Here is a 57671-nt window from a genome sequence, read left to right on the forward strand (position 1 = left end):
GGGGGGGCGCGCTCGGGGCGCCGGGGGCGCGGCGGGGGGGCCGGGGGGGGGGGGGCCCCGTCGCGGGGCACGCGCCCCGCGGGGGGGCGCCCCCCCCCCCCCCCGCCCCCACCCCTCCGCCCCCACCCCTCCGCCCCGATCCCCTAACCCCCCGCCGCGCTCTTGTCCTGCTGTACGGCGTGGTGGACGGCGCGGGACGTCCAGCACTCCTTGACCAGGCTGCGCAGGGCGCGCCGGTGGTGGCGTCCGGCGGCGCCGGGCAGGAGCTTGACGTCCAGGTCGCAGGCCGCCACCTGCGCGGCCAGCAGCCGGTCGCGCCGGCTGGGCAGCCCGGCCTCGACGGCTGCCGTGAAGCGGGCCCGGGCCGGCCCGGTGAGGTCCACCGGCCCCACGGGGAACCGTTCGTAGGGGAACAGGCCCAGTGCCCGGTGGGTCTCCCTGCGCAGTGCGCCGCGCTTCTCCAGCACGCGCAGGCACAGCTCCTGCAGGGGGCGGCCGGTGCTGTGGACCCAGCGGTGTGCCTTGACGCCCTTGCCGCCCTTGGCCGGGGCGGGCAGTGCCGCCAGCGCGCCGTCCCCTATCGCGTCGCCGAGCGGCAGCGGATTGGTCACCGTGATCCGGTCACCGCGCTCCACGGTGATCCGCCCGGCCGCCTCCAGGTCGGCCAGCGCCGCGCCGGCCAGCCCGTAGTGCAGGTACTTGGGGTTGGTCAGGGGGCGGCCGCGCACCGGGTCGAGGCCGAGGAGGAGCAGTTCCTCGGGGAGGGTGAGCGGGGCTCCGGTGCCGGTGCCGGAGCCGATCATGTCGCGTCGCGAACCGGGACCGTGGGGGCGGGCAGGATGCGGCCGGTGACCTCGCCCAGGCCGATCCGTGCGCCGTCCGGGCCGGGCGCCCAGGCGGTGAGGGTGACCTCGTCGCCGTCCTGGAGGTAGGGGCCCTTGCCCTGGGTGAGTTCGAGCAGGCAGCCGAGCTGGTCGGGTTCCGGGCCGGAGACGGTGCCGGAGGCGAACAGATCGCCGGTGCGCAGCGAGGCGCCGTTGACGGTCATATGGGCCAACTGCTGGGCGGCGGTCCAGTACATGGCGGAGAAGGGCGGGCGGGAGACCGTCTCGTCATTGATCCGCACCTCGATATGGATGTCGATGCCGCCCGGTTCCAGGCCCGCGTCGTCGAGGTAGGGCAGCAGCGGGTGGTCGCGGGTGGGCGGGGGCGTACGGGCGTGGTCCAGGGCGTCGAGCGGGGTGATCCAGGCGGAGACGGAGGTGGCGAAGGACTTCCCCAGGAACGGGCCGAGCGGTACGTACTCCCAGGCCTGGATGTCGCGGGCGGACCAGTCGTTGACGAGGCAGACGCCGAAGACGTGGTCGCGGAAGGTGTCCAGGCCGACGGGTTCGTGGAGGGCGGAGGGGGTGCCGACGACGAAGCCGACCTCGGCCTCGATGTCGAGGCGGGTGGACGGGCCGAAGACGGGGGCGTCGTCCGTGGCGGTCTTGCGCTGCCCGTTGGGCCGGACGACGGGGGTGCCGGTGGCGACGACGGTGCCCGCGCGGCCGTGGTAACCGATCGGCAGATGTTTCCAGTTGGGCGGCAGGACCGCGCCGTTCGGGCGGAAGATCCGGCCGACGTTCGTGGCGTGGTGCTCGCTGGAGTAGAAGTCGACGTAGTCGGCGACCTCGAAGGGGAGGTGCAGGGTGACCTCGGCCAGCGGGTGGAGCAGCGGGGCGACCTCGTCGCGGTGCGTGGGGTCGGTGACCGCGGTGTGGACGGCCGCACGGATCTGCTGCCACACGGGCCGGCCGGCCGCCAGCAGCGGGTTGAGGGTGGGTGCGGTGAGCAGTTCGGCGTGCGGGTGGATGGCGGCGGGCAGGGCGCTGGGCAGTGCGCTCAGGTCGAGGACGTAACTGCCGTAGCGGACGCCGATCCGGTGTTGGCCGGGGGCATCGGCGGTGCTGAAGACGCCGTAGGGGAGGTTGTGCGGGCCGAAGGGATCGCCTTCCGCCAGGTCGAACGGGCTCTGCTCGGGCATGGACAGCTCCTCGCGTTCGTCGTCGCCGGTGAGCGGCCGGTCCGGCCGGGGCGGTGGGCTCCGGCCGGTGGCTCGGTGATCAGAGTACGGCTGGCGGCGTCGCGGCGAAGGAGCCTGTGGATAACTTCCGAAAGGCGTGGTCGGCGCGGTGGACGGCGGGACGAGAACGGCCGCCGGGCGGCCCTGGACGGCCCCGGAAGGTCCCGGACGGGTCCGGCCGGGCATGCCGCGACCGACGCGGGGTGGGCCCCGGCGCGTCGGGCCCGCAGGGGAGTGAACGGCGCGCGGCGTGGCGAGGTGTCGGGCGGGTGCCCGACGTCGCGCGCCCCAAGTCCTGGCAATGTCCTGAAAGGCCTTGCCGCACTGCGCAATTCGGGCCTAGCTTCCTTTCCTGGCACGGGCCGGGGCGGGACTGTTCCGAGGGGGGACATGTGGCTCGCAGTGGCACACGGCTCGCGGTCGACCGGACGGTTCCGGGCCTGATCGTGAAGATCGGGGCGTACCCCCCGCATCACGGCGGTGTGGGTGCCCTCCGCAGCCTGGGGCGGCTGGGCGTCCCCATGTACGCCGTGACGGAGGACCGTTTCACGCCCGCTGCGGCCTCCCGCTATCTGTGCGGGCGTTTCGTCTGGCCGACCACGGGCCGCGAGGAGCCGGAGCGGCTGGTCGCCGGGCTGCTGCGGATCGGGCGCCGGATCGGCCGGCCGGCGGTGTTGCTGCCCACCGACGACGAGGCCGCGGTGCTGATCGCCGAGCACGCCGAAGCGCTCGCCGGATTGTTCCTGTTCCCCCGCCCCGCTCCCGGTCTGCCGCGCCGGCTGGCCAGCAAACAGGGGCTGCACGCACTGTGCGCCGCGCACGGTGTCCCGTCCCCGGCCGCCGTCTTCCCCGCGTCGTACGCGGACGTCGAGGCGTATGCCGGGCGGGGGCGTTTCCCCGTGGTGGCGAAGAACCGGGAGGCGTTCGTCCGGCGCAGCCGGCCCGCGGTTGCCGGCACCACCCGGGTCGCAGGGCCGGAGCATCTGCTCGATCTGGCCCGGGACTGGGGATCGCGGCCCGCCGTGGTGCTGCAGGAGTACCTGCCGCGGGAGCAGGCCGAGGACTGGATCGTGCACGCCTGTTTCGCGGCGGACGGCGCGCCGCTGGCCCTGTTCACCGGCGTCAAGGTGCGCTCGTGGCCGCCGTACGCGGGCATGACGGCCTGTGCGTGGGTCGTCGACAATCCCGAACTGGCGCGGCAGGCCACGGGGTTCGCCCGCCGGATCGGGTTCACCGGGATCGCCGACCTGGACTGGCGGTTCGACCGGCGCGACGGCCGGTACAAGCTGCTGGACTTCAACCCCCGTATGGGCGCCCAGTTCCGGCTGTTCGAAACCACGGCCGGTGTCGATGTCGTGCGCGCCCTGCATCTGCACCTCACGGGGCGCGCCGTTCCCGAGGGCGCCCAACGGGCCGGGCGTCGCTTCGTCGTCGAGAACGTCGATCTGCCGGCCCGTCTCGCCTACGGGCGGGGCGGCGGCCGTGGGCCGCGGGTACCGGCGCGCCCGTCCGGCACCGAGACGGCCTGGTTCGCCGCCGACGATCCGCTGCCGTTCCTCACCATGCTGGCACGGTCCGCCGTGCCGGGCGCCCGGCATCTGTGGCAGCTGCGCCGGGCGGCCCGCCGGGCGGCCGCCACCGCGCCCCTCAGGCGCGAGGCGCCACCCGGGCAGGCACTCCGGGGGCGCGGCGCCCCACCCCGGCAGGCACCCCGGAAGCACGGGCCACCACCTGGGCGCGAGGCACCACCGAGGCAAGGGGAGGAACCGCAGTGAGCACTCCGGTAGCGGTCATCGGGGCCGGTCCCTACGGTCTGTCGACGGCGGCCCATCTGCGGGCGCGGGGCGTGCCGGTGCGGGTCTTCGGCCGCCCGATGGCCAGCTGGCAGGAGCAGATGCCCGCGGGCATGCTGCTGAAGTCGACGCCCGCGGCGTCGAGCATCGACGTCCCGTGGGAGGGCCATGCGCTCGCCGACTACTGCGCCGCGGCGGGCGAGCCGCGCTACGAGTCGGACCGGGACCTGCTGCCGGTCGAGACGTTCGTCCGTTACGGGCGGTGGCTGCAGCGGCGGCTGGTGCCCGAGGTGGAGCGGGTCCGGGTGGTGTCGGTGGACAGGCGGGCGGACGGTTTCGAGCTCAAGCTGGACAGCGGTGACCAGGTGGGGGCAAGGGCCGTGGTCGTCGCCACCGGGCTGACCGGGCTGGCGCATCTGCCCCGCCGGCTTGCCGCCGCGGTCCCGGACGGGCCGTCCGCCACCGGGCCGGTCTCGCACAGCTCCCAGCACGACGACCTGGCGGCGCTGGCGGACCGGGAAGTGGTCGTGGTCGGTGCGGGGCAGTCGGCACTGGAGAGCGCGGTCCTGCTCGCCGAGGCGGGCGCGGCGTCCGTACGGGTCGTGGCGCGCGGGCCCGCCGCGGTGGGTTTCGGGGCGCCGCCGGACCGCCAGCCACGGCTGCGGCCCGCCTCGCCGTTCGGCAACGCCTGGTCGCTGTATGCGCTGACGCACCACGCCCGGGCGTTCCGGTTCCTGCCGCCGCCGCTACGGCGGGCCCTGGTGCGGCGGGTGCTCGGTCCGCTCGGCGCGTGGTGGCTGCGGGACCGGTTCACCGGCCGGGTCCAGGTCACGCAGGGCCGGCGGATCGTACGGGCCACGGTTCGCGACGGCCGCCCCGTACTGGCGCTGCGCGGCGCCGACGGGCACGGGGGTGAGCTGGCCGCGGACCATGTGCTGGCGGCGACCGGCTACCGGATGGACCTGGCGGCGCTGGACTTCCTCGGGCCGGGGCTGCGCACCGGGATCGTCGCGCGGGCCGGCGGGCCTCTTCTGGACGCCGGGTTCGGCTCGTCGGTACCGGGGCTGTACTTCACGGGCTTGCCGGCCGCCGCGTCGTTCGGCCCGGTGATGCGGTTCGTGTGCGGGACGGCCTTCGCCGGGCCCCGGCTGGCCCGGGCGGTGGCGCGGGCATACGGCTGACGGCCCGTGGGGGGCCGGTGGCGCCGCGTCGCCGGTGAGGCGGGCGGGTCGCAAAGATGGCCGAAGTGCGTGTGGTACGGGTGGATATCCGGCTCATCGGTGACCGGTGTGCCTGCTGGGGTTCAGGGGGTCTGCCGGCCGCCGCCGGGACCGCACTTCGATGTCAAAGCCGCGCCAAAACGTGATCAACGGTGATCAACAAGGTGCCGGGCAGGACGTCGCTGTGCTTCCCGGGTGGTTCGGGGGGCGGGCGCTCACGGTGATCGAACTGCGACCGGATACGCTGGCCAATGGTGGAGACAGCGACAGATCGACATTCAGTTTGATCGTCAGCAGACAGGAGTACCCCTCGTGACCGTCGTCGGGCCCTTCGGGCTGAGCGTGCGGGACCAGGCTCTTGAGGCCGATGTCCAGGCCGGGTTGGCGGCTGTCGAGGAGGGCCTGCTGGAGGCCACCAAGAGCGACGTGCCGTTCATCACCGAAGCCGCGCAGCACCTCGTGCGCGCGGGAGGCAAGCGGTTCCGGCCGCTGCTGGTGATGCTGGCCGCCCAATTCGGTGACCCCTACACCCCGGGCGTGGTGCCCTCCGCCGTCGTCGTGGAGCTCACGCATCTGGCGACGCTCTACCACGACGACGTGATGGACGAGGCGGAAGTGCGCCGCGGGGTGGCCAGCGCCAACGCCCGCTGGGGCAACTCCGTCGCGGTGCTGACCGGTGACTTCCTCTTCGCCCGCGCCTCGCACATCCTCGCCGACCTCGGGCCGGAGGCCGTCCGGATCCAGGCCGAGGCGTTCGAGCGCCTGGTCACCGGCCAGATCCTGGAGACCGCCGGACCGCGCGACGGCCGCGACCCCATCGACCACTACCTCGACGTCCTCGCGGGCAAGACCGGCTCGCTGGTGGCCGTCGCCTGCCGCTTCGGCGCCATGATGTCGGGCGCCGAGGAGCCGATGGCCAACATCCTCACCCAGTACGGCGAGCGGCTGGGCACCGCCTTCCAGCTGGCCGACGACGTGCTGGACATCGCCAGCGACTCGCACGAGTCGGGCAAGACGCCCGGCACGGACCTCCGCGAGGGCATCCCGACGCTGCCGGTGCTGCGGCTGCGGGCCCGCGCCGAGAGCGACGCCGGCACGCCCGAGGACCGGGCGCTGTGCGAACTCCTCGCCGGTGACCTCACCGACGACGTCCGGCACGCCGAGGCGCTCGCCGGGCTGCGCGCCCACCCGGCGCTGGAAGAGGCCCGCCGGGACACCGTCCGCTACGCGGAGGAGGCCCGCGCGACGCTGGCCCCGCTCCCGTCGTGCACGGCCAAGGAGGCCCTGGAGGGCCTCTGCGACGCGGTCGTTCACCGGGCGGGCTGACACCCCCTAAGGGTTCGTCCCCCACTTCTCAGGGTTCGGTCAACCCCAGGTCGTACGGGTTCCGTCATGCGGTGACCGGGCGTCATACCTCAGCAGTAGGACGAGTTGGACCCGCGGGCTGACGCGATACGCCGCGCGAATTGGTGAGATGGAAACACCACAGCGCGGCGGTCGGACCACAATGAGCCCCAGGGGAGGGCGAGTGGACAGCCCGGCGGCCGCCGCAGACGACGGAGGTAGGCAGATGCCACGGTACGAACCGACTGAGGTCACCGACGAAGCGGACGGGGGGCGCTCCCCGAAGCGCCGCAAGGCGGTGCGGTACGCCGTACCGGTCGCGGTGGCGGGGGTGGCGGCGGCGACGATCGGGCTGGTCCCGGCGTTCGCCGGCTCCGGTTCCCCGGACCTGCCGAAGATCTCGGCCCAGGACCTCATAGCCAAGATCGCCAAGTCCGACGTCCAGCAGCTGTCCGGCACGGTCCGGGTCAGCACGGACCTCGGCCTGCCGTCCCTGCCCGGAGGTGCGGCGGCCGGCGGCTTCGGCGGCGGCCAGGGCGGCGAGAAGGGCGAGCACGACCAGGACGGCGCTTCCGCGTCGCCGCGAAGCAAGCTGATGGAGCTGGCGTCCGGTGCGCACACGCTCCGCGTCGCCGCCGACGGCCCCGAGAAGCAGCGGGTGTCCATCGTCGACAAGGCCGCCGAGTACAGCCTCGTCCACAACGGCAACGAGGTCTGGGCGTACGACAGCGGCAGCAACACCGCGGTACACAGCACCGCACCCGACGCCGGCCGGCACGGCACGCACCGGCGGGCACCCGAGGGCCTCCCGGGAGACCTGAAGAACGCCACCCCGCAGGACCTGGCGAAGAAGGTCCTCCAGGCCGCCGGTGACACCACCTCGGTCACCGTCGACGGCACCGCCAGGGTCGCCGGACGGGACGCCTACCAGCTGCTGATCAAGCCCAAGCAGGCCGCCTCGACGGTCGGCTCGATCCGGGTCGCGGTGGACGCCGCCAACGGCGTCCCGCTGAAGTTCACCCTGACCCCGAAGAGCGGCGGCGCGGCCGCCATCGACGTCGGCTACACCAACGTCGACTTCGCCAAGCCGGACGCGGACCTCTTCTCCTTCACACCGCCCAAGGGCGCCAAGGTCGTCGACGGCAACAAGGAGCGGGCGACGGCCCAGCGCGAACACGCCAAGAAGTTCAAGGACTTCGGCCCCCGCAAGGACGCGAAGGACCCGCGGAAGGACTTCGGCGGGCTGAACGTCCTCGGCAAGGGCTGGACGTCCATCGCCACCATCAAGGGCGCCGGCCCCGGACTGCCCTCCGGCAAGGACCAGGTCGCCGGTGACGCCGGGAAGTTCCTGGACAGCCTCGGCGAGAAGGTCAACGGGTCGTTCGGCTCCGGCCGGATATTCAGCACCCGCCTGGTCAACGCCCTGATAACCGACAACGGCACGGTCTACGTCGGTGCCGTCGACAAGCAGGCCCTGATCCACGCGGCCGACGCCGCGAAGTAACGGGCCCGGTAAGCACCCGGGACGCCGTACCGCCCGCCGGGGCGGTGCGGCGGCCCATGGCCCAGCCGTACGACATGGGGGAGCCGATGCCACAGCAGCCCACCACGGGCCCCGACGGCGCGCGCCCACCCACCCGCGGGCCCGGCACCACCGGCGTGCCCGCGCCCGGTGCCGACCCACAGCCGGCGGCGATCGAGACGCGGGGGCTGACCAAGGCCTACCGGGGCGGGCAGCTCGCGGTGGACGGGCTCGATCTGGTGGTGCCGCGCGGCAGCGTGTTCGGCTTCCTGGGCCCCAACGGCTCCGGGAAGACCACCACCATCCGGATGTTGCTGGGCCTGATCGACGCGACCGCCGGCAGCGCCCGGGTGCTCGGGGAGCCGATGCCGGCCGCGGGCCGCCGGGTGCTGCCCAAGGTGGGTGCGCTCATCGAGGGCCCGGCGCTCTACGGCTTCCTCAGCGGCCGGGAGAACCTCCGGCGCTTCGACGCCGCCGACCCGGACGCCGATCCGCGCACCCGCGACGAGCGGGTGGGCCGTGCCCTGGAGCGGGTGGGCCTGGGGGCGGCGGCCGGGAAGAAGGCGCGGGCCTACTCCCTCGGCATGAAACAGCGGCTCGGCCTGGCCGCGGCGCTGCTGCGGCCCAGGGAGCTGCTGGTGCTCGACGAGCCGACCAACGGCCTGGACCCGCAGGGCATGCGGGAGATCCGCGCACTGGTCCGCGCACTGGCCGCGGACGGCACCACGGTCTTCCTCTCCTCCCACCTCCTCGACGAGATCGAGCAGGTCTGCACCCACGCCGCGGTCATGGCCCGCGGCCGGCTGATCACCCAGGGCACGGTCGCGGACCTCTCCGCCACGGTCCTCGGCTCCCGCGGCCCCGGCCGGCTGACCGTCACCACCCCGGACCCGGCGGACGCGGTCCGGGTCCTGAAGGAGCACGGCCTGACCGGCCTTCAGGTCACCGACGACCGGGTCATGGGCGAGTTGCCGGAAGCCGACGACGGGGCCGGCCCACCCGAGCTCGCGGACCTCAACGCCGCGCTGGTGCACGCCGGGGTCCGGGTCCGCGGCTTCGGCACCGAACGGGCCACGCTGGAGGACGTCTTCGTGCAGCTGACCGGGGAGGGCTTCGATGTCGCAGGCTGAGGGCGTGCTGCGCCGGCCCCGACCGCTGTGGTCGCTGGGCCTGCTGCGCAGCGAGATCACCATGACCTTCCGGCGCTGGCGGACCCTCGCCCTGCTGGCGGTGCTCGCGGGCGTACCGGTGCTGGTCGCATCGCCGTCAAGATCGAGACGGGCGACGGCGGTCCGGGCGGCGGGGGCGGCCGGGGCGGCCCGGCGTTCATCTCCCAGGTCACCCACAACGGCCTCTTCCTGGTGTTCACCTCGCTCGCGGTGACGCTGCCGTTCTTCCTGCCGATGTCCATCGGCGTGATCGCCGGCGACTCCCTGGCCGGAGAGGCCCACGGCGGCACCCTGCGCTACCTCCTCGTCGCGCCCGCGGGCCGTACCCGACTGCTGCTGGTCAAGTACGCCACCACCCTGACGTTCTGCCTGGTGGCCACGTTGGTCGTGGCGCTCTCCGCGCTGGCGACCGGGGCGCTGCTCTTCCCGCTCGGCGAGGTCACCCTGCTGTCGGGGACGTCCATATCCTTCGGCGAGGGGCTGCTGCGGGCGCTGGCCATCGCCGTCGTGGTGGCGCTGTCCCTGATGGGCGTGGCCGCCGTGGGCCTGTTCGTCTCCACGCTCACCAGCAGCGGTATCGCCGCGATGGCGACCACGGTCGGCCTGCTGATCACCGTGCAGATCCTGGACACCATCCCGCAGCTCGGCGCCGTCCAGCCGTATCTGTTCCCGCACTACTGGCTGTCGTTCGCGGACCTGCTCCGCGACCCGGTCTACTGGGACCAGCTGCAGAAGAACCTCGGCCTGCAGGCGCTCTACGCGGCGGTGTTCGGCTCGGCGGCCTGGGCGCGGTTCACCACCCGCGACATCACGGCGTAAGGCGGTATCAAGGTGTGAGGCGGCGTCATGGCGTAGAGCTGTGCGTCACGGCGTAAGGCGCCGTCACGGCGTCGGGCCGGTGGCGTCCGCCGGTCCGGCGGCCGCGGACTCCGCCGCCGGCGTCCGCGCGGCGTCGGCCGACGTGCTCCCTGGCTGCGCGGTCCCGGTCGACGCGGTCCCGGGCTGCGCGGTCCGGGCCTGTTCCGCGGCCGCCTCGCGCGCGCGGGCGGCGGCATCGGCCAGTTCCCGCCGGGCCCGCCGCGTCGTGCGCAGCGCGTCCCAGGTCAGCAGGGCCAGCGCGCCCCACACCAGCCCGAAACCGGCCCAGCGCTCGGCCGGCATCTCCTCGTGGAAGACGGTGAGGCCCAACACGAACTGGAAGCTCGGGGCCAGGTACTGCAGCATCCCGATCACGGTCAGCGGCAGCCGCACCGCCGAGGCGCCGAAGCAGATCAGCGGCACCGCGGTCGCCACCCCGCAGCCGGCCAGCAGCAGCGCCTGACCCACCCCGCCGCTGACGAAGACCGACTCGCCGCGCGCCCCCAGGTAGATCAGGAAACCCAGCGCGGGCAGCAGCTGCATCGTCGTCTCGGCGCTGAAGCCCTCGATGCCGTCGAGCTTGATGCCCTTCTTGACCAGCCCGTACGTCGCGAACGAGAAGGCCAGACCGAGCGCGATCCAGGGCATCTTGCCGTAGGCGACGGTCATCACGACGACGGCGAGGGCGCCGACGCCCACCGCCGTCCACTGCAGCGGCCGCAGCCGCTCGCGCAGGAAGAGGACGCCGAAGGCAATGCTGACCAGCGGGTTGATGAAGTAGCCGAGCGAGGCCTCCAGGACGTGCCCGGCGTTGACCGCCCAGATGTAGAGGAACCAGTTCGTCGAGATCACCAGGGCGCAGACCAGCACCAGCGCCAGCCGCTTGGGCTGCCGCAGCAGCGGCCGTATCCAGGCCCAGCGGCGCATCACGGCCAGGATGACGACCGCGACGGGCAGCGACCACACCATGCGGTGCGCCAGGATCTCCGACGGCGAGGCGGCGTCCAGCAGATGCCAGTAGAGGGGCAGCAGGCCCCACATGGTGTAGGCGGCGATGCCGAAGACGAGGCCGGCGCGCTGATCGCTTCGAGACTGCAAGGAGGCCCTCCTGAGGTGCTGCGCCGGCTCGGTGACGGTCGCCCCTTGGAAGGTAGCGCCGACCGGTCCATGTGTCATGTGTGTATACCAAAAACGGTGATGACCGGCAGCCCTGTGGGTCGGACGCAGGTCGGACGCAAGTCGCGACGCCAGTCGGGACGTAGGCCGGACGCCGGGGCGGACGGGCTGGCGCGCGACAGCGGACGGACGGGCTGGCGCGCGACAGCGGACGGACCGGGGAAGGCTGCGGCTGACCGGGCCGCGCCCCGGCCCGCTCAGCCCTCCAGTCGCGCCAGTGCCTCCGCGATGGCCTCGGCGATCGGGACGGTCGGGCGGCCGATGAGCCGGGAGAGATCGCCGGGGGTGGCCGCCAGCTCCCCGCGCGCGATGCCGGCGTCCGCCTCGGCGGCCATCCGCGCGCCCAGCGCCGGCACCCCCGCCTCGATCATCCGCGCCACGTACTCCTTCTGCGGCAGATCGCGGTACGGGATCCGGCGGCCGGTCTGTCGGGACACCTCGGCGGCGTACTCGGCCATCGACCAGGCGGTGTCGCCGCTCAGTTCGTGGACGGAGTTCTCATGGCCGGAACCGGTGAGGACCACGGCGGCCGCCTCGGCGTAGTCCCGGCGCGCCGCGGTGGCCACCCGGCCCGTGCCGGCGCAGCCGTACACCGCACCGTCCTTGAGGGTGGTGGCGAGCGTTCCGGTGTAGTTCTCGTGGTACCAGCCGTTGCGCAGCAGGCAGTACGGCAGGCCCGAGGCGAGCAGTGCCTGCTCGGTGGCGAGGTGTTCCTCGGCGAGGGAGAAGGTGGCGGTGGGGCCGCCCAGCACGCTGGTGTACGCCAGGAGCGCCACGCCGGCCTCCCGGGCGGCGTCGATCATCGTGCGGTGCTGGTTGACCCGCTGACCGGGCTCGTGCCCGGAGATCAGCAGTACCCGGTCGCCGGCCGCGAAGACGCCCTCCAGCGTGTCGGGCCGGCCGTGGTCGACGGTTCTGACCTCGACGCCGCGCGCCTCCAGATCGGCGCCCATGGACCGGTCGCGGGCGAGGCCGACGATGCCGGCCGGGGCGGTCCGGGTGAGCAGTTCCTCGATGACCAGCCGGCCGAGCGCTGCGGTGGCGCGGGTGACGACGATGCTCATGTTCTGCCCCCTGGTTCGGAGGCCGCCAGCATGGCACCCGTACGGGACGCGCAGAAGGGACGCGCGCCGGAAGCCGGGGCCGAGCCCCGGAACGGCCGGGTGCCCGTAGGGGAAACGTCGTCAGGCGCTTTCCCCTACGGGCACCCGGCAGGAGTCCCCAGAGGACCGCCAGAGGTACCAGCCAGCGGTACCAGGAGGCCCACAGAGGCCCCCAGAGGCCCCAAGAGGTCCGCAACGGAGGACCTCAGGGGGTCCGCAGCGGGGCCCCTCAGGGGGCCGCCGCAGCAGTTCCTCTGGCAGGTTCCACGTTCCAGGTTCCTCAGCCCACGACCGTCCAGGTGTCCGTGCCGGCCAGCAGGGCGCCGAGGTCGCCCTTGCCCTTCTGCTCGACGGCGGTGTCCAGCTGGTCGGCCATCAGCGTGTCGTAGACCGGCCGGTCGACGTTGCGCAGCACACCGATGGGGGTGTGGTGCAGGGTGTCGGGGTCGGCGAGCCGGGACAGCGCGAAGGCGGTGGTGGGGGAGGGGCTGTGGGCGTCGTGCACCAGCACGCCGTCCGCGCCCTCGTCCCGGACGTCGATGACCTTGAGGTCGCCGGTGGCCGGGTCGCGGACCACGCCCTTGGAACCGAGACCGTCCTCGGCCGGCGCGCCGAAGCGGATCGGCCGGCCGTGCTCCAGGCGGATGACGGCCTCCTGGGCCTGCTCCTTGTCCTTGAGCGCGTCGAAGGCGCCGTCGTTGAAGATGTTGCAGTTCTGGTAGATCTCGACCAGGGCCGTGCCGGGGTGGTCGGCGGCCGCGCGCAGCACCGAGGTGAGGTGCTTGCGGTCGGAGTCGACCGTGCGGGCCACGAAGGTCGCCTCGGCGCCGAGCGCCAGCGAGACCGGGTTGAACGGTGCGTCCAGCGAACCCATCGGCGTCGACTTGGTGATCTTGCCGACCTCGGAGGTGGGGCTGTACTGGCCCTTGGTCAGGCCGTAGATCCGGTTGTTGAACAGCAGGATCTTGAGGTTGACGTTGCGCCGCAGGGCGTGGATGAGGTGGTTGCCGCCGATGGAGAGCGCGTCGCCGTCACCCGTGACCACCCAGACGGACAGATCGCGCCGGGAGGAGGCCAGACCGGTGGCGATGGCCGGGGCGCGGCCGTGGATGGAGTGCATCCCGTAGGTGTTCATGTAGTACGGGAAGCGGGAGGAGCAGCCGATGCCGGAGACGAAGACGATGTTCTCCTTCGCCAGGCCGAGCTCGGGCATGAAGCCCTGCACGGCGGCGAGGACGGCGTAGTCACCGCAGCCGGGGCACCAGCGCACTTCCTGGTCGGACTTGAAGTCCTTCATGGACTGCTTGGCCTCGGCCTTGGGCACCAGGGAGAGCGCCTCGGGGTGTGAGGCCCGCTCCGAGATCGTCTCAGTCATTGATGGCCTCCTTAAAGACCTCCGCGAGCTGCTCGGCCTTGAACGGCATTCCGCTGACCTGGGTGTGCGACCGCGCGTCGACGAGGTACCTGGCGCGCAGCAGGGTGGCGAGCTGTCCGAGGTTCATCTCCGGCACGATCACCTTTTCGTAACGTGCCAGCACCTCGCCGAGATTCCGCGGGAAGGGGTTGAGGTGGCGCAGATGGGTCTGTGCGATGCGCTCCCCTGCGCCCCTTACGCGCCGTACCGCGGCGGTGATCGGGCCGTACGTCGAGCCCCAGCCCACGACGAGGGTGTCGGCGCCGCGGCCGCTGTCGTCGGTGGGGTCGTCGACCTCGATGTCGGGGACCTCGATGCCGTCCACCTTCGCCTGGCGGGTGCGCACCATGAAGTCGTGGTTGGCAGGGTCGTAGGAGATGTTGCCGGTGCCGTCCTGCTTCTCGATGCCGCCGATGCGGTGCTCCAGGCCCGGCGTGCCGGGGATGGCCCAGGGGCGCGCGAGGGTGTGCTCATCGCGCTTGTAGGGCCAGAACACCTCGGTGCCGTCCGCCAGCTCGTGGTTGGGGCCGGAGGCGAACTGCACGCGCAGATCAGGGAGTTCGGTGACGTCGGGGATCCGCCAGGGCTCGGAGCCGTTGGCCAGGTAGCCGTCGGAGAGCAGGAAGACCGGGGTCCGGTACGTCAGCGCGATGCGGGCCGCGTCCAGTGCCGCGTCGAAGCAGTCGGCGGGTGTCCTGGGCGCCACGATCGGCACCGGTGCCTCGCCGTTGCGCCCGTACATCGCCTGCAGCAGATCGGCCTGCTCCGTCTTGGTCGGCAGACCGGTCGACGGGCCGCCGCGCTGGATGTCGACGATCAGCAGCGGCAGTTCGAGGCTGACCGCGAGCCCGATGGTCTCGGACTTCAGGGCCACGCCCGGGCCGGACGTCGTCGTCACCGCGAGCGAGCCGCCGAACGCCGCGCCCAGCGCCGCGCCGATGCCGGCGATCTCGTCCTCCGCCTGGAACGTCCGCACGCCGAAGTTCTTGTGCTTGGACAGCTCGTGCAGGATGTCGGAGGCCGGGGTGATCGGGTACGAGCCCAGGTACAGCGGCAGGTCGGACTGCTGCGCGGCGGCGACCAGGCCGTAGGACAGCGCGAGGTTGCCGGAGATGTTGCGGTACGTACCGGTCGGGAACGCCTTGGTGGCCGGCGCGACCTCGTAGGAGACCGCGAAGTCCTCGGTCGTCTCGCCGAAGTTCCAGCCCGCCCGGAACGCCGTGACGTTCGCCTCCGCGATGTCCGGCTTCTTGGCGAACTTGGACCGCAGGAACTTCTCGGTGCCCTCGGTCGGCCGGTGGTACATCCACGACAGCAGGCCCAGCGCGAACATGTTCTTGCTGCGTTCGGCCTCCTTGCGGGAGAGTCCGAAATCCTTGAGCGCCTCGATGGTCAGCGTCGTCAGCGGCACCGGGTGGACGTTGTACGCGGCCAGCGAGCCGTCCTCCAGCGGGCTGGTGTCATAGCCGACCTTCGCCATCGGGCGCTTGGTGAACTCGTCGGTGTTGACGATGATCTCCGCGCCCCGCGGGACGTCCGGGAGGTTCGCCTTCAGGGCCGCCGGGTTCATGGCGACCAGCACGTTCGGAGCGTCACCGGGCGTGAGGATGTCGTGGTCGGCGAAGTGCAGCTGGAAGCTGGAGACGCCGGGCAGGGTCCCGGCGGGGGCCCGGATCTCGGCGGGGAAGTTCGGCAGCGTCGACAGGTCGTTACCGAACGACGCCGTCTCCGATGTGAACCGGTCCCCGGTGAGCTGCATTCCGTCACCGGAGTCACCGGCGAACCGGATGATCACCCGGTCCAGGCGCCGGACTTCTTTGCCCTCGCCGCCGCTGTCGGAGGAGCGCTGTCCCCCGACGAGCGCTGCGTCGGTCTGCTCGGCTGGGCTACTGACCTGGCTGGTCACTGCTTCGGACCTCCCTCTAAGGGGTGCGGCGTCCCCGCCGGAGGCAGGGGCTCGGGACGTGTCGTACCGACTGGTTGTCCCATAACCATCGTACGTGGGTAAGGGTGCCCTTCCCTGGGTCGATCACATGGTGGACGTCACCATGAGACACCGATCTGGTGTGTTTTGTCATGAAATCACCGCCCCCGTGACCCCTCCTTCATGACGCTCCGGACTGCACCCTCGGTTCTGCGTCCCAGGTGCGGGCCCGGCGGTGAACACCCTGTGAACTGGACGTCTGACAGAGTGTCAGGCCCTCAGGAATTCAGGTAGGTCAGGACGGCGAGCACTCTGCGGTGATCCCCGTCACTCTGCGCCAGGCCCAGCTTCAGGAAGATGTTGCTGACGTGCTTCTCGACCGCGCCGTCGCTGACCACCAGCTGACGGGCGATGGCGGAGTTCGTCCGGCCCTCGGCCATCAGGCCCATCACCTCCCGCTCGCGCGGCGTCAGATGCGCCAGTACGTCCTGCTTGCGGCTGCGGCCCAGCAGCTGCGCCACCACCTCCGGGTCCAGGGCCGTGCCGCCCCCGGCGACCCGGACCACCGCGTCGACGAACTCGCGGACCTCGGCCACCCGGTCCTTCAGCAGATAGCCGACGCCCCGGGTCGACCCGGCCAGCAGCTCCGTGGCGTACTGCTCCTCGACGTACTGCGAGAGCACCAGCACCCCCAGGTCGGGGTGGTCCCGGCGGAGCCGGACCGCGGCCCGCACGCCCTCGTCGGTGTGCGTCGGCGGCATCCGTACGTCCGCGACCACCACGTCCGGCAGCGCGCCCTCGTCCGCCAGCTCCCCGATCACCTTGATCAGCGCCTCGGCGTCCCCCACGCCCGCCACGACCTCGTGCCCCCGGTCGGTGAGGAGCCGGGTCAGCCCCTCCCGGAGCAGCACCGAATCCTCGGCGATGACCACCCGCACCTTGTCCTCCACGGATCGGATCCCCCCATGCCTCGTCCGCGCAGGCCTCGTACACGCCCGCCCTGTCGGGACCCAGCATCCCAGGATCCGGACGGAGCACGGGAGGCGGGCGGGGTGAGGGGCGCCCGAGGTGGGACGGGCGTCCGACGCGGGCGGAACCGAGACGGCCCCGGGAGCGGGAGCGGGGCCGGATTCGGGGACGCGGCCGGGGCCGGGTCAGGCGCGCCAGGGGAGTTCGGCGGTGATGTGCGTCGGGCCGCCGACCGGGGAGTCGACGACCAGCAGGCCCTCGACGGCGGCGAGGCGTTCGGCGAGGCCGGCCAGCCCGGTCCCGACGTCCGTACGGGCGCCGCCCCGGCCGTCGTCCGTCACCAGCACCATCAGGCGGTCCCCGGTGTGCCAGACGTCCAGCGTGGCGCCGGTGGCCCGGGAGTGCTTGGAGACGTTCTGCAACAGCTCGGAGGCGGTGAAGTACGCGATGCCCTCGATCGCCGCGGCCGGCCGGTGGTCCAGGTCCACGGTCACCGTCACCGGGACCGTGCAGCGCGCGGCCAGCGCCGACAGCGCCGGGCCCAGCCCCCGGTCGGTGAGGATCGCCGGATGGATGCCGCGGGCCAGATCACGCAGCTCCTGGAGGGCGATCTTCACCTCGCCGTGCGCCTCGTCGACCATCTTCGCGGCGGCCTGCGGATCCTCCGCCAGCTTCTCCTTGGCCAGGCCCAGGTCCATCGCCAGCGACACCAGCCGGGCCTGCGCCCCGTCGTGCAGATCGCGCTCGATGCGCCGCAGATCGGCCGCCGCGGTGTCCACCACCACCCCGCGGTCCGACTCCAGCTGCGAGACCCGGGTGGCCAGCGACGAGGGCCCCAGCAGGCCCTGGACCATGACCCGGTCCACCTGGGTCAGCCCGCGGATCACCCACGGCCCGGCCAGTACGAGCAGCAGCCCCATCCCGCCGGCGAGCCCGGCCTCCGCCGGGGTGTCGAGGTAGACGCCGTTGCCCATGCCGTCGCCCCACAGCTGGATGCCCGGCTGCCCCAGGTACGCGGGGAAGGTCCACCGCCACAACGGGTAGGTCAGCAGCATCCAGCCGAGCGTCCAGAACGTCAGCGAGAAGACGAAGGCGAAGAGCGCCCACGGGAAGTGCAGCAGGCAGTAGAGGAGGTGCCGCCAGGACACCCCGCTCTTGAGGACGGCCCCGATCCAGGCCATCAGGCCCGGCTTCGCGGGCCGCACCGGCTCCGGGGCGGCCACCTCCAGCCCCAGCAGCGCCCGGGCCCGCGCCCGCTCCAGGGCGCCCAGCCCCCGGGCACCGGCCAGGCCGCCCGCCAGCACCGGGATGCCGAGGAACGTGACCAGCAGGCCGGCGCCGGCCGCGATCACCCCGGTCGCGTAGGCGAACATCAGGCAGGCGATCGGATAGCTGAGGAAGAGGTACAGGAACTCCCGCCAGGTGCGCCCGGAGAAGGGGGCGCGCAGCGCCACGGGCACCCGGGAGGGGCGGGGGTGGGGCTGCGGCTGGGGCCGGGACCCGGGTTGGCGCTGGGGCCGGGGCTGGGGCTGGGGCGCGTATGCGGTGTCCATCGTCGTCTCGTTGTCCGTTCTGCCGGGGAGCCGTCTGCGAGGGCTGACGACGCTTTCTCTGCGGCGCTTTCTCTACGGCTCTTTCCGCTTCTCTACGGCTCTTTCCGCCGTGACCAGCGTCCGCGACGGGCCCCTTCCGCACCATGAGGCTGTTCGCAGTCCGTTCCGGGGGTTTTCCCCACCCCTGGGGGGCACGGGCCGGGCGCGGTCCGCTGGTCAGCGGCGTCCCGGACGGGTTCCGCTTGCTCAGCGCCATCCCGGACGGATTCCGCTCGCTCAGCGGCGTTCCGGACAGATTCCGCTTGTTCAGCGGTGTTTCCGCACCGGCTCGGCGCGGGACCCGGACGCTGTCAGCCCGGCCCCGAGTGCCGCCCGCCCGGCCCCGGACGCCGGCCGCGCGTCGGTGCCCGGGCGGGCCCGCCACGGCAGTTCCGCGGTCACCCGGGTGGGTCCGCCGTCCGGTGAGCTCAGCAGGAACAGCCCGTCCACCGACCCCAGCCGCTCGGTCAGCCCGGCCAGCCCGCTGCCGCCGTCCAGCCGCGCCCCGCCCTTCCCGTCGTCCACCACCTGGATCAACAGCCGGTCCGCGGTCCGCCACACCTCGACGGACGCCTGCCGGGCCGCGCTGTGTTTGGAGACGTTCTGCAGCAACTCCGAAACGGTGAAGTACGCGATGCCCTCGATCGCCGGCGCGGGCCGCTCGGCCAGGTCCACCGCCACCGTCGCGGGCACCGTGCAGCGCCCGGCCAGCGAGGCCAGGGCCGGCCCCAGTCCGCGGTCGGTCAGGATCGCCGGATGGATGCCGCGGGCCAGGTCACGCAGCTCCTGCAGGGCCAGCTTCACCTCGCCGTGCGCCTCGTCCACCATCGCCGCCACGGTCTCGTCGGCCTGCCCCTCCAGCAGCTTCTCCTTCGCCAGGCCCAGCCCCATCGCCAGCGCCACCAGCCGGGCCTGCGCGCCGTCGTGGAGGTCCCGTTCGATACGTCGCAGATCGGCCGCCGCGGTGTCGGTGACCGTCACGCGGTCCGCCTCCAGTTCGGCGATCCGCCGCTCCAACTCGTCCGAGGGCGACAACAATCCGCGCACCATCGCCCGGTCCACGTTCGCCAGCCCGCGCGCCACCCAGGGCAGCACCGGCCAGCCCACGAAGAGCGAGACCAGCACGACCGCGAAGGTGAGCACGGACCACGGCAGCCGGACGAACGCGAACAGCGCGTGCCGCCAGGCGACCGGGTCTTTCAGACCCGTCCACAACCACGGGAAGAATCCCTGGTCGCGCGGGCGCAGCCGGCTCGGCTCGGCGACCCGCACCCCGAGCAGCGCCCGCGCCCGGGCCCGTTCCCACTTCCCGTACCGGCGGCACACCTTCAGACCGAGAGCCAGCAGCGGCAGTCCGATGACGGTCACCGACAGCCCGATGCCCAGCGTCAGCCACACCACCAGGACCGCGAACGCCGGGACGCCCAGCGGCAAGTTGGCCAGCAGATGGCCGATCTCCCGCCAGGTCACGGCGTCGAACGGCGCGCGCGGCGGCGGAGGTGGCACCTCGTCAAGGGTGTCGTCGGCGGCACGGGGTCGGGAACTCTCGGTCATGCGCCCAGCCTGCCCGGCCGCGGCCCGCCGTGCCATGGGGTGGCCGGGGCGGCGGCGGTGGGGTTTTCCCCACCTCGCCGCGCCGCGCGCCGGGCCGGACGGCGGACCGTCCCGTGCGCCGTGCAGCGGGTCTCGCCGCAGGTCATCGGCGCGTTGCGGTGCGCGGGCGGGATCCGACCCGATCCGCGACCCGGTCCGCGAGCCGGTACGGGGCGTTGGTGCAGGTTGATGCCGGTCTCGTTATCCACAGCGGTGGACACGGCGCGCCGGCGGGACCTTATTGTGTGGCGATGCACAACGGGAGGGGCGAGTGGCGATGGCGCGGGGCGACGACGGCCTGGTAGTGACGCCGGAATCCGCCGTACGGCAGCCGGGTGACGCGGCGTCGCACACCACCGGCACGGTGGCCGCTCCCCTCGACGTCCGCGGCTGGGGCTGGGGCGACCGCAGCAGGACGTGGACGGCGGCGACGGCGAGCGTGCTGCTCGCGGCGGTCGCCGGGGTCTGTGCGCACAGCTGGTTCGGGGACGGCGCCGCCTTGGCGGCCGGTATCGCCGCTGTCGTGGTCGCCGGGGCCGGAGCGGCCGTCGGCGCGCTCACCAGGACGGGCGAGCAGCGTTCCCCGGGTGCCGTACGAGGTGGGCAGCCTTCGCCGGACGCCGTACGGGTACGGAGCGGGCAGCACGCCCCCGCAGCCGCCCTGTTGCTGCTCGGCGGCACCCTCGGAGTGGCCGCCGCCTGGCAGGCCGCCCCCGGTGGCGGCGCCCGGCTCGCCGCCGTCGGCCTCACCGCCGCTGCCGTGCTCGCGCTCCTCGGACTCTGTACGGGCGCGGGCCGGGCCGCCCTGACAGGCGCCGCGTCGGTCGCGCTCGCGGTCGGTGCATGGGAGCTGGGGCTGACGCTGACCACCCCCGCCCGTACGGGAGTTGCGCTCGCCTTCGTCTCCGTACTGGTCCTCGGCTACCTCCCCCGGATCGCCCTGATGACGGCAGGGCTGACCCGGCTCGACGACCAGCGCTCCGGCGGCACCCCGGTCAGCCGCCACCAGGTGGGGGCCGCCCTCGGCGGCGCACACCAGGACCTCTCGCTGGCCACGGTGGCGATGGCCGTCTCGGCGGGCGCGGGCGGGGTGCTCGCGGTGCAGACCCCCGGCCTGTGGACGGTGCTCGCGGCACTGCTGCTGAGCGTCGTCCTGTGCTCGCGGGCCCGGGCGTACCCGCTGGCGGTGGAGGTCGTCGCGCTGCTCGCGGCCGGCCTGGCGAGCGCCGTCCGGCTGCTCCTGCTCTGGGCCACCGACGGCGGCGCCCCGGCGCCCGCGCTGGCCACCCTCGCGGTACTGGCGGTGCTGCCCGCCGTCCTCCCCGCGATACGGGTGCCGCAGCCGCTGCGGGCCCGGCTGCGGCGATGGCTGGACCTGGTCGAGTCGGTGAGCATGGCGGCCCTGATCCCGGTGACCCTGGGGGCCTTCGGTCTCTACGGCCTGCTGTTCGACGCGTCCTGAGCCGGAGGGAGAACGGCATGTCGGCTTCGGAAGCGCCTACGGGCGCACAGGGGGATGCGGCCGCGGGTGAGGTAGGGGATGCGGGCGCGTGTGAGGTAGGGGATGCGGGCCGGTGGGGGGATGTGAACGCGCGAGCAGATGCGGGCCGGTGGGCGGATCCGGGCACGTATCAGGAGACGGGTGCAGGGCGAGCCGAGGGAGCTGGGGGAGCGGGGGAGCGCGGGGGCTGGACCGGACGGGAAGCAGGAGGGGACGGGGACGTGGACGCGGTGACGATGGGGGACGGGGCTGCGGGGGCGGGCACCGGCGCCCTTCCGGCGGCCGGGCCCGTGCCGGCTGCTGAGTCGATGCCGGCGGGCGGGTCAGTGCCGTCTGCTGAGTCGATGCCGGTGGCTGAGCCCGTGCCGGTGGCCGGATCTGTACCGTCTGCTGAGCCTGTGGTGGCCGCTGAGCCTGTGGCGGTGGGTGAGTCTGCGGTGCTGAGCCAGCCCGTACCGCCGGCGGGGCCCGCACCCATGGCTGCTTCCGTACCGGCCGGGGAGCGGGGGCCGAGTGGAGGCCCGGTGTTGGTTGGCGGGCAGGTGCCGAATGACGGGCAGGTGCCGAATGACGGGCAGGTGTCGTCTGGTGGCCAGGACCCGAACGGCGGGCAGGTGCCGTTGGGGGCCCAAGTGCCGTCCGATGGGCAGGAGTTGGCTGGTGCGCAGGGGGCGACTGTCGGGCAGGGGTTGACTGTCGGGCAGGGGTTGGTTGGTGGGCAGGTGTCCGGTGCCGCGAGTGCCGGGCCGATGCCCGCGCCGGGGCCGCCTGCCGTAGCCCCTTCGGCGCCCGTGGCGTACCCGCAGGCGCCCACCGGGCCTCCACCGGCGCCTGCTCCCGGGCCGATGTCTGCTCCCGGGCCGGCGCCGGCCGCGGGCCCTGCGCCCACGTCCGGGTCGACGCCTGGCCCGGGGGCTGCGCGTACGCCTGGGCCGGCGACCGCGCCCGGACCGACGCCCGCGCCCGCCCCGACGCCCGCAGCCGCCCCGATGCCCGCCTCCGGGCCGACGCCCGCAGTCGCCCCGACGCCCGCTTCCGGACCTGCGCCCGCAGCCGGCCCGGCGCACGCCTCCGGACCCGCGCCCGCCGCTGCCCCCATGCCACTGCAGCCGAGCGCTGCCGCCGCCCCCGACCCCGTGGCCACCCCCGGCGCCGGCCCCGTCTACACCCCCACCCCCATCTACAGCCCCACGCCCACCTCCACGTCCACGCCCGCCTCCCCACTCGCCCCGAGCATGGACGTGGCCCCGGCTGCAGCGCCCGCTCCGGCGCCCGGCCGTTACGGGGGGCCGGGGCCTGGGACCAGGCTGCCGGTGCGGACGCCGGTGTCCGTTCCTCTTCTGCCGCCGGAACTGGCCGACGGCGGGCCGCGGCCGCGCCGTGGCGACCCGCTGGCCCGGCGCGCCGGCCGTGCGCTGCGCCGGGTGTTCGCCTCGTCGCCGGCCGCCGAGACGGCCGCCGTCACCCAGGCCGCCCACGCCATCCAGCAGCCGGTGACGACCGGCCGGCAGATAGCCGTGTCGAGCATCCGCGGTGGCGCCGGCAAGTCCACCGTCGCCGCCCTCCTGGCGCTCACCTACGCCCACTACCGGCCCGACCCCGTTCTCGCCGTGGAGGCCGACCCGGCGCTCGGCACGCTGCCGCACCGCCTCGGCGCCCGCGAGGTGCGCTGGTCCGGGACGGACCTGGCACAGATCGTCGACCCGTCGATGCTGATCACCGACCTGACCGGCTATCTGCTGCCGTTCGCGGGAGGTGGCTGGCTGTTGCCCGGCAGCCAGGGCGCCATCGGCACCCGGCTGGACCTCGACACCTACCGCATCGTGATGACCTCCCTGCGGCGCCACTTCGCCGCCACGGTGGTGGACTGCGAAACGCTGCCCGCCGAAGTGGCGCGTACGGCGCTGGTGACCACCCAGGCGCGGGTGCTGGTCACCCCGGCGACCCCGGAGGGCGTCGCGGCCACCCGTTCCGTACTCGACTGGGTCGGCGGACTGCACCCCGGTCTGCTGCCCACCACGGTCGTCGTGCTCACGCACTCCTCGCCGGACAGTGGCGTCGACGGGCGCAAGGTCGCCGACCACCTCGGAGCCGGTGGCGCGGCGGTGCTGCCGCTCCCGTACGACCGTCATCTGGCGGCCGGCGGCGCCATCCGGACCGAACTGCTCGGGGAGCGGACGCGGGAGGCGGCGGCCCGGATCGCGGCCGAGGTGATGGACCGCGCGGTGTCCCGCGACCCGGTCCGCCGCCAGCACCAGGGCGGCCAGCAGCCGATCCAGCCCACCCAGCAGTCGGGTCAGCCGGCCCAGCCCTACAGCACACCTCAGCCAAACCACGCACCTCAGACACAGCACGCACCTCAGACCCAGCAGATTCCTCAGACCCGACAGGCACCTCAGCCACATCCCGCGCCGCCACAGTCGCAACAAGCACCTCCGCCCCACCAAGCACCTCTGCCTCACCAGGCGCCCCCGCCCCATCAGGCACCCGCGATGTACGCACCCCCGGCGGCACCACCGACCCAGGCCCAGGCCACAGCCCCAGCCACACCCCCGGCTCCTGCCTCGCCACCCCCCGCCCCCGACCGGCGAAGCCCCTTCGACGGCGGCCCGCTCCGCTGATCCGGATCTTCTGGTCCAGATCCTCATCCTCCGAGCCGCCGGGCGGGACGACGAGGGGCGCCGACGGCCCGTTCGTCCCCTCATGCGTCCGGTCGCTCGTCCGTCTCCCGTCCGTCACTCGCCCGTCGCTCGTCCGCTTCGTGAGACACCTTCTGAGACAACCGGGCCCGCCGTCTACGCTGCCAGCCGCCCAGGTAGGGCGAAGTACGGACAAGCTCACCGTCGGCGACGACGCGGCTTCTCGGGGCGGGCCGACCAGGGCCTAGACTCCGGTTCGTACAGATCGCAGATCGTCGAAGTCGTTTCGTCGAAGTCGTTGAACAAGCGCAGTCAGGGAGCGAGGGGCGGACGTGCCGGACGCGACCGTACGCACCACCGTCGCCGCGGACTATTTCCAGGGCTACTCGGTCGTCGGGATCATCGCCGTAATCGGTGTGCTCTTCGTCGCCGTCGCCTTCGGGGCCGGGCGGCTGCTGCGGCCTGTCGTACCGACGCGCGAGAAGATGCTGACGTATGAGTGCGGCGTGGACCCGGTCGGTGAGGGCTGGGCGCACACCCAGGTCCGCTACTACGTCTATGCCTTCCTCTACGTCATCTTCGCCGTCGACTCGATCTTCCTGTTCCCCTGGGCGACGATCTTCGCCGCCCCTGGTTTCGGCGGCGTGACGCTCGTGGAGATGTTCATCTTCCTCGGCTTCCTCGCCGTCGGCCTGCTCTACGCATGGAAGAAGGGCGTCCTCGAATGGACGTGACCCCCGCCGCCAACACCCCCGCGGCCGCGGCCGGGGGCGCAGCGCCGGAATTCCTCCCGGAGCCGCGCCGCCTGGGCACCCTGGCCCGGCTCGCGCCCGAACCGATGAAGGTGGTCCTCAACTGGGGCCGCCGCTACAGCCTGTGGGTCTTCAACTTCGGGCTGGCCTGCTGCGCGATCGAGTTCATCGCCGCTTCCATGGCCCGCCACGACTTCATCCGGCTCGGTGTGATCCCGTTCGCGCCGGGTCCGCGCCAGGCCGACCTGATGGTCGTCTCCGGCACGGTGACGGACAAGATGGCCCCGGCCGTCAAGCGTCTCTACGAGCAGATGCCCGAGCCCAAGTACGTCATCTCGTTCGGGGCCTGCTCCAACTGCGGCGGCCCCTACTGGGACTCGTACTCGGTCACCAAGGGCGTGGACCAGATCATCCCGGTCGACGTGTACGTGCCGGGCTGCCCGCCGCGCCCGGAGGCACTGCTCCAAGGCATCCTCAAGCTCCAGGAGAAGATCGCCCGCGAGTCGCTGGGGGAGCGGTACGCGAAGGGCGGCTCGGCCCGGCCCTCGGCGGCCGCCCTGCGCAGCGGTCTGGTGACACCGCCCGCGCCGGCGCCCGCGGGGGAGGAGCCCCGATGACCGACCAGCCCGAGCAGCAGCCTGTGCCGGTCGAGCCCGCCGAGTCCGCCGAGGCTGTTGAGCCCGCCGAGGTCGTTGAGCCCGTCGAGCCGGTCGTCGGGTGGCTGCCGCGGCCCGCGAGCGAGATCTTCGGCGCCGGCGCCACCGCGGAGCTGGCGTACGACCTGCTGACCGTCGACGTCCCGGTGGACGGCTGGCTCACCGCGCTGACCGCCGCCCGGGACGACCTCGGCTGCCGCTACTTCGACTGGCTCAGCGCCGTGGACGAGCCCGGCACCGGCTTCCGTATCTGCGCGCACCTCGCGGACGTGGCCCGTCCGGGGACCGTCCACCGGCTGGTCGTGCGGACCACGGTGCCGCACGACGCGGCCGCGCTGCCCACCGCCGTCGGCGTGTACGCGGGCGCGGGCTGGCACGAGCGCGAGACGCACGAGATGTTCGGCATCGACTTCACCGGCCACCCGCACCTCGTACCGCTGCTCCTCCCGGAGGGCTTCGAGGGGCACCCGCTGCGCAAGGACTTCGTGCTGGCGGCCCGGGTGGCCAAGGCGTGGCCGGGCGCCAAGGAGCCGGGGGAGTCCGAACACGGCGGGCCCAAGCGGCGCCAGATGCTGCCGCCTGGCGTGCCCGACCCGAACGAGTGGGGTCCGCTCAAGGGCCAGCTGCCGCCCGCACCGGCACGTCCGGCGCGGGGCGCGCGGGCGGCCGGCGGCGCGGCGGGCGAGCGTCCGGTGCGGCGTACGCGGACGGCGAGCGCGGGTTCGGCCAGCCAGCAGGCGGCCGAGGGCACGTCGTCCGAGGCTTCGGCCGCGCCGGCCCCGGCCCCGACGCCTGCCGAGCGGCCGGAGCGGCCGGCACGCCGTACCCGGTCCGCGAGCGCGGGCTCGGCCAGCCAGCAGCAGGCCGCGGCCAAGGCGGAACCCCCGACGAACGCTGAGGCCCCGGCGAACGCTGAGGCAGCGGCGAACGCCGAAGCTCCGGCGCACGCCGAGGCCCCCAAGGCCCCGGCGGCCCCGCGCTCCTCCGACGCGCCGTGGCACCACGCCCGCCCGGCCTTCGACGAGCCCCAGAAGCAGCCCGAGCCCGAGCCCGAGCCGCAGCCGCAGCCGAAGCCGCAGGCCAAGCCCACGCCGGAGCAGAAGCCGCAGCCGGAGCCCACCCCCGACGCGGAGCCCACCTCCGAGCCCAAGCCGCAGCCCCAAGACCCCCAGGCCCCCCGCGAGCCCCAAGACCCGGCAGGAGGCGACACCCCATGAGCGACGCGCTCGACATCGCGCTGCGCCTCATCGCCGTCTTCGTCGTGTTCCTGGTGTTCCCGCTGGTCATCGGGCAGACCGAGCACAAGGTCATGGCCCATATGCAGGGCCGGCTCGGTCCGATGTACGCGGGCGGGTTCCACGGCTGGGCGCAGCTGGTCGCCGACGGCGTGAAGTTCGCGCAGAAGGAAGACATCGTGCCGGCCGGCGCCGACCGGCGGATCTTCCAGCTCGCCCCGGCCGTCGCCCTGCTGCCGTACCTCCTGGTCCTGGTCGCCATCCCGATAGGGCCGCACAACGCCGTCGGGCAGGCGCTGGACGCGGGGATCTTCTTCGTGCTCGCTGTCATGGGCGTCGGCATCCTCGGCTCGCTGATGGCCGGCTGGGCCTCGGCGAACAAGTTCTCGCTGCTCGGCGCCCTGCGGACGGCCGCGCAGCTGCTCGCGTACGAGCTGCCGATGCTGCTCGCCGCGGCCTCCGTCGCGATGGCGGCCGGCACGCTCTCGCTGCCCGGCATCGTCGAGGCGTTCCACTGGTGGTGGGTGCCGTGGCAGATCGTCGGCGGCGTGGTGTTCTTCACCGCGGGCCTCGCCGAGCTGCAGCGGCCGCCGTTCGACATGCCGATCGCTGACTCGGAGATCATCTTCGGTGCGTACACCGAGTACACCGGACTGCGGTTCGCCCTCTTCCTGCTCGCCGAGTACGCGGGCATCGTCGTCCTCTGCGCGCTGACCTCGGTGCTCTTCCTGGGCGGCTGGCACGGTCCGTTCGGCGCCGACGGCCTGGGCTGGCTGTGGACGCTGCTGAAGACCGCGCTGCTCGCCTTCGGCGTCATCTGGCTGCGGGTCACCTACCCGCGGCTGCGCGAGGACCAGTTGCAGAAGCTCGCCTGGACGGTGCTCATCCCGCTCGCGCTCGCCCAGATCGCCCTCACCGGCGTCATCAAGGTGGTGATCTCGTCATGAGCTTCCCCGGTTCCGGTCTCGCCAAGGGCCTGGCCGTCACCCTGCGGACGATGACGAAGCGTTCCGTCACCGCGCAGTACCCGGACGTCCAGCCCGACCTCGCGCCGCGCACCCGCGGTGTCATCGGACTGTTCGAGGAGAACTGCACGGTCTGCATGCTGTGCGCCCGCGAGTGCCCCGACTGGTGCATCTACATCGACTCCCACAAGGAGACGGTGCCGCCGGCCGCCCCCGGAGGACGTGAGCGCAGCCGGAACGTGCTCGACCGCTTCGCCATCGACTTCGCGCTGTGCATGTACTGCGGGATCTGCATCGAGGTCTGCCCCTTCGACGCGCTCTTCTGGTCACCGGAGTTCGAGTACGCCGAGACCGACATCCGCGACCTCACCCACGAGCGCGACAAGCTCCGCGACTGGATGTGGACGGTGCCCGAGCCGCCGGCGCTCGACCCGGCGGCCGAGGAGCCCAAGGAGATCGCCGCCGCCCGTAAGGCCGCGGACAAACTCGCCGCCCAACAGGCCGCCGAGGCCGCGGCGCAGGACGAGAAGCAGAGCGAGAACCGGAACGGGAACCAGAAGGCCCCGGACACCGAGGAGGAGGGGACGTGACGCTCGCCGCCACGGCCGCCGGGCACGGCTTCCTGTCGCCCACCGGCGTCGAGATCGCGTTCCTGCTCGTCGGCATCGGCACCCTCGGCGCGGCCGTCATCACCGTCACCACCCGCCAGCTGGTGCACGCCGCCCTCTGGCTGGTCGTCGCGCTCGGCGGGGTCGCGGTCGAATACCTCCTGCTCACGGCCGAGTTCATCGCCTGGGTGCAGGTGCTCATCTACGTCGGTTCCGTGGTCGTCCTGCTGCTCTTCGGGCTGATGCTGACCAAGGCGCCCATCGGCCGCTCCCCGGACGCCGACTCCGGCAACCGCTGGGCCGCGCTCGTGGTCGCGCTCGCCGCGGCCGCCGCCCTGATCTGGGTCGTCGTCGACGCCTTCCGCGCCACCTGGATCGACCTCGACGGGCCCGTCCAGGGCTCCACCGCGGCCTCCGGCCGCACTCTCTTCCAGTACTGGGTGCTGCCCTTCGAGGCGCTGTCCGTGCTGCTGCTCGCCGCGCTCGTCGGGGCGATCGTGCTGTCCCGCAGGAGCGGTGAGGGCAGGGCCCCTGCGGCCGCCCTCAAGGACGGCGCGGCCCACGCCACCACAGCCCCCGCCCCACGAGAGGAGCAGCGCTGATGCATCTCGCCTACCCGGCCGTCCTCGCCGTCCTCCTCTTCTGCACCGGTCTGTACGGCGTGCTCGCCCGCCGCAACGCGATCCTGGTGCTGATGTCCGTCGAGCTGATGCTCAACGCCGTCAACCTCAACCTCGTCGCCTTCGACGTCTGGCTGCGCGACACCCTGCACTCCGGCCAGGCGCTCACCCTCTTCACCATCGCCATCGCGGCCGCCGAGATCGGCATCGGCCTGGCGATCGTGCTGCTCGTCTACCGCAACCGCGGCAGCTCCGACATCGACCGGCTCCGTGACCTCGCCGAGCGGCCGGACGGCGCCGACGCCGACGGGACCCCGCAGCCGGACACCCAGGCGGAGGCCACCGCGTGACCCTCACGACCACCGCCGTTCTCGTTCCCCTCCTGCCCTTCCTCGGGGCCGTCGCCGGCCTCCTCCTGGGGCGGCGCGCGCCCGGTTTCGTACGGCCGCTGGCCGTGCTGCCGACGCTCGTCGCGGCCGTGCTGACCATCGTGGTCGCCGTCGGCCAGGGCGGCGGCCCGGCCACCGACGTCGCCACCCGGCTCACCCCGACCGGGTCGATCCCGATCGACCTGGCGCTGCACATCGACGGGTTCGCCGCGCTGATCGCCGTACTCGTCGGCGTCGTGGCGACCTGTGTGCAGATCTACTCCACCGGCTATCTGCGCGACGACCCGCGCTACCCCTCCTACGCGGCGCTGGTCTCGCTCTTCACCGCCGCGATGCTGCTGGTCGTCTACACCGGCGACCTGATGGTGCTGCTGGTCGGCTGGGAAGTCATGGGCATCTGCTCGTACTTCCTCGTCGGCCACTACTGGGAGACCGAGACCGCCCGGGCCGCCTCCCTCAAGGCGTTCCTGGTCACCAAGCTCGGCGACGTCCCCTTCCTCTTCGGCATCTTCGCGCTGGCCGCCGACACCGGCACCTTCCGGATCACCGGCATCCTCGGCTCGGTCGCCAACCGCGGCCTGGACCACCCGACGCTGATCGCGCTGCTGCTGCTGGCCGGCGTCGCGGGCAAGTCCGCGCAGTTCCCGCTGCACACCTGGCTCCCGGACGCGATGGCCGGCCCGACGCCGGTCTCCGCGCTGATCCACGCCGCGACGATGGTGGCGGCCGGAATCTACGTCGTGGCCCGGCTCCTCCCGGTCTTCGCGGCCTCCGCGGCCGCCCTGGTCGTGATGGCCGTCATCGCCGCGATCACCATGGTCGGCTCCGGCCTCGCCGCGCTGGCCCAGGACGACATCAAGCGGGTGCTGGCCTATTCGACGGTCGGCCAGCTCGGCTACATGCTGGGCGCGCTCGCCGTCGGCGACCGCGGCGCCGCCGTCTTCCATCTCCTCGCGCACGGTGCGTTCAAGGCCCTCCTCTTCCTCGGCGCGGGCGTGATCATCCACGCCGCGGGCACCAATTCGCTCGCCGCCATGTCCCGGATGAGCGGGCTGTCCCGTCGCATCCCGGACGCCTACTGGACCGTGACCGTCGCGCTGCTCGCGCTCGCCGCGATCCCGCCGTTCGCCGGCTTCTTCTCCAAGGAAGCCGTCCTCGGTGCCGCCGAGCACGCCACGACCGGCGCCGCCCACGGCATCCCCGGCGCGGCCGGCTGGACCGTCCTGGTCTCCGGACTGCTCACCGCCCTCCTCACCGCGGCCTACGCCGCCCGTCTGTGGCTGCTCGCCTTCAAGGGCCGCGGCGTCGAGGCCCCCGACCACGGCCCCCAGCCGGTGGTCATGAACGCCGTCCTGTGGGTGCTCTTCGTCCCCACCGTCGCACTGGGCCTGTCCGCCCCCCTCCTGCCCGAATGGTTCGACGGGCGTTCGCTCGCTCCGACCCTGACCACCTCCGTCCTCGGCACCGGTATCGCCGTCGTCGGCGGCCTGGTCACCTACGCCACCTGGCGCCACACCACCGCGCTCGCCGCCCGCACCCCCATCGGCGCGGTCGTCGTCGACCCGGACGCGGCCCCCGGGCTCGCCGAGGAGACGGCCCTCGCCACCCACGCCCCGGTCTTCGGCGACAACGCCGGCGCCGCGGACCCGGCCGACCCGGGCCGCCTCCTCCTCGGCCCGCTGCACCGCCACGCCGCCGTCGGCTTCCACCTGGACGCCGTCTACTCCGTGCTGTTCGTCCGGCCCGTACGCGCCGCCGCCACGCTCGTCCGCTTCCTGGACCGCGAGGTCGTCGACACCTACGTCCGCGGTGCGGGCACCGCCCCGCGCTGGCTCGGCGCCGCCGTCCGCCGCGCGCAGACCGGGAACGTGCAGACCTACCTCGGCGCGCTGCTGGCGGGCTCGCTCGTCCTGGCCATCGCCGCCGTCCTCGTCGCCACGGGCACGGGAGCCTGATCATGCTGCCAACCCCCGCGGGCCGACCCCCGTACCCCCGGCCGAGAGTCCCCGTGGCCCGCCCCGCCGGAGCCGAAACCCGCAGGAGGGCCTGAACCGTGAATCACACCGCCCTGCAGTTCCTCCTCGTGGGCGTCGTCGTCCTCCCCCTCCTCGGCTCGCTCGCCGCGCTGCTGCCCGCGCCGCCCGGCCTGAAGGGCAAGAACCCCGACCAGGCCGTACTGCGCCACGGCGTGACCGTCACCGGCGTCGTGCTCGCCGCCACCGTCGCCCTGGCCGCCGGCTTCGACCACGCTCAGCCGGCGCGTATGCAGGCCACCACCGACATCAGCTGGATCCCGGCGCTCGGCATCCGTATCCACCTCGGCGTCGACGGCATCTCGCTCCCCCTCGTCGTCATGACCGCGCTGCTGACCTTCCTCTGCGCGCTCTATTCCTACTTCCACATGCCAACGGGCCCGTCTCCCAAGGCATTTGTGGCCCTGCTGCTCGTCCTGGAGGCCGGCACCCTCGCCACGTTCGCCGTCCTGGACCTGATGCTCTTCTTCCTCGCCTTCGAGATGGTCCTCATCCCGATGTACTTCCTCATCGCCCGCTGGGGCGGTGCGGGGAAGCAGGCGGCGGCCTGGAAGTTCATCCTCTACACGTTGCTCGGCTCCGTCGTGATGCTGCTCGGCCTCCTCCTCATCGGCGTGAAATCCGGCACGTTCGACATGGTCGCACTCGCCACTGACAACGGCCCGAAAGCCCAGCTCAGCCACACCGTCCAGCTCCTCGCGGTACTCGCGATCGGCATCGGACTGGCCGTCAAGTCCCCGATGTGGCCGCTGCACAGCTGGCTGCCCGACGCGCACACCGCCGCCCCCACCGTCGGCTCGGTGCTGCTGGCCGGCGTCCTGCTGAAGATGGGCACCTACGGCTTCGTACGGATCGCGCTGCCCATCACCCCCGAGGGCATGCACACCTACGCGCCCTACCTCGCCGCGTTCGCCGCCGTCGGCATCATCTACGGCTCGCTCGCCTGCCTCGCCCTCGTCCGCAAGGGCGGCAAGGGCGACCTCAAGCGCCTGATCGCCTACAGCTCCGTCGGCCACATGGGCTTCGTCCTGCTCGGCATCGCCAGCATGACCCCCACCGGCGTCAACGGCGCCCTGTTCGCCAACATCGCGCACGGCCTGATCACCGGCCTGCTCTTCTTCCTCGTCGGCGCCCTCAAGGACCGCACCGGCACCAGCGACCTCGACGCCCTCTCCGGCACCACCGGCGCCGCCCTCTACGGCAAGGCCCCCCGCTTCGGCGGCCTGCTCGCCTTCGGCGCGGTCGCCTCGCTCGGCCTGCCCGGACTGGCCGGCTTCTGGGGCGAGATGCTCGCCATGTTCGGCGCCTTCCGGCCCGCCGCGGGCCTGAGCCGCCCGGCCTTCCTGACGTTCATGGTGCTGGCCGGCCTCGGCACCCTGCTGACCGCCGCCTACCTGCTCCTCGTCGTCCGCCGGGTCTGCATGGGCGGCACCCCGCACCTCGCCCACACCGCCCCGCTCGGCGGCGCCGACGGCGAGCCGGAGCAGCCCGCGGCCGGCGCCCCGGCCCCCGCCCCGGCCGTCCCCGACCTCGCGCGCTACGAGTACGCGGCCTGGTCCCCCCTGGCCGCCCTCACCGTCCTCGCCGGACTGTGGCCCGCGGCCCCCCTCGGCCTCACCGACCCGGCCGTCCAGCAGCTCCTCGGAGGCGGTAAGTGATGAGCTCGATCACCTCTCTGGTCCAGTCCGTCGACTGGGTCGCGATCGCCCCGCCCACCATCACCGCGGTCGTCGCCCTGGCCGTGCTGGTCGCCGACCTGTTCGTGCCGGCGGCCCGCAAGCAGCTGCTGGGCTGGGCCGCCACGGCAGGCCTCGTCCTCGCCGCGCTGTCCCTGCTGCCCCTCCTGGGCGGCGACCGCCGCACGTTCTGCCTCCCCGGGCACGCCGATGTGTGCAGCTACGTAGCCGACCCGTTCACCCTGGTCATCCAGTTCCTGGTGCTCGGCGGCGCGCTGCTGACCGCCCTGCTGTCCCTCGACACCATCAAGGACCACGACCTGCCCGCCGGCGAGTACTGGTTCCTGCTGCTGTCCTCGGCCGCCGGCGCCGCCCTGCTGCCCGCCTCCCGGGACCTGGCCACCCTCGTCATCGCCCTGGAGGTCGCCTCACTGCCGGCCTTCGCCCTCGTGGGCCTGCGCCGCGGCGACCGGCTCTCCTCCGAGGCGGCGCTGAAGTTCTTCCTCTCCTCGGTGGCCGCCACCGCCGTGATGCTGCTCGGCGTCAGCTTCGTGTACGCGGCCACCCGCAGCCTCTACCTCTCCCGGGTGGCGCACGCCCTCACCGACCTCCCCGACGCCCGCCTCGCCACCCTGGCGAGCGCCGGCGTCGCGCTCACCCTGGTCGGCTTCGCCTTCAAGACGGCGGCCGCCCCGTTCCACTTCTGGGTGCCCGACACCTACGTCGGCGCGCCGCTGCCGATCGCCGGCTACCTCTCCGTGGTCGGCAAGGCCGTCGGCTTCTCCGGCCTGATCCTCGTCACCGTCCAGGGCTTCCCCGCGTACGCCGACGTCTGGGGCCCCGCGCTGGCCGTCCTCGCCGCGCTCACCATGACCGTCGGCAACGTCGCCGCGCTCCGCCAGGACCCCCGCCGGGAGCACAGCGCGGTCCGCCTGCTCGCCTGGTCGTCGGTCGGCCAGGCCGGCTACCTCCTGGTGCCGCTGGCCGCCGCGGGCTACACCCATCGACCGGCGCACGCCATCGGCGCCACCGTCGCCTACGCGTTGATGTACGCGGCCGTGAACCTCGGCGCGTTCGCCGTCGCCGCCCTGGTGGCCCGTACGCGCCCCGCCAACCGCGTCACCGACTACCGCGGCCTGTACGCCCGCCGGCCCCTCGTGGCGCTCGCCATGGGCTTCTTCCTGCTCTGCCTGGCCGGTCTGCCCCCGGGCATCATCGGCCTGTTCGCCAAGGTCACGGTCTTCTCCGCGGCCGTCGACGCCGGGCTGGCCTGGCTCGCCGTGATCATGGCCGTCAACGTCGTGATCGCGCTCTACTACTACCTGCAGTGGACCGCGGTGCTCTTCCGGGGCGCCGAGGAGCCCGTGGCCGCACCCGCCGGGCCGCGGCCGCCCGCCCCCCGGATCCCGGTCCCGTTGGCCACCGCCATCGCCCTCGCCACCGTCCTGGGCCTCGCCCTCTCCGGCGCGCCCCAGCTCGTCCTCCGGTTCGCCTCCGGCGCACTGCTCTGACCGGACGCGCCTGGATCCACCCGTACGGGGGCACGGCCCACGGACGGGTACCCGGCGCCCGCCCCCGGGCAGGTGGCCGGGGCAGCGGGAACCCGGCCCGTTCATCTCGCGTTGACCAGTGAGTAAGGGTCCACTGGAGAGTGGAGCAACGCAGCACAGGGTTCCCCTGCCGCACCGCTTGGAGGGCGTACCGTGCACCGCCGGCACAACGGGCTCAGAACCGCCGTACTCCTCGGGGGACTGTCCGCACTCATCATCGTCATCGGCAGTCTCTTCGGGCGCACCGGCCTGATCGTCGCCGTTCTCGTCGCCGTGGCGACCAACGCCTACGCGTACTGGAACAGCGACAAGCTCGCCCTGCGCGCCATGCGGGCCCGCCCGGTGAGCGAGTTCGAGGCGCCGCAGCTCTACCGCATGGTCCGCGAGCTGTCGACGGCCGCCCGCCAGCCCATGCCGCGGCTCTACATCTCCCCGACCCAGGCGCCCAACGCCTTCGCCACCGGCCGCAACCCGCGCAACGCCGCGGTCTGCTGCACGGACGGCATCCTGCGGCTCCTCGACGAGCGCGAGCTGCGCGGCGTCATCGGGCACGAGCTCAGCCACGTCTACAACCGCGACATCCTCATCTCGTCCGTCGCGGGCGCCCTGGCCTCGGTCGTGCTGTTCCTGGTCAACTTCGCCTGGCTGATCCCCATAGGCAGGTCCGAGGACGACGAGGGCCCCGGCCTGGTGGGCATGCTGCTGATCGTGCTCCTCGGCCCGATCGCGGCCTCCCTCATCCAACTGGCCGTCAGCCGCTCCCGCGAATACGAGGCCGACTCCTCGGGCGCCCAGCTCACCGGCGATCCGCTCGCCCTGGCCTCCGCCCTGCGCAAGCTGGAGATCGGTACCCAGCAGCTTCCGCTGCCGCCCGAGCCGCGGCTGGAGACCGCCGGCCACATGATGATCGCCAACCCGTTCCGGGCCGGCGAGGGCATGTCCAAGCTGTTCTCCACCCACCCCCCGATGCGCGAACGCATCGCCCGCCTGGAGCAGATGGCCGGCCACCACCGCCCCTGAGGCCCGCGGCCGCCGGTGGCCGTCCCCCGGCCACCGTCGCATCATGAACGCAACGCTCCACCGGCTTCGGTGCGTCTAGCACGGCAGTTACCCCGTTCGCCGTGCCCGTGGAAGGCTGCCGATCATGAAGCTCATCCTCAACGTCCTCTGGCTGATCCTCAGCGGGTTCTGGCTGGCCCTCGGTTACCTCCTCGCGGGCATCATCTGCTGCATCCTGATCATCACGATCCCGTTCGGCATCGCGTCCTTCCGCATCGCCGGCTACGCCCTGTGGCCCTTCGGCCGGACGACCGTCGTCCGACGCGACGCCGGCGCCGGCTCCGCCATCGGCAATGTCATCTGGATCATCTTCGCGGGCTGGTGGCTGGCCCTGGGCCACATCGTCACCGGCCTCGCGCTGTGCGTGACGATCATCGGCATCCCGTTCGGCATCGCCAACTTCAAGATGATCCCGATCTCCCTGCTGCCGCTCGGCCGCGAGATCGTGCCGACGGACCAGCCCTTCGCGACCCGCTGACGTACGGGCGTACGGGCCCGCCCCACGGGCCGGCGGTCACTCGCGCACCAGCCCCCGCGGCCCCACGTACCGCCGGAAGCCGAGCGGTTCCACGCCGGCCAGGCCCTCGATGAAGGCCATCACCGGCCCACCGCGCCGGAGGCTCCCGGCGATCTCCCGCTCGTGGGCCTCGGCGGTCGTCCACTCGCTGTAGTTGACGACCCGGGTGCCGTCCTCGCTGATGTGGAAGTGCGAGGCGATCCCGCCCTCGCCCGGCTGGATGCCGCCGATCAGATCCAGCAGCCCGTCGACGAGCTCCCGGGCCGCGTCGTGCCCCGCCGTACGGAAGGCGACCCGCACGAGGCAGCCCGGGGCCTGCGGCCCGCCCTGGGGCAGCAGGCTGCGGTAGAGCCGGTAACGGGTGGGGCCGGTGTCGCCGACGTCACCCACGGCGGCCGGCCCGCCCGCGATCCGCTCCCGCGACCCGGTGTCCTGGCCGCGCACGAACTCCTCGTAGGCCGCATCGCTCGTCCACTGCCCGTAGTTGAGCACGCTGCGCCCGTCCGTCCCGGCGAACAGCACCCGCGACAGGAAGCCCGCCGGCAGCGGCGCCTCCTCCCACGCCCGGGCCATCCCGTCCAGGGCGGCCCGCTGCCCCTCAGGGCTCCCGGCATCCCACTCACTGATCAGTACGAGCCCCGCACCCGCCCGCCTGACCTGGGGAAATACATCGGTACTGAAGCCCGCGCGGGGACCGGTGGCCAGGCTTTCGCCGCTCTGCACGTTCTCCTGAGAAGTCATGCCAGGAGCCTGCAATCTCAACCGGACTTGACGTCAAGCGAGGTCCACGAGGGGGGCGGGAAGCCGGAAGTCGTCCGGCGAGAGTCCGGAACGCCGGTGGGGCGGCACACCCGTGGCGTGCCGCCCCATCCCGAAGGCCGAAGCCGGGTCCTACCGGCTCACCGGTAGTTCACGAACTGGATGGCGAAGTCCAGGTCCTTGCCCTTCAGCAGCTGCTGCACCGCCTGCAGGTCGTCCCGGCTCTTGGAGCTGACCCGCAGCTCGTCGCCCTGCACCTGCGCCTTGACGCCCTTCGGGCCCTCATCGCGGATGATCTTGGCGACCTTCTTCGCGTTCTCCTGCGAGATCCCCTCCTCGATGGAGGCGAAGATCTTGTACTCCTTGCCCGAGGCCTGCGGCTCGCCGGCGTCCAGCGCCTTCAGCGAGATCCCGCGCTTGACCAGCTTGGACTGGAAGATGTCGAGCACGGCCTTGACCCGCTCCTCGGCGTTGGCCCGCATCTCGATCTTCTCGCCCGACCATGCGATCGAGGCGTCGACGCCCTTGAAGTCATAGCGCGTCGAGATCTCCTTGGCGGCCTGGTTGAGGGCGTTGTCGACCTCCTGCCGCTCTACCTTCGAGACGATGTCGAAACTGGAGTCGGCCATGTTGAGTTGGCTCCTCGTGCGTAGATCCGTCAGGGCTGCGGACCGTCCCCGGACCGCTTGCCAAGCCTAGCCACCCCACCAAGATCCAGCGCTCGCGAATCGAGTGGCGAACCACCCCCAGCCATCGGGTATGGTTTACGTCGTTGCCACGGAGCACCGCCGAAAAGCGGCTCTCCCGGCAGCAAACCCCGGCGGTGTGCCCGAGCGGCCAAAGGGAGCAGACTGTAAATCTGCCGGCTCAGCCTTCCCAGGTTCGAATCCTGGCGCCGCCACAGTGAGGAACCCCCTCCCCTGCGAATCAGCAGTGGAGGGGGTTTCTCGTGTTTGGGGGCCTTGTGGGGCCTTACGGGGCCTTTGCGGGGGCGCGCCCCCGCCGCCCGCCCGTCAGTGCGCCGCCACCGTCCCCACCGCCTCCTTCACCGGCACATCGCCGCCGATCAGCTCCAGGGTGCGGCCGATGGTGCGGGGCTCGTCGAGGAGTTCCACCAGGGTGGCCGCCACGTCGTCGCGGGTGATCTCGCCGCGCCCGGTGGCGTCGGCCAGGGTGACCAGGCCGGTGCCGGGGTCGTCCGTCAGGCGGCCCGGGCGCAGGATCGTCCAGTCCAGGCCGGCCCGGGAGCGTACGTCGGCGTCCGCGGCGCCCTTGGCCCGCAGGTACGCGGCGAAGACCGGGTCGGTGCCCTCCGGGGGCTCACGGTCGGCGCCCATCGACGAGATGACCAGGAAGCGGCGCACACCGGCCGCCTCGGCCGCGTCCGCGAAGAGCGAGGCCGCGCCGCGGTCCACCGTGTCCTTGCGTTCGGCGCCGCTGCCCGGGCCCGCACCGGCCGCGAAGACGGCCGCGTCGGCGCCTTCCAGGTGCCGGGCGACATCCTCGACCGACGCCGACTCCAGGTCGCAGACCACCGGTTCGGCGCCCGCGGCCAGCAGGGCGCCGGCCTGCTCCGGCCGGCGGATGATGCCCGCGACCTCGTCCCCGCGCTTGGCGAGCAGCCGCTCCAGCCGCAGCGCGATCTGACCATGTCCACCTGCGATGACAATGCGCATGGTGCCGACCGTACGCCGAAGGTCCACCGCGGCACGGGGGACCGGCCGGGGGAACGGGCGCTTCTCACCGCCTTCTCACCGGGCCGACCGGCCCCCCGGCGTCAGCGCTGCGACTGCCGGGGAAGTTCCAGCGCCACCTCGGCCGCCGAGTCGCAGTACTCGCGCACCGCGCTGGTACGGGCCACCACCCGCCCCCGGTGGATCACGATCCGGCTGTACGCCAGCGAGAGCACCCCCGCGATCCGCTCGCCGCGCACCGCCAGCAGCTCCGCCGGAAAGCCCGCCTCGACCCGTACCTCGGGCATCCCGAGGGTCGTCCGCGCCGCCGAACTCACCGTCTCGTACGCCGCCTCCGGCGTGGCCTCCCCGAGGGACGCCAGGAGGTACGCGGCCTCCAACGGGTCGCCGCGTCCCACCGGGTTCGCCACGTCCCGCAGCGCCCCGCTGCCGGCCGCCACCCGCACCCCGGCCGCCCGCAGCAGCCGCACCGGCGCCGGCCGCGACACCCGCGAGCCGTACCGCTCCAGGCCGGTGCAGTCGCCCTGCGGCAGACAGACCACGGCGACGTCGGCGGCGGCCAGTTGCTCGGCGACCCGCGAGGCCACGCTGCGCGGCATCCGGGCCATCCCGGCGCACGGGCCCAGCGCCACACCGGACCGCAGCCCGCCGGACATCGCCGCGAACCGGGCCAGCCGGGCCGGGTCGTCACCGTCCGTGTGCAGGTCCACCGGGCAGCCGTGCTCCCCGGCGAGTTCCAGCACCGTCTCGACGTACCCGGCCGGATCGGGGTCCAGATCCGGGCAGCCGCCGATGACCGACGCGCCCATCTTGACGGCGTCCCGGAGCATCGCCAGCCCGTCGGCCCCGGCGAGCCCGGTCAGCACCCGCGGCACCGCCACCGCCGCCAGGTCCGCCAGCCCGCGCAGCGACCGGCGGGCCTGCAGCACCGCCTCCAGCGAGCGCAGGCCCTGCACGTCGCCGATCCGGACGTGGCTCCGGGAGGCGGTGGCCCCGTGACCCAGCTGGAGCAGCGCGGCCTCCGTGGTGCGCCGCTGGACGTCCTCGGGGGAGTCGGAGGCCGGGCCGTCGGAGTCCGCCGTCAGGGCGGTGTCGCAGTGTGCGTGCGGCTCGGCGGGGGCGGGCAGCAGCAGATAGCCGGCCAGATCGACGCGGGCTCCCTGGGGGGCGAGGCTGCCGGCCGTGCCCACGGCCTCGATGCGTCCGCCGCCGAGCCGTACGTCCACGGTGCGGCCGTCGGCGAGCCGGGCGCCGCACAGGACCAGCGCGGCGCCGTCCGACCTGGTGTGCCGGCCGGGTCCGCCGGGCTGTCCCGGCCGGGGGTGCGGCTGCGGCGAACTGCTGTCGGACATCGCGCTCCTCGAAGCCACGGGCGTGCAAGATCACGCAGCGTTGCCCCGAGCGTAGGGCGCCGTCGGGGGAGCTTCGAGCAGGCGCGAAATAGTCGTACCGGTGTGGTGCGCGGGGCCGTTGGGGCGCGGAGCGGATACGGATTTCACGTTTGGCGGCGGGCCGTGTAATGTCTTCATCGCTCGCCCCAATAGCTCAGTCGGCAGAGCGTCTCCATGGTAAGGAGAAGGTCTACGGTTCGATTCCGTATTGGGGCTCTGATGTGTGAGGTACCCGCCTTCGGGCGGGAACCGATCGCATCGCAGCGGTGTAGCTCAGTCGGTAGAGCAAGCGGCTCATAATCGCTGTGTCACCGGTTCAAGTCCGGTCACCGCTACTGACAGTAGCCGATTGTGGGGTCGGTCCTTCGATCGGCTACTCTTTTCTGCGTTCATCCGTCCACCGTCCGTCAAGGAGCACTCACGTGGCTGCCACCGACGTCCGCCCGAAGATCACGCTGGCCTGCGTGGAGTGCAAGGAGCGGAACTACATCACCAAGAAGAACCGGCGCAACGACCCGGACCGTCTTGAGATGAAGAAGCACTGCCCGCGCTGCAACTCGCACACCGCGCACCGCGAGACGCGATAACACAGGCTCGTTCGTGAGGCCGTCCCCATTCCTGGGGGCGGCCTCACGGCGTTAGCACCATCAGTACACGGAGGTTGCGAGCCCATGGCGCTCGACCAGTCTTTTGTCGGACGCACGTACCCGCCCACCGACCCGTACGAGGTCGGCCGGGAAAAGATCCGCGAATTCGCCGAGGCGATCGGGGATCCCAACCCCGCCTACACCGACGCGGATGCCGCCAAGGCGCTCGGGTATCCCGATGTGATCGCACCGCCGACTTTTGTGTTCGCGATCACTTTCAAGGCCGCGGGGCTGGTTATCGAGGACCCGCAACTCGGTCTGGATTACAGCCGGGTGGTGCACGGCGACCAGAAGTTCGCCTACACCCGGCCGGTGCGCAGCGGTGACCGGCTGGCCGTCACCTCCACCATCGAGGCGATCAAGACCATGGCGGGCAACGACATCATCGACATCCGCGGCGAGGTGCACGACGAGGCGGGCGAACACGTCGTGACCGCCTTCACCAAGCTGGTGGCCCGTCGCGCCGAGGAGGCCTGAGATGACCGCGAAGATCTCTTACGACGACGTCGAGGTCGGCACCGAACTCCCGGCGCAGACCTTCCCCGTGGACCGCGCCACCCTCGTCCGCTACGCGGGCGCCTCCGGCGACTTCAACCCCATCCACTGGAACGAGAAGTTCGCCAAGGAGGTCGGCCTGCCCGACGTCATCGCCCACGGCATGTTCACCATGGCCGAGGCGATCCGGGTGGTCACCGACTGGGCCGGCGACCCCGGCGCGGTCGCCGAATACGGCGTGCGCTTCACCAAGCCCGTCATCGTCCCCAACGACGACCAGGGCGCGCAGATCGAGGTCAGCGCCAAGGTCGCGGCCAAGCTCGACGACGACGCCCGCACGGTCCGCGTCGACCTCACCGCGATGAGCGCGGGCCAGAAGGTGCTGGGCATGTCCCGCGCGGTCGTCCGCCTGGCCTGAGCCCGCCCGACGACGGAGCCGGGGGCGGCCGGACGGGAATGTCCGACCGCCCCCGTACCCTTGTGCCCGTGCAGGAACGCCACGGAGAAGCAAACGCCCCGCTCGCCCCGCTGACCACCTTCCGGCTCGGCGGACCGGCGAACCGCCTCATCACGGCCACCACCGACGACGAGGTGGTCGCCGCCGTCCGCGCGGCCGACGACGCCGGCACGCCACTGCTGATCATCGGCGGCGGCAGCAACCTCGTCATCAGCGACAAGGGCTTCGACGGCACGGCCCTGCGCATCGCCACCACCGGCTTCGAGCTGGACGGCACCGCCCTCACCCTGGCCGCGGGCGAGAACTGGTCCGACGCGGTCGCCCGCACCGTCGAGGCCGGACTGGCCGGCATCGAGTGCCTGGCCGGCATCCCCGGCTCGGCCGGCGCCACCCCGGTCCAGAACGTCGGCGCGTACGGCCAGGAGGTCGCCACCACGATCACCGAGGTCACCGCCTACGACCGCCGGGCCGGCGAGACCGTCACCCTCACCAACGAGCAGTGCGGCTTCGCCTACCGCGACAGCCGCTTCAAGCAGCACCCCGACCGCTTCGTGGTCCTGCGGGTCCGCCTCGCCCTGGAGGACGCCGGCGGGCTCTCCGCGCCCCTGAAGTACGCCGAGACCGCCCGCGCCCTCGGCGTCGAGGTCGGCGACCGGGTCCCGCTGGACATCGCCCGCAAGACCGTCCTGGCGCTGCGCGCCGGCAAGGGCATGGTGCTGGACCCGGAGGACCACGACACCTGGTCGGCCGGCTCGTTCTTCACCAACCCGATCCTCACCGAGGCCGAGCACGCCGCCTTCCTGGAGCGCGTCCGGGACCGCCTCGGCCCCGACACCGCCCCGCCCGCCTTCCCGGCCGGCGACGGCCTGGTGAAGACCTCCGCGGCCTGGCTCATCGACCGCGCCGGCTTCACCAAGGGCTACGGCACCGGCCCGGCCCGCATCTCGACCAAGCACACCCTCGCGCTCACCAACCGCGGCGAGGCCACCACCGAGGACCTGCTCGCCCTGGCCCGCGAGGTCCGGGACGGCGTCCACGCGGCCTTCGGCATCACCCTCGTCAACGAACCCGTCACGGTCGGCGTCAGCCTCTAGCCGGGCCTCCAGGGCGCCACGACGGGCCACCCGGGCCTACGAGGGCCACCCGGGCCTACGACGGCAGCCCGGGGCCCCCGCGCCGGCCGCTGGGCGCCTACGCGGCCAGCCAGGCGTCGATCTCCGCCAGCAGCCGCCGCTGCTCGTCCTCGGGGGCGCGCGAGCCGCGGACGGACTGCCGGGCCAGCTCGGCCAGCTCCGCGTCGCTGAAGCCGTGCACGGTGCGGGCGAGCTCGTACTGCGCGGCCAGCCGCGAGCCGAACAGCAGCGGGTCGTCCGCACCCAGCGCCATCGGCACCCCGGCGTCGAAGAGCGTCCGCAGCGGTACGTCCTCGGGCTTCTCGTAGACCCCCAGCGCCACGTTCGAGGCCGGGCAGACCTCACAGGTCACCTGGCGCTCGGCCAGCCTGCGCAGCAGCACGGGATCCTCCGCGGCCCGTACGCCGTGCCCCACCCGGCCGGCGTGCAGATCGTCCAGGCAGTCCCGGACGCTGGCCGGCCCGGACAGCTCACCGCCGTGCGGCGCCGCCAGCAGACCGGCCTCCCGGGCGATCGCGAAGGCCCGGTCGAAGTCCCGCGCGAAACCCCGGCGTTCGTCGTTGGAGAGCCCGAAACCGATCACGCCCCGGTCCGCGTAGCGCACCGCGAGCCGTGCCAGCGTCCGGGCGTCCAGCGGATGCCTCGTACGGTTCGCGGCGATCACCACGCGGATCCCCAGACCGGTGTCCCGGGAGGCGGTGTGCACCGCGTCCAGGATGATCTCCAGGGCCGGGATCAGCCCGCCCAGCCGGGGCGCGTACGAGGTCGGGTCGACCTGGATCTCCAGCCAGCGCGAGCCGTCCCGGACGTCCTCCTCGGCGGCCTCGTGGACCAGCCGCTGGATGTCCTCGGGCGCGCGCAGGCACGAACGCGCGATGTCGTACAGCCGCTGGAAGCGGAACCAGCCCCGCTCGTCCGTGGCACGCAGCTGGGGCGGCTCACCGCCCCGCAGGGCCTCGGGCAGATGGACGCCGTACTTGTCGGCGAGGTCCAGCAGGGTCGCGGACCGCATCGAACCGGTGAAGTGCAGGTGCAGATGGGCCTTCGGCAGCCGGCGCAGGTCTCGGAGGGCGGCTCCGTCACGGGCACGGGTGCACGGGGGGTTCGGGGGAAGTCCCGCTGAAGAGTGCTCCATCTGAGGATCTTGCCGTATCCGGGCGGCGCGCCGGTAGGCCCTTTCCCGAAGGGGTGTCCGGGAGAACGCAGGAACGGGCGGCCGGAACGCGTCCGGCCGCCCGCTCACCCACCAAGAACGGGAGGTCGTTCCTACTTGGCCTCCGCCAGCAGCTTCTGGATCCGGGAGACGCCCTCGACCAGGTCCTCGTCCCCGAGCGCGTAGGAAAGCCGCAGGTAGCCGGGGGTGCCGAAGGCCTCACCCGGGACGACGGCGACCTCCGCCTCCTCCAGGATCAGCTCGGCCAGCTCCACACTGCTCTGCGGCCGCTTGCCACGGATCTCCTTGCCGAGCAGCTCCTTCACCGACGGGTACGCGTAGAACGCGCCCTCGGGCTCCGGGCAGAGCACCCCGTCGATCTCGTTGAGCATCCGCACGATCGTCTTGCGGCGCCGGTCGAAGGCGACCTTCATCTCCTCGACGGCCGTCAGATCGCCCGAGACGGCCGCGATGGCCGCCACCTGCGCGACGTTGGAGACGTTGGACGTGGCGTGCGACTGGAGGTTCGTCGCGGCCTTGATGACGTCCTTGGGGCCGATCGCCCAGCCCACCCGCCAGCCGGTCATCGCGTACGTCTTGGCCACGCCGTTGACGATGATGCACTTGTCGCGCAGCTCGGGCACGACCACCGGCAGCGACGCGAACTGCGCGTCGCCGTAGACCAGGTGCTCGTAGATCTCGTCGGTGAGCACCCACAGGCCGTGCTCCGCGGCCCAGCGGCCGACCGCCTCGACCTGCTCGCGGGTGTAGACCGCGCCGGTCGGGTTCGACGGCGAGACGAACAGCAGCACCTTCGTGCGCTCCGTGCGCGCCGCCTCCAGCTGCTCCACGGTCACGCGGTAGCCGGTGGTCTCGTCCGCGACCACGTCTACCGGCACACCGCCGGCCAGCCGGATCGACTCCGGGTAGGTGGTCCAGTACGGAGCGGGCACGATGACCTCGTCACCCGGGTCGAGGATCGCCGCGAACGCCTCGTAGATCGCCTGCTTGCCGCCGTTCGTCACCAGGACGTTCGCCGCCTCGACCTCGTAGCCCGAGTCGCGCAGCGTCTTCGCGGCGATCGCGGCCTTCAGCTCGGGGAGGCCGCCGGCCGGGGTGTAGCGGTGGAACTTCGGGTTGCGGCAGGCCTCCGCGGCCGCCTCGACGATGTAGTCGGGCGTGGGGAAGTCCGGCTCACCGGCGCCGAAGCCGATCACCGGGCGTCCGGCGGCCTTGAGGGCCTTCGCCTTGGCGTCGACGGCGAGGGTCGCCGACTCGGAGATCGAACCGACGCGGGCCGAGACCCGGCGGTCGGTGGGGGACGAAACGGAAGGGTTTGCAGCGCTCATACATGCATCGTTGCAGACCTCCGCCGGGCCCGATACGCGGGTTTGCGACCACCACCCGGGAGGATCGTGTTCGACGCCCGGCCCGGAAGCACGTACACTCGCTGACCGTTGGCCCTCAACAGGCAGCCGCGGAGAACGCACTTAGTGCAGTCGCCCGCATGCGGTAGGTTGGGGAACCACAAAGGGTCGTAGCTCAATTGGTAGAGCACTGGTCTCCAAAACCAGCGGTTGGGGGTTCAAGTCCCTCCGGCCCTGCTACACGCACTCTCACCGCAGTGCGTGCACGTGTACGTATGTAATGCACCGCCGTGCGGCAGGGCAGGGCGCGGCACGGCCACGACCGGATTCAGGTGAGGACGAGTGACGGACGCCCTGGGCTCCATCGACATGCCTGAGCGCGGTCGCTCCGAGGACGAGGCCGCTGACTCCCAGAAGAAGCCCCGGCGCGGCGGCAAGCGCGGCAAGAAGGGCCCCTTCGCACGTCTCGCGCTTTTCTACCGCCAGGTCATCGCGGAACTCCGCAAGGTCGTCTGGCCCACGCGCCACCAGCTGTCGACGTACACCAGTGTGGTGATCGTCTTCGTTGTCATCATCATCGGTCTCGTAACCGTGATTGACTTGGGAATCAACCGAGTCGTCGGGTACGTCTTCGGCTGATCCCGCGGAGGGCGCCTGCGCGGGCGCCATTTCGCATGTTCAACCCCTTGAAGCCAGGAAGAAGCAGCCACCGTGTCTGACCCGAACCTGAACGACGCCGCCGAATCCGCCGAGACGGCAGCGGCCGACGTTGACGCGGCTGCCTCGGCCGAGGTCGTGGGCGAAGACACCGCGCAGGAGATCGTCGAGGGCGCCGACACCGTCGACGAGTTCGACGCCGAGGAAGCCGCCGCCGGCGAGCCCGCCGAAGAGGACGCGGTGCACGTCGAGGAGGACTCCGAGGCCACCGTCGAGGTCGCCGAGGACGAGTCCGCCGAGGAGCCGGAGCCGGTCGACCCGGTGGACGCCCTCCGCGACGAACTGCGCGGTCTGCCCGGTGAGTGGTACGTCATCCACACCTACGCGGGCTACGAGAACCGCGTGAAGACCAACCTCGAACAGCGCGCCGTCTCGCTGAACGTCGAGGACTACATCTTCCAGGCCGAGGTGCCCCAGGAAGAGGTCGTCCAGATCAAGAACGGCGACCGCCGTACCGTCCGCCAGAACAAGCTCCCGGGCTACGTGCTCGTGCGCATGGACCTGACGAACGAGTCCTGGGGCGTCGTCCGCAACACCCCGGGCGTCACCGGCTTCGTCGGCAACGCCTACGACCCCTACCCGCTGACGCTGGACGAGATCGTCAAGATGCTCGCCCCGGAGGCCGAGGAGAAGGCCGCCAAGGAGGCCGCCGCGGCCGAGGGCAAGCCGGCGCCGTCCCGCAAGGTCGAGGTCCAGGTCCTGGACTTCGAGGTGGGCGACTCCGTCACGGTCACCGACGGTCCGTTCGCGACGCTCCAGGCGACGATCAACGAGATCAACGCCGACTCGAAGAAGGTCAAGGGCCTGGTCGAGATCTTCGGCCGGGAGACCCCGGTCGAGCTGTCCTTCGACCAGATCCAGAAGAACTGATCGAGTACCCCTGATCCGGGAGGGCCGCACGGCCTCCCCGGACCACCAGCCACCGGCCAGGTCAGACGGGCGCCAGCCTGTCTGACCTGTCGGTTTTTGGCCGCGCGACCATACCCGTTATCGTTGTGCGGTATGCCTCCATCCGGATGACCGGATGGATCGGCGAAACACTCTCACAACCGAGCGAGCCGAAGGGCGCGCCGGTGTCGAAAGGGAGAGCGCGCAGGGTCCGAGGAACGAGGGCCCGAGCACGGTCGACCGTCGACACCGGGTCCAAGCGCCCGGCGGTGAGCGAGGGAAACCAGGACCCGGAGAGAGCATGCCTCCCAAGAAGAAGAAGGTCACGGGGCTCATCAAGCTCCAGATCCAGGCCGGTGCCGCGAACCCGGCTCCGCCGGTCGGCCCCGCGCTGGGTCAGCACGGCGTCAACATCATGGAGTTCTGCAAGGCCTACAACGCCGCGACCGAGTCGCAGCGTGGCATGGTCGTGCCGGTGGAGATCACGGTCTACGAGGACCGCTCCTTCACCTTCGTCACCAAGACCCCCCCGGCCGCCAAGCTCATCCTGAAGGCCGCGGGCGTGGAGAAGGGCTCCGGCGAGCCGCACAAGACCAAGGTCGCCAAGATCACCCGCGACCAGGTCCGTGACATCGCCACCACCAAGATGCCCGACCTGAACGCCAACGACCTGGACGCCGCCGAGAAGATCATCGCCGGCACCGCCCGTTCCATGGGCATCACGGTCGAGGGCTGATCCCAGCCCCTTTGGCACCCCGTGGCAGGACCAGGCGCTGGTCCGGACCACGACTCCATCCCACTGCATCAGGAGCAGAAGTGAAGCGCAGCAAGACTCTTCGCAACGCGGACGCGAAGATCGACCGGGAGCGTCTGTACGCCCCGCTCGAGGCCGTCCGTCTCGCCAAGGACACCTCGTCCACCAAGTTCGACGCGACCGTCGAGGTCGCCATGCGTCTGGGCGTCGACCCGCGCAAGGCCGACCAGATGGTCCGTGGCACCGTGAACCTCCCGCACGGCACCGGTAAGACCGCCCGGGTCCTGGTCTTCGCGACCGGTGACCGTGCTGCGGCCGCGGAAGCCGCCGGCGCCGACATCGTCGGCTCGGACGAACTGATCGACGAGGTCTCCAAGGGCCGTCTGGACTTCGACGCCGTCGTCGCCACCCCGGACCTGATGGGCAAGGTCGGCCGCCTCGGCCGCGTGCTCGGTCCCCGTGGTCTGATGCCGAACCCGAAGACCGGCACGGTCACCCCGGATGTCGCCAAGGCTGTCACCGACATCAAGGGCGGCAAGATCGAGTTCCGCGTGGACAAGCACGCGAACCTCCACTTCATCATCGGCAAGGTCTCCTTCGACGAGACCAAGCTGGTGGAGAACTACGCCGCGGCGCTTGAGGAGATCACCCGTCTCAAGCCGTCCGCCGCCAAGGGCCGCTACATCAAGAAGGCCACCATCACCACCACGATGGGCCCTGGCATCCCCGTGGACGCCAACCGCACCCGCAACCTCCTCGTCGAGGACGAGGCCGTCTGATCTCCCTGATCGACGCCTCATAGCGCGCGTAACGCCTTCAGGCCCCGCTCTCCCGTGCTGGGAGAGCGGGGCCTGACGCATGCACTGTCACCCGTCTGGTCTAAAGTCCTCCCGACGCCCAGCAAGGGAAAGCTAAAGGGGGAGCTCAGTGCGCAGCACGCGTATGGCCGCCGTGGTGGCGGGAGTTGTCATGATGGCCGGTCTGACGGCCTGTAACGGCGGCAAGAGCGACAACGCCGGCGGCAGCGGCGGTAGTGACGGTGGAGCGGGCTCCGGTCAGTCCCCGCTCCAGGTGGCGTTGGCGTCGCTGAAGACGGCCGCGCAGCAGACCGGCGGCAAGAAGTCCGCCGAGGTCGACGGCACGCTCAAGAACGCCACCTCCACCCAGTCGATGAAGGGTGCGATGGACTGGTCCCAGGGCATGCGGATGAACCTCGACATCACGCAGTCCGCGGGGATGATGGCCGGCAAGCCCATGAAGGCCGTGTACACGTCGGACGCGATGTACATGAACCTGGGTACGCCGATGGGCGGCAAGTCCTGGGTCAAGTACGACTACGACGCCCTGGCCAAGAAGATGGGCCCGGCCGGTGCCCTGATCAAGGACCAGATGAACAACAACAACCCGACCCGGGCGATGGAGCTGCTGATCGCCTCCGGCAAGGTCAAGGAGGCCGGCAAGGAGGACGTCCGCGGCGTCCAGGCCACCCACTACACCGGCACCCTCTCGATCTCCGAGCTGACCCGCATGCAGTCGAAGAACATCAGCGAGTCGGACATGAAGGCGCTGGAGCAGCAGCTCAAGCAGTCCGGTGCGGGCCAGGAGGCCATCGACCTGTGGATCGGCTCGGACAACCTGCTGGTCAAGAAGCGCGAGCAGCTGGTCGGCGGCAAGGTCCCGTACGACTCGACGGTCTTCTACTCGCACTACGGCACCAAGGTCCCCGACCAGGTGCCGGCAGCCGGTGACACGGTGGACTTCGACAAGGTCGGCAAGCCGTAAGTGAGCCGCTGAACGGCGGGCAGGGGGCGCGGCCGGCGCCCCCTGTCGGCCGATTTGCCTGACGCAGGCCGCTCCCGTACCGTATGCGGGAAGCCAAAGACCGCTGGTTGTCGCTGCGCGTCCGAACCCCGGGCGTGTGGAGGCCGAAGGATCCGCTAGCTGCGGACGACCTGCGCAGGTGACTGTGGAAGAAAGCTCCCGGGCGTCAGCCTGGTCGAGTTCTCGCCCCGTGCGCCTGCGCCGGGGCGTTTGTTTTGCCCAGCCCCTTCTGCGCGGTCCTCATCACCCGGAAGGAGGCCGAGGCTCATGGCGACGTCTGACAAGATCGCAGCCGTTGAGGAGATCACGCAGAAGCTGCGTGACTCCAACGCAGCTGTTGTTACCTCTTACACCGGACTGACTGTGGCGCAGCTCAAGGAGCTGCGTCGTTCTCTCGGCGAGAACGCTCAGTACCGTGTGGTGAAGAACACGCTGACCAAGATCGCGGCCAATGAGGCCGGGATTCAGCTGGACGAGCACCTCAGTGGCTCGACGGCTGTCGCCTTTGTGACCGGTGACCCGGTCGAGGCGGCGAAGGGTCTTCGTGACTTCGCCAAGGACAACCCCGCTCTCGTCATCAAGGGCGGTGTCCTTGAAGGCAAGGCGCTGTCCGCCGACGAGATCAAGAAGCTTGCGGACCTCGAGTCCCGCGAGGTTCTGCTCAGCAAGCTGGCCGGTGCCATGAAGGGCAAGCAGTCGCAGGCTGCCGCGCTCTTCCAGGCGCTGCCGTCGAAGTTCGTCCGCACCGCGGAAGCGCTTCGCGCCAAGCAGGCCGAGCAGGGCGGTGCCGAGTAATTCGGCTCGCACATTGGCACCCCGCGCCCAGGTACGCCTAGGCCGGGAGGCCACAGCGGGCCCGAACGTACGCCCGCCTCACATGTACATCCGGCACCTGCCGAATTAGTGGAAGGATCGCCCATCATGGCGAAGCTCAGCCAGGAAGACCTGCTCGCGCAGTTCGAGGAGATGACCCTCATCGAGCTCTCCGAGTTCGTGAAGGCGTTCGAGGACAAGTTCGACGTCACCGCTGCCGCCCCGGCCGCCGTCGTCGCCGCCGGCGTCCCGGGTGCCCCGGCCGCCGCCGCCGAGGAGGAGAAGGACGAGTTCGACGTCATCCTCACCGGTGCGGGCGACAAGAAGATCCAGGTCATCAAGGTCGTGCGTGAGCTGACCTCCCTGGGCCTGAAGGAGGCCAAGGACCTCGTCGACGGCACCCCGAAGCCGGTCCTCGAGAAGGTCGCCAAGGACGCCGCCGAGAAGGCCGCCGAGGCCCTCAAGGGCGCCGGTGCCTCCGTCGAGGTCAAGTGACCCCACTGAGTCTCCGACTCACGTCCGTGCCACCTGAGGTGTAACGGACACCCAGCCAAGGGCGATCACCCATACGGGTGGTCGCCCTTCGGCGTGCTCGCCCGGGCTGCGTTGCCTCCGGCCGGAGTGCGAGTATGGTGATCTTCGTTGCCCGGACGTGCTCCCATGTGACGATCTCGCAGAGGTGGGGGGCCTTGACGAACCGGACGCGGCGCGCAATTCTCGGGACGCGACGCTGAAGCGATCCAGGGTTCGAGGCATGGATCGCCGACGAAGAGGGAAGCATCGGTGTGCGCCACTGGCGCAGGGCTTTCGGCAGGCGCAGGGCATTGAGAAGAACAAACGAGGGGATCCTCCGGCACTACGGAGGACGCGACTTCCCGGAGGGAGAAGATCGGTATCACGGTGCTGAACCGATCTCCGGAAACTCGCCCTGGACATCAGTGGGCCTTGTGGCTACACTGACCCTTTGCGCTGCCTGTTAGCTGCTCCCTGCCCGTCACCAGGGGCATATCCGAGCCCGAGCAAAGCTGGACGATCCGCCCTGACCTGGGCTTTCCCTCAGTCTGCTCGATTCGGAACCGGTACGCGCGTAGTGAGTCCGAGCCCTCGGAAGGACCCCCTCTTGGCCGCCTCGCGCAACGCCTCGACTGCCAATACGAACAACGGCGACAGCACCGCCCCGCTGCGCATCTCTTTTGCGAAGATCAAGGAGCCCCTCGGGGTTCCGAACCTCCTTGCGCTGCAGACCGAAAGCTTCGACTGGCTGCTCGGCAATGCCGCATGGAAGGGTCGCGTCGAGGCTGCGCTGGAGAGTGGGCAGGAAGTTCCCACCAAGTCCGGTCTTGAAGAGATCTTCGAAGAGATCTCCCCGATCGAGGACTTCTCCGGGTCGATGTCGCTGACGTTCCGCGACCACCGCTTCGAGCCCCCGAAGAACTCCATCGACGAGTGCAAGGAGCGCGACTTCACGTACGCCGCCCCGCTCTTCGTCACGGCGGAGTTCACCAACAACGAGACCGGTGAGATCAAGTCCCAGACGGTCTTCATGGGCGACTTCCCGCTCATGACGAACAAGGGCACCTTCGTCATCAACGGCACCGAGCGTGTCGTGGTGTCGCAGCTGGTCCGCTCGCCGGGCGTGTACTTCGACAGCTCCATCGACAAGACGTCCGACAAGGACATCTTCTCGGCCAAGATCATCCCGTCCCGGGGTGCCTGGCTGGAGATGGAGATCGACAAGCGCGACATGGTCGGTGTCCGCATCGACCGCAAGCGCAAGCAGTCCGTCACCGTCCTGCTCAAGGCGCTCGGCTGGACCACCGAGCAGATCCTCGAGGAGTTCGGCGACTACGAGTCCATGCGCGCCACCCTGGAGAAGGACCACACCCAGGGCCAGGACGACGCGCTGCTGGACATCTACCGCAAGCTGCGTCCGGGCGAGCCGCCGACCCGTGAGGCCGCGCAGACGCTGCTGGAGAACCTCTACTTCAACCCGAAGCGCTACGACCTCGCCAAGGTCGGCCGCTACAAGGTCAACAAGAAGCTCGGTGGCGACGAGCCGCTGGACGCCGGTGTGCTCACCACCGACGACGTCATCGCCACGATCAAGTACCTGGTGAAGCTGCACGCCGGCGAGACCGAGACGATCGGCGAGAACGGCACCACGATCGTCGTCGAGACCGACGACATCGACCACTTCGGCAACCGTCGTCTGCGCAACGTCGGCGAGCTCATCCAGAACCAGGTCCGCACGGGTCTGGCTCGTATGGAGCGCGTCGTGCGCGAGCGCATGACCACCCAGGACGTCGAGGCGATCACGCCGCAGACGCTGATCAACATCCGGCCGGTCGTCGCCTCCATCAAGGAGTTCTTCGGCACCAGCCAGCTGTCGCAGTTCATGGACCAGACCAACCCGCTGTCGGGTCTGACCCACAAGCGCCGTCTGTCGGCGCTGGGCCCGGGTGGTCTCTCCCGTGAGCGGGCCGGCCTGGACGTCCGTGACGTGCACCCGTCGCACTACGGCCGCATGTGCCCGATCGAGACGCCGGAAGGCCCGAACATCGGTCTGATCGGCTCGCTCGCCTCGTACGGCCGGGTCAACGTCTTCGGCTTCATCGAGACCCCGTACCGCAAGGTCGTCGACGGTCAGGTCACCGAAGAGGTGGACTACCTCACCGCCGACGAGGAGGACCGCTTCCTCATCGCCCAGGCCAACGCGAAGCTGACCGACGACATGCGGTTCGCCGAGCAGCGTGTCCTGGTCCGCCGCCGCGGCGGCGAGGTCGACCTGGTCCCCGCCGACGAGGTGCACTTCATGGACGTCTCGCCGCGCCAGATGGTGTCGGCCGCGACCGCCATGATCCCGTTCCTCGAGCACGACGACGCCAACCGCGCGCTCATGGGATCGAACATGATGCGCCAGGCCGTTCCGCTGATCAAGGCGGAATCGCCGCTGGTCGGCACCGGCATGGAGTACCGCTGCGCGGTCGACGCCGGCGACGTCATCAAGGCGGAGAAGGACGGTGTGGTCCAGGAGGTCTCCGCGGACTACATCACCGTCGCCAACGACGACGGCACGTACACCACGTACCGCGTCGCCAAGTTCACCCGCTCCAACCAGGGCACCTCCTTCAACCAGAAGGTCGTCGTGGATGAGGGCGCGCGGGTCATCGAGGGCCAGGTCCTCGCCGACGGTCCGTCCACGGACCAGGGCGAGATGGCGCTCGGCAAGAACCTGCTCGTCGCGTTCATGCCGTGGGAGGGCCACAACTACGAGGACGCGATCATCCTGTCGCAGCGCCTCGTGCAGGACGACGTCCTCTCCTCGATCCACATCGAGGAGCACGAGGTCGACGCCCGTGACACCAAGCTCGGCCCCGAGGAGATCACCCGGGACATCCCGAACGTCTCCGAGGAGGTCCTCTCCGACCTCGACGAGCGCGGCATCATCCGGATCGGTGCCGAGGTCGTCGCCGGCGACATCCTCGTCGGCAAGGTCACGCCCAAGGGCGAGACCGAGCTGACCCCCGAGGAGCGCCTGCTGCGCGCGATCTTCGGTGAGAAGGCGCGCGAGGTGCGCGACACCTCGCTGAAGGTGCCGCACGGTGAGATCGGCAAGGTCATCGGCGTCCGCGTCTTCGACCGCGAAGAGGGCGACGAGCTGCCGCCGGGCGTGAACCAGCTGGTTCGCGTCTACGTCGCGCAGAAGCGCAAGATCACCGACGGTGACAAGCTCGCCGGCCGCCACGGCAACAAGGGCGTCATCTCGAAGATCCTGCCGGTCGAGGACATGCCGTTCCTGGAGGACGGCACCCCGGTCGACATCATCCTCAACCCGCTGGGTGTCCCGTCCCGAATGAACCCGGGACAGGTCCTGGAGATCCACCTCGGCTGGCTCGCCAGCCAGGGCTGGAAGGTCGAGGGCGGCGAGGAGTGGCAGCAGCGGCTCCAGGCGATCGGCGCCGACGACGTCGCGCCGCGCACCAACGTCGCGACCCCGGTCTTCGACGGTGCGCGCGAGGACGAGCTCGCCGGTCTCTTCGAGTCGACGCTCCCCAACCGCGACGGTGAGCGGATGGTCAAGAGCTCCGGCAAGGCCCGGCTCTTCGACGGCCGCTCCGGTGAGCCGTTCCCGGACCCGATCTCGGTCGGGTACATGTACATCCTCAAGCTCCACCACCTGGTCGACGACAAGCTGCACGCCCGCTCGACCGGTCCGTACTCGATGATCACCCAGCAGCCGCTGGGTGGTAAGGCCCAGTTCGGTGGCCAGCGCTTCGGTGAGATGGAGGTGTGGGCGCTGGAGGCTTACGGCGCCGCGTACGCCCTCCAGGAGCTGCTGACGATCAAGTCCGACGACGTCACCGGCCGCGTGAAGGTCTACGAGGCCATCGTCAAGGGCGAGAACATCCCGGAGCCCGGCATCCCCGAGTCCTTCAAGGTCCTCATCAAGGAGATGCAGTCCCTGTGCCTCAACGTGGAGGTGCTGTCCTCGGACGGCATGTCCATCGAGATGCGCGACACCGACGAGGACGTCTTCCGCGCTGCGGAGGAGCTCGGCATCGACCTGTCCCGGCGCGAGCCGAGCAGCGTCGAAGAGGTCTGACGGGTCTGGCCGGGAGCCTCTGCCCAGAGAGGCCCCCGGCCCCGCCCCGGACCCCGTCCAGACCACCTAGACACGACCCTGAGAGGGATTGACGCATAGTGCTCGACGTCAACTTCTTCGACGAGCTGCGGATCGGCCTCGCCACCGCTGACGACATCCGTCAGTGGTCCCACGGTGAGGTCAAGAAGCCGGAGACCATCAACTACCGCACCCTCAAGCCCGAGAAGGACGGCCTCTTCTGCGAGAAGATCTTCGGCCCGACCCGGGACTGGGAGTGCTACTGCGGTAAGTACAAGCGCGTCCGCTTCAAGGGCATCATCTGCGAGCGGTGCGGCGTCGAGGTCACTCGCGCCAAGGTGCGCCGTGAGCGGATGGGCCACATCGAGCTGGCCGCTCCCGTCACCCACATCTGGTACTTCAAGGGTGTCCCGAGCCGGCTGGGTTACCTGCTGGACCTCGCGCCCAAGGACCTCGAGAAGGTCATCTACTTCGCCGCGTACATGATCACGTACGTGGACGAGGAGCGCCGCACCCGCGATCTGCCCTCGCTGGAGGCCCACGTCTCCGTCGAGCGTCAGCAGATCGAGCAGCGCCGCGACTCCGACCTGGAGGCCCGCGCCAAGAAGCTCGAGACCGACCTGGCCGAGCTGGAGGCCGAGGGCGCCAAGGCCGACGTGCGCCGCAAGGTGCGCGAGGGTGCCGAGCGTGAGATGAAGCAGCTGCGCGACCGTGCGCAGCGCGAGATCGACCGTCTCGACGAGGTCTGGAACCGCTTCAAGAACCTCAAGGTCCAGGACCTGGAGGGCGACGAGCTGCTCTACCGCGAGCTGCGCGACCGCTTCGGTACGTACTTCGACGGTTCGATGGGTGCCGCGGCGCTGCAGAAGCGCCTGGAGACCTTCGACCTGGAGGAGGAGGCCGAGCGCCTCCGCGAGATCATCCGGACCGGCAAGGGCCAGAAGAAGACCCGTGCGCTCAAGCGCCTCAAGGTCGTCTCCGCCTTCCTGCAGACCCGCAACAGCCCCAAGGGCATGGTGCTGGACTGCATCCCGGTGATCCCGCCGGACCTGCGTCCGATGGTGCAGCTGGACGGTGGCCGCTTCGCGACCTCCGACCTGAACGACCTGTACCGCCGTGTCATCAACCGCAACAACCGCCTGAAGCGGCTTCTCGACCTCGGCGCGCCCGAGATCATCGTGAACAACGAGAAGCGCATGCTCCAGGAGGCCGTCGACGCGCTCTTCGACAACGGCCGTCGTGGTCGCCCGGTCACGGGCCCCGGCAACCGTCCGCTGAAGTCGCTGTCCGACATGCTCAAGGGCAAGCAGGGCCGCTTCCGTCAGAACCTGCTCGGTAAGCGGGTCGACTACTCGGCGCGTTCCGTCATCGTCGTCGGTCCGCAGCTGAAGCTGCACCAGTGCGGTCTGCCCAAGGCCATGGCGCTGGAGCTCTTCAAGCCGTTCGTGATGAAGCGCCTGGTGGACCTGAACCACGCGCAGAACATCAAGTCGGCCAAGCGCATGGTCGAGCGCGGCCGCACCGTCGTGTACGACGTCCTCGAAGAGGTCATCGCCGAGCACCCGGTGCTGCTGAACCGTGCGCCCACCCTGCACCGCCTCGGCATCCAGGCCTTCGAGCCGCAGCTGGTCGAGGGCAAGGCCATTCAGATCCACCCGCTCGTCTGCACCGCGTTCAACGCGGACTTCGACGGTGACCAGATGGCCGTCCACCTCCCGCTGTCCGCGGAGGCGCAGGCCGAGGCCCGCATCCTGATGCTGTCCTCGAACAACATCCTCAAGCCGGCCGACGGCCGTCCGGTCACCATGCCGACCCAGGACATGGTGCTCGGCCTCTTCTTCCTCACCACGGATGAAGAGGAGCGCAAGGTCATCGGTGAGGGCCGCGCGTTCGGCTCGACCGCCGAGGCGATCATGGCGTTCGACGCCAAGGAGCTCTCGCTCCAGGCGAAGGTCGACATCCGCTTCCCGATCGGTACGGTTCCGCCCCGCGGCTGGACCCCGCCGGTTCCGGAGGAGGGCGAGCCCGAGTGGCAGCAGGGTGACAGCTTCCGGCTGCGGACGACCCTGGGCCGTGCGCTCTTCAACGAGCTGCTGCCCGAGGACTACCCGTTCGTCGACTACTCGGTGGGCAAGAAGCAGCTCTCCGCGATCGTCAACGACCTGGCCGAGCGCTACCCGAAGGTCATCGTGGCGGCGACGCTCGACAACCTGAAGGCGGCCGGCTTCCACTGGGCGACCCGTTCCGGCGTCACCGTCGCCGTGTCGGACATCGTCGTGCCGGAGGCCAAGAAGGCCATCGTCGCGGGCTACGAGGCCCAGGACGAGAAGGTCCAGAAGCAGTACGAGCGCGGTCTGATCACCAAGGACGAGCGCACTCAGGAACTGATCAACATCTGGACCAAGGCGACCAATGAGGTCGCCGAGGCGATGAACGAGAACTTCCCCAAGACCAACCCCATCTTCATGATGGTTGACTCGGGTGCCCGAGGAAACATGATGCAGATGCGGCAGATCGCCGGTATGCGCGGTCTGGTGTCGAACGCGAAGAACGAGACCATCCCGCGTCCGATCAAGGCGTCGTTCCGCGAGGGTCTGTCCGTGCTGGAGTACTTCATCTCCACCCACGGTGCCCGTAAGGGTCTGGCGGACACCGCCCTCCGTACCGCCGACTCCGGTTACCTCACCCGTCGTCTGGTCGACGTCTCCCAGGACGTCATCATCCGCGAGGAGGACTGCGGCACCGAGCGCGGCCTCAAGCTGCGGATCGCCTCGAAGGACGCCGCCGGCGTGCTGCGCAAGGCGGACGACGTCGAGTCCAGCGTCTACGCACGCATGCTGGCCGAGGACGTCGTCGTCGACGGCAAGGTCGTCGCGCCGGCCAACGTGGACCTCGGTGACGTGCTCATCGACGCGCTGGTCAACGCGGGCGTCGAGGAGGTCAAGACCCGCTCGGTCCTGACCTGTGAGTCGGCGGTCGGCACCTGTGCCTTCTGCTACGGCCGTTCGCTGGCCACCGG

Annotated in this window: 47 protein-coding genes, 4 tRNA genes and 1 pseudogene (1 of these 52 cut by a window edge); 37 read left to right on the forward strand and 15 right to left on the reverse strand. The window is 71.5% G+C overall.

The features are described from left to right. Positions 1–143: 143 nt before the first annotated feature. A complete protein-coding gene (locus ACFV1J_RS21665; RefSeq protein WP_385860541.1) occupies positions 144–803 on the reverse strand; it encodes a GPP34 family phosphoprotein in 660 nt (219 codons plus the stop codon). After that, a complete protein-coding gene (gene fahA / locus ACFV1J_RS21670) occupies positions 800–2026 on the reverse strand; it encodes a fumarylacetoacetase (protein ID WP_385860542.1) in 1227 nt (408 codons plus the stop codon). The genes ACFV1J_RS21665 and fahA overlap by 4 nt, the downstream gene beginning before the upstream one ends. 431 nt (positions 2027–2457) lie before the next feature. On the opposite strand from fahA, the gene ACFV1J_RS21675 reads away from it, so the two are divergent. The 6 genes and pseudogenes from ACFV1J_RS21675 to ACFV1J_RS21700 all read left to right on the forward strand — a co-directional run bounded on the left by ACFV1J_RS21675 (position 2458) and on the right by ACFV1J_RS21700 (position 9932). Next, on the forward strand, positions 2458–3840 hold the full coding sequence (locus ACFV1J_RS21675; protein ID WP_385860543.1) for an ATP-grasp domain-containing protein: 1383 nt from the start codon (positions 2458–2460) through the stop codon (positions 3838–3840). Further along, the gene (locus ACFV1J_RS21680) at positions 3837–5039 is read left to right on the forward strand and encodes an FAD-dependent oxidoreductase (protein ID WP_385860544.1); all 1203 of its coding nucleotides are present in this window, start codon (positions 3837–3839) and stop codon (positions 5037–5039) included. Before ACFV1J_RS21675 ends, ACFV1J_RS21680 begins: the two co-directional genes overlap by 4 nt. 351 nt (positions 5040–5390) lie before the next feature. Beyond that, the gene (locus ACFV1J_RS21685) at positions 5391–6404 is read left to right on the forward strand and encodes a polyprenyl synthetase family protein (RefSeq protein ID WP_385860545.1); all 1014 of its coding nucleotides are present in this window, start codon (positions 5391–5393) and stop codon (positions 6402–6404) included. 244 nt (positions 6405–6648) lie between these two features. Continuing rightward, positions 6649–7926: an outer membrane lipoprotein carrier protein LolA gene (locus ACFV1J_RS21690; RefSeq protein WP_385860546.1), complete on the forward strand. Its 1278-nt coding sequence runs from the start codon at positions 6649–6651 to the stop codon at positions 7924–7926. An 86-nt stretch (positions 7927–8012) separates the two neighbouring features. Continuing rightward, positions 8013–9074, forward strand: a complete 1062-nt coding sequence (locus ACFV1J_RS21695; RefSeq protein ID WP_385860605.1) for an ATP-binding cassette domain-containing protein — start codon at positions 8013–8015, stop codon at positions 9072–9074. After that, positions 9061–9932 (forward strand): annotated as a pseudogene (locus tag ACFV1J_RS21700) (ABC transporter permease). The gene ACFV1J_RS21695 and the pseudogene ACFV1J_RS21700 overlap by 14 nt, the downstream one beginning before the upstream one ends. Before the next feature lie 63 nt (positions 9933–9995). Here the strand turns inward: ACFV1J_RS21700 and rarD are convergent. From rarD to ACFV1J_RS21735, 7 genes are all read right to left on the reverse strand, one after another. Next, positions 9996–11069 (reverse strand): EamA family transporter RarD, encoded by a 1074-nt coding sequence (rarD, locus tag ACFV1J_RS21705; protein ID WP_385860547.1) that lies wholly within the window; start codon positions 11067–11069, stop codon positions 9996–9998. 275 nt (positions 11070–11344) lie between these two features. Next, positions 11345–12211 (reverse strand): SDR family oxidoreductase, encoded by an 867-nt coding sequence (locus ACFV1J_RS21710; RefSeq protein ID WP_385860548.1) that lies wholly within the window; start codon positions 12209–12211, stop codon positions 11345–11347. A gap of 319 nt (positions 12212–12530) precedes the next feature. Continuing rightward, positions 12531–13625, reverse strand: a complete 1095-nt coding sequence (locus ACFV1J_RS21715) for a 2-oxoacid:ferredoxin oxidoreductase subunit beta (protein WP_385860549.1) — start codon at positions 13623–13625, stop codon at positions 12531–12533. After that, on the reverse strand, positions 13618–15570 hold the full coding sequence (locus ACFV1J_RS21720) for a 2-oxoacid:acceptor oxidoreductase subunit alpha (RefSeq protein WP_385860550.1): 1953 nt from the start codon (positions 15568–15570) through the stop codon (positions 13618–13620). Before ACFV1J_RS21720 ends, ACFV1J_RS21715 begins: the two co-directional genes overlap by 8 nt. 296 nt (positions 15571–15866) lie before the next feature. Beyond that, positions 15867–16526 carry a LuxR C-terminal-related transcriptional regulator gene (locus tag ACFV1J_RS21725; protein WP_385860606.1) on the reverse strand — a complete coding sequence of 220 codons (660 nt, stop codon included), beginning with the start codon at positions 16524–16526 and terminating at the stop codon, positions 15867–15869. 216 nt (positions 16527–16742) lie between these two features. Further along, positions 16743–18110, reverse strand: a complete 1368-nt coding sequence (locus ACFV1J_RS21730; RefSeq protein WP_385860551.1) for a sensor histidine kinase — start codon at positions 18108–18110, stop codon at positions 16743–16745. Positions 18111–18416: 306 nt separating this feature from the next. Then, on the reverse strand, positions 18417–19703 hold the full coding sequence (locus tag ACFV1J_RS21735) for a sensor histidine kinase (RefSeq protein WP_385860552.1): 1287 nt from the start codon (positions 19701–19703) through the stop codon (positions 18417–18419). A gap of 316 nt (positions 19704–20019) precedes the next feature. On the opposite strand from ACFV1J_RS21735, the gene ACFV1J_RS21740 reads away from it, so the two are divergent. From ACFV1J_RS21740 to ACFV1J_RS21805, 14 genes are all read left to right on the forward strand, one after another. Then, a complete protein-coding gene (locus ACFV1J_RS21740) occupies positions 20020–21204 on the forward strand; it encodes a secretion protein snm4 (protein WP_385860607.1) in 1185 nt (394 codons plus the stop codon). Positions 21205–22340: 1136 nt separating this feature from the next. Continuing rightward, positions 22341–23864 (forward strand): hypothetical protein, encoded by a 1524-nt coding sequence (locus ACFV1J_RS21745; protein ID WP_385860553.1) that lies wholly within the window; start codon positions 22341–22343, stop codon positions 23862–23864. Between the two features lie 350 nt (positions 23865–24214). Further along, positions 24215–24616, forward strand: coding sequence for an NADH-quinone oxidoreductase subunit A (locus ACFV1J_RS21750; protein ID WP_360949616.1), 402 nt, complete (start codon positions 24215–24217; stop codon positions 24614–24616). After that, positions 24607–25251, forward strand: a complete 645-nt coding sequence (locus ACFV1J_RS21755) for an NADH-quinone oxidoreductase subunit B (RefSeq protein WP_385860554.1) — start codon at positions 24607–24609, stop codon at positions 25249–25251. Before ACFV1J_RS21750 ends, ACFV1J_RS21755 begins: the two co-directional genes overlap by 10 nt. Continuing rightward, on the forward strand, positions 25248–26507 hold the full coding sequence (locus tag ACFV1J_RS21760; RefSeq protein WP_385860555.1) for an NADH-quinone oxidoreductase subunit C: 1260 nt from the start codon (positions 25248–25250) through the stop codon (positions 26505–26507). The genes ACFV1J_RS21755 and ACFV1J_RS21760 overlap by 4 nt, the downstream gene beginning before the upstream one ends. After that, entirely contained in the window at positions 26504–27472 is a 969-nt protein-coding gene (locus ACFV1J_RS21765) for an NADH-quinone oxidoreductase subunit H (protein ID WP_385860556.1), read from the forward strand. The genes ACFV1J_RS21760 and ACFV1J_RS21765 overlap by 4 nt, the downstream gene beginning before the upstream one ends. Then, positions 27469–28080: a NuoI/complex I 23 kDa subunit family protein gene (locus ACFV1J_RS21770; RefSeq protein ID WP_385860557.1), complete on the forward strand. Its 612-nt coding sequence runs from the start codon at positions 27469–27471 to the stop codon at positions 28078–28080. Before ACFV1J_RS21765 ends, ACFV1J_RS21770 begins: the two co-directional genes overlap by 4 nt. Continuing rightward, positions 28077–28700: an NADH-quinone oxidoreductase subunit J gene (locus ACFV1J_RS21775; protein WP_385860558.1), complete on the forward strand. Its 624-nt coding sequence runs from the start codon at positions 28077–28079 to the stop codon at positions 28698–28700. Before ACFV1J_RS21770 ends, ACFV1J_RS21775 begins: the two co-directional genes overlap by 4 nt. Continuing rightward, positions 28700–29068, forward strand: coding sequence for an NADH-quinone oxidoreductase subunit NuoK (nuoK, locus tag ACFV1J_RS21780; RefSeq protein ID WP_030803056.1), 369 nt, complete (start codon positions 28700–28702; stop codon positions 29066–29068). Before ACFV1J_RS21775 ends, nuoK begins: the two co-directional genes overlap by 1 nt. Continuing rightward, positions 29065–31062, forward strand: coding sequence for an NADH-quinone oxidoreductase subunit L (locus ACFV1J_RS21785; protein WP_385860559.1), 1998 nt, complete (start codon positions 29065–29067; stop codon positions 31060–31062). Before nuoK ends, ACFV1J_RS21785 begins: the two co-directional genes overlap by 4 nt. Before the next feature lie 113 nt (positions 31063–31175). Then, entirely contained in the window at positions 31176–32798 is a 1623-nt protein-coding gene (locus tag ACFV1J_RS21790) for a NuoM family protein (protein ID WP_385860608.1), read from the forward strand. Then, entirely contained in the window at positions 32798–34327 is a 1530-nt protein-coding gene (locus ACFV1J_RS21795; RefSeq protein WP_385860560.1) for an NADH-quinone oxidoreductase subunit N, read from the forward strand. The genes ACFV1J_RS21790 and ACFV1J_RS21795 overlap by 1 nt, the downstream gene beginning before the upstream one ends. A gap of 192 nt (positions 34328–34519) precedes the next feature. After that, positions 34520–35386 carry a zinc metalloprotease HtpX gene (gene htpX, locus ACFV1J_RS21800; RefSeq protein WP_385860561.1) on the forward strand — a complete coding sequence of 289 codons (867 nt, stop codon included), beginning with the start codon at positions 34520–34522 and terminating at the stop codon, positions 35384–35386. A 124-nt stretch (positions 35387–35510) separates the two neighbouring features. After that, positions 35511–35903, forward strand: coding sequence for a YccF domain-containing protein (locus tag ACFV1J_RS21805; RefSeq protein WP_030803071.1), 393 nt, complete (start codon positions 35511–35513; stop codon positions 35901–35903). A 36-nt stretch (positions 35904–35939) separates the two neighbouring features. On the opposite strand, the gene ACFV1J_RS21810 is transcribed toward ACFV1J_RS21805, so the two are convergent. Next, complete coding sequence (locus tag ACFV1J_RS21810) at positions 35940–36683, reverse strand: antibiotic biosynthesis monooxygenase (protein ID WP_385860562.1); 744 nt, start codon at positions 36681–36683, stop codon at positions 35940–35942. A 158-nt stretch (positions 36684–36841) separates the two neighbouring features. Then, a complete protein-coding gene (locus ACFV1J_RS21815) occupies positions 36842–37330 on the reverse strand; it encodes a YajQ family cyclic di-GMP-binding protein (RefSeq protein WP_385860563.1) in 489 nt (162 codons plus the stop codon). 190 nt (positions 37331–37520) lie between these two features. Here ACFV1J_RS21815 and ACFV1J_RS21820 point away from each other — a divergent pair. Next, positions 37521–37602 (forward strand) — tRNA-Tyr (locus tag ACFV1J_RS21820). 112 nt (positions 37603–37714) lie between these two features. Here ACFV1J_RS21820 and ACFV1J_RS21825 read toward each other — a convergent pair. Together ACFV1J_RS21825 and ACFV1J_RS21830 are read right to left on the reverse strand one after the other, a co-directional pair. After that, on the reverse strand, positions 37715–38377 hold the full coding sequence (locus ACFV1J_RS21825) for an SDR family oxidoreductase (RefSeq protein ID WP_385860564.1): 663 nt from the start codon (positions 38375–38377) through the stop codon (positions 37715–37717). 101 nt (positions 38378–38478) lie between these two features. After that, the gene (locus ACFV1J_RS21830) at positions 38479–39747 is read right to left on the reverse strand and encodes an amidohydrolase family protein (RefSeq protein ID WP_385860565.1); all 1269 of its coding nucleotides are present in this window, start codon (positions 39745–39747) and stop codon (positions 38479–38481) included. Positions 39748–39929: 182 nt separating this feature from the next. On the opposite strand from ACFV1J_RS21830, the gene ACFV1J_RS21835 reads away from it, so the two are divergent. From ACFV1J_RS21835 to ACFV1J_RS21860, 6 genes are all read left to right on the forward strand, one after another. Beyond that, positions 39930–40002 (forward strand) — tRNA-Thr (locus tag ACFV1J_RS21835). Between the two features lie 46 nt (positions 40003–40048). Then, a tRNA-Met gene (locus tag ACFV1J_RS21840) sits at positions 40049–40121 on the forward strand. An 87-nt stretch (positions 40122–40208) separates the two neighbouring features. Then, complete coding sequence (rpmG, locus tag ACFV1J_RS21845; protein WP_006604855.1) at positions 40209–40373, forward strand: 50S ribosomal protein L33; 165 nt, start codon at positions 40209–40211, stop codon at positions 40371–40373. Between the two features lie 84 nt (positions 40374–40457). Beyond that, the gene (locus ACFV1J_RS21850) at positions 40458–40910 is read left to right on the forward strand and encodes a MaoC family dehydratase N-terminal domain-containing protein (protein WP_385860566.1); all 453 of its coding nucleotides are present in this window, start codon (positions 40458–40460) and stop codon (positions 40908–40910) included. Between the two features lies 1 nt (position 40911). Further along, entirely contained in the window at positions 40912–41346 is a 435-nt protein-coding gene (locus ACFV1J_RS21855) for a MaoC family dehydratase (protein ID WP_385860567.1), read from the forward strand. A gap of 38 nt (positions 41347–41384) precedes the next feature. After that, a complete protein-coding gene (locus ACFV1J_RS21860; RefSeq protein WP_385860568.1) occupies positions 41385–42479 on the forward strand; it encodes a UDP-N-acetylmuramate dehydrogenase in 1095 nt (364 codons plus the stop codon). Positions 42480–42576: 97 nt separating this feature from the next. Here the strand turns inward: ACFV1J_RS21860 and ACFV1J_RS21865 are convergent, their stop codons facing one another. After that, a complete protein-coding gene (locus ACFV1J_RS21865) occupies positions 42577–43653 on the reverse strand; it encodes an adenosine deaminase (protein WP_385860569.1) in 1077 nt (358 codons plus the stop codon). Positions 43654–43784: 131 nt separating this feature from the next. Further along, positions 43785–45020: a pyridoxal phosphate-dependent aminotransferase gene (locus ACFV1J_RS21870; protein ID WP_385860570.1), complete on the reverse strand. Its 1236-nt coding sequence runs from the start codon at positions 45018–45020 to the stop codon at positions 43785–43787. Positions 45021–45202: 182 nt separating this feature from the next. Between ACFV1J_RS21870 and ACFV1J_RS21875 the strand changes: the two genes are divergently transcribed. From ACFV1J_RS21875 to ACFV1J_RS21920, 10 genes are all read left to right on the forward strand, one after another. Continuing rightward, positions 45203–45275 (forward strand) — tRNA-Trp (locus ACFV1J_RS21875). A 105-nt stretch (positions 45276–45380) separates the two neighbouring features. After that, positions 45381–45677, forward strand: a complete 297-nt coding sequence (gene secE / locus ACFV1J_RS21880; protein ID WP_385860571.1) for a preprotein translocase subunit SecE — start codon at positions 45381–45383, stop codon at positions 45675–45677. A gap of 72 nt (positions 45678–45749) precedes the next feature. Next, positions 45750–46625 carry a transcription termination/antitermination protein NusG gene (nusG, locus tag ACFV1J_RS21885; protein WP_385860572.1) on the forward strand — a complete coding sequence of 292 codons (876 nt, stop codon included), beginning with the start codon at positions 45750–45752 and terminating at the stop codon, positions 46623–46625. A gap of 319 nt (positions 46626–46944) precedes the next feature. Further along, positions 46945–47379: a 50S ribosomal protein L11 gene (gene rplK, locus ACFV1J_RS21890; protein WP_030412999.1), complete on the forward strand. Its 435-nt coding sequence runs from the start codon at positions 46945–46947 to the stop codon at positions 47377–47379. Between the two features lie 80 nt (positions 47380–47459). Then, complete coding sequence (rplA, locus tag ACFV1J_RS21895; RefSeq protein ID WP_385860573.1) at positions 47460–48176, forward strand: 50S ribosomal protein L1; 717 nt, start codon at positions 47460–47462, stop codon at positions 48174–48176. Positions 48177–48324: 148 nt separating this feature from the next. Further along, positions 48325–49179: a hypothetical protein gene (locus ACFV1J_RS21900; protein ID WP_385860574.1), complete on the forward strand. Its 855-nt coding sequence runs from the start codon at positions 48325–48327 to the stop codon at positions 49177–49179. A 306-nt stretch (positions 49180–49485) separates the two neighbouring features. Continuing rightward, positions 49486–50013 carry a 50S ribosomal protein L10 gene (gene rplJ, locus ACFV1J_RS21905; protein ID WP_261957041.1) on the forward strand — a complete coding sequence of 176 codons (528 nt, stop codon included), beginning with the start codon at positions 49486–49488 and terminating at the stop codon, positions 50011–50013. A 126-nt stretch (positions 50014–50139) separates the two neighbouring features. Then, the gene (rplL, locus tag ACFV1J_RS21910) at positions 50140–50526 is read left to right on the forward strand and encodes a 50S ribosomal protein L7/L12 (RefSeq protein WP_385860575.1); all 387 of its coding nucleotides are present in this window, start codon (positions 50140–50142) and stop codon (positions 50524–50526) included. A gap of 625 nt (positions 50527–51151) precedes the next feature. After that, complete coding sequence (gene rpoB / locus ACFV1J_RS21915; RefSeq protein WP_385860576.1) at positions 51152–54634, forward strand: DNA-directed RNA polymerase subunit beta; 3483 nt, start codon at positions 51152–51154, stop codon at positions 54632–54634. A gap of 98 nt (positions 54635–54732) precedes the next feature. Further along, positions 54733–57671, forward strand: partial view of a DNA-directed RNA polymerase subunit beta' gene (locus ACFV1J_RS21920; protein WP_385860577.1) — the 5' portion only. It continues 961 nt past the right edge of the window; 2939 of the gene's 3900 nt are visible here — the first part of the coding sequence; its start codon is at positions 54733–54735; its stop codon lies off the right edge, out of view.

The sequence above is a fragment of the Streptomyces sp. NPDC059649 genome (assembly GCF_042734445.1).
Lineage (GTDB): Bacteria > Actinomycetota > Actinomycetes > Streptomycetales > Streptomycetaceae > Streptomyces.

Coding starts and splice junctions, on each gene's coding strand:
- ACFV1J_RS21805 (WP_030803071.1), top strand. CDS start 35,511: ATGAAGCTCATCCTCAACGTCCTCTGGCTGATCCTCAGCGGGTTCTGG.
- ACFV1J_RS21825 (WP_385860564.1), bottom strand. CDS start 38,377: ATGCGCATTGTCATCGCAGGTGGACATGGTCAGATCGCGCTGCGGCTG.
- ACFV1J_RS21755 (WP_385860554.1), top strand. CDS start 24,607: ATGGACGTGACCCCCGCCGCCAACACCCCCGCGGCCGCGGCCGGGGGC.
- ACFV1J_RS21710 (WP_385860548.1), bottom strand. CDS start 12,211: ATGAGCATCGTCGTCACCCGCGCCACCGCAGCGCTCGGCCGGCTGGTC.
- ACFV1J_RS21665 (WP_385860541.1), bottom strand. CDS start 803: ATGATCGGCTCCGGCACCGGCACCGGAGCCCCGCTCACCCTCCCCGAG.
- ACFV1J_RS21870 (WP_385860570.1), bottom strand. CDS start 45,020: ATGAGCGCTGCAAACCCTTCCGTTTCGTCCCCCACCGACCGCCGGGTC.
- ACFV1J_RS21740 (WP_385860607.1), top strand. CDS start 20,020: ATGGCGCGGGGCGACGACGGCCTGGTAGTGACGCCGGAATCCGCCGTA.
- ACFV1J_RS21850 (WP_385860566.1), top strand. CDS start 40,458: ATGGCGCTCGACCAGTCTTTTGTCGGACGCACGTACCCGCCCACCGAC.
- rplK (WP_030412999.1), top strand. CDS start 46,945: ATGCCTCCCAAGAAGAAGAAGGTCACGGGGCTCATCAAGCTCCAGATC.
- ACFV1J_RS21810 (WP_385860562.1), bottom strand. CDS start 36,683: ATGACTTCTCAGGAGAACGTGCAGAGCGGCGAAAGCCTGGCCACCGGT.
- ACFV1J_RS21815 (WP_385860563.1), bottom strand. CDS start 37,330: ATGGCCGACTCCAGTTTCGACATCGTCTCGAAGGTAGAGCGGCAGGAG.
- ACFV1J_RS21795 (WP_385860560.1), top strand. CDS start 32,798: ATGAGCTCGATCACCTCTCTGGTCCAGTCCGTCGACTGGGTCGCGATC.
- ACFV1J_RS21860 (WP_385860568.1), top strand. CDS start 41,385: ATGTCCGACCGCCCCCGTACCCTTGTGCCCGTGCAGGAACGCCACGGA.
- ACFV1J_RS21695 (WP_385860605.1), top strand. CDS start 8,013: ATGCCACAGCAGCCCACCACGGGCCCCGACGGCGCGCGCCCACCCACC.
- nuoK (WP_030803056.1), top strand. CDS start 28,700: ATGCATCTCGCCTACCCGGCCGTCCTCGCCGTCCTCCTCTTCTGCACC.
- rplJ (WP_261957041.1), top strand. CDS start 49,486: ATGGCGACGTCTGACAAGATCGCAGCCGTTGAGGAGATCACGCAGAAG.
- ACFV1J_RS21735 (WP_385860552.1), bottom strand. CDS start 19,703: ATGACCGAGAGTTCCCGACCCCGTGCCGCCGACGACACCCTTGACGAG.
- ACFV1J_RS21690 (WP_385860546.1), top strand. CDS start 6,649: ATGCCACGGTACGAACCGACTGAGGTCACCGACGAAGCGGACGGGGGG.
- ACFV1J_RS21765 (WP_385860556.1), top strand. CDS start 26,504: ATGAGCGACGCGCTCGACATCGCGCTGCGCCTCATCGCCGTCTTCGTC.
- ACFV1J_RS21715 (WP_385860549.1), bottom strand. CDS start 13,625: ATGACTGAGACGATCTCGGAGCGGGCCTCACACCCCGAGGCGCTCTCC.
- ACFV1J_RS21760 (WP_385860555.1), top strand. CDS start 25,248: ATGACCGACCAGCCCGAGCAGCAGCCTGTGCCGGTCGAGCCCGCCGAG.
- ACFV1J_RS21745 (WP_385860553.1), top strand. CDS start 22,341: ATGCCACTGCAGCCGAGCGCTGCCGCCGCCCCCGACCCCGTGGCCACC.
- ACFV1J_RS21855 (WP_385860567.1), top strand. CDS start 40,912: ATGACCGCGAAGATCTCTTACGACGACGTCGAGGTCGGCACCGAACTC.
- rplL (WP_385860575.1), top strand. CDS start 50,140: ATGGCGAAGCTCAGCCAGGAAGACCTGCTCGCGCAGTTCGAGGAGATG.
- fahA (WP_385860542.1), bottom strand. CDS start 2,026: ATGCCCGAGCAGAGCCCGTTCGACCTGGCGGAAGGCGATCCCTTCGGC.
- ACFV1J_RS21830 (WP_385860565.1), bottom strand. CDS start 39,747: ATGTCCGACAGCAGTTCGCCGCAGCCGCACCCCCGGCCGGGACAGCCC.
- ACFV1J_RS21865 (WP_385860569.1), bottom strand. CDS start 43,653: ATGGAGCACTCTTCAGCGGGACTTCCCCCGAACCCCCCGTGCACCCGT.
- ACFV1J_RS21770 (WP_385860557.1), top strand. CDS start 27,469: ATGAGCTTCCCCGGTTCCGGTCTCGCCAAGGGCCTGGCCGTCACCCTG.
- ACFV1J_RS21730 (WP_385860551.1), bottom strand. CDS start 18,110: ATGGACACCGCATACGCGCCCCAGCCCCAGCCCCGGCCCCAGCGCCAA.